Annotated in this window: 53 protein-coding genes and 1 tRNA gene (1 of these 54 cut by a window edge); 13 read left to right on the top strand and 41 right to left on the bottom strand. The window is 67.3% G+C overall.

The genetic code is table 11. The features are described 5' to 3' along the window. The 5 genes from RBB34_RS11365 to rpiA all read right to left on the bottom strand — a co-directional run. On the bottom strand, positions 1-1,088 hold the 5' portion of the coding sequence (locus RBB34_RS11365) for a 3-deoxy-7-phosphoheptulonate synthase class II (protein ID WP_306119341.1). The gene continues 292 nt to the left of window position 1, outside the view; 1,088 of the gene's 1,380 nt are visible here — the first part of the coding sequence; the start codon lies at positions 1,086-1,088; its stop codon lies off the left edge, out of view. A 115-nt stretch (positions 1,089-1,203) separates the two neighbouring features. Next, positions 1,204-1,833: a gamma-glutamylcyclotransferase family protein gene (locus RBB34_RS11360; RefSeq protein ID WP_306119340.1), complete on the bottom strand. Its 630-nt coding sequence runs from the start codon at positions 1,831-1,833 to the stop codon at positions 1,204-1,206. A gap of 3 nt (positions 1,834-1,836) precedes the next feature. Then, entirely contained in the window at positions 1,837-3,231 is a 1,395-nt protein-coding gene (gor, locus tag RBB34_RS11355; RefSeq protein ID WP_306119339.1) for a glutathione-disulfide reductase, read from the bottom strand. Between the two features lie 98 nt (positions 3,232-3,329). Further along, a complete protein-coding gene (locus RBB34_RS11350; protein ID WP_306119338.1) occupies positions 3,330-3,872 on the bottom strand; it encodes a DUF2059 domain-containing protein in 543 nt (180 codons plus the stop codon). A gap of 43 nt (positions 3,873-3,915) precedes the next feature. Further along, positions 3,916-4,638 (bottom strand): ribose-5-phosphate isomerase RpiA, encoded by a 723-nt coding sequence (rpiA, locus tag RBB34_RS11345; RefSeq protein ID WP_306119337.1) that lies wholly within the window; start codon positions 4,636-4,638, stop codon positions 3,916-3,918. A gap of 187 nt (positions 4,639-4,825) precedes the next feature. On the opposite strand from rpiA, the gene RBB34_RS11340 reads away from it, so the two are divergent. Both RBB34_RS11340 and RBB34_RS11335 read left to right on the top strand, forming a co-directional pair. Further along, positions 4,826-4,900: transfer RNA gene (locus RBB34_RS11340), tRNA-Val, on the top strand. 203 nt (positions 4,901-5,103) lie between these two features. Then, complete coding sequence (locus RBB34_RS11335; protein WP_306119336.1) at positions 5,104-5,400, top strand: hypothetical protein; 297 nt, start codon at positions 5,104-5,106, stop codon at positions 5,398-5,400. Positions 5,401-5,425: 25 nt separating this feature from the next. On the opposite strand, the gene RBB34_RS11330 is transcribed toward RBB34_RS11335, so the two are convergent. The 6 genes from RBB34_RS11330 to RBB34_RS11305 all read right to left on the bottom strand — a co-directional run bounded on the left by RBB34_RS11330 (position 5,426) and on the right by RBB34_RS11305 (position 12,873). Then, positions 5,426-6,319, bottom strand: a complete 894-nt coding sequence (locus RBB34_RS11330) for an SMP-30/gluconolactonase/LRE family protein (protein WP_306119335.1) — start codon at positions 6,317-6,319, stop codon at positions 5,426-5,428. Positions 6,320-6,477: 158 nt separating this feature from the next. Continuing rightward, positions 6,478-7,284 (bottom strand): FCD domain-containing protein, encoded by an 807-nt coding sequence (locus RBB34_RS11325; RefSeq protein ID WP_306119334.1) that lies wholly within the window; start codon positions 7,282-7,284, stop codon positions 6,478-6,480. Then, the gene (locus tag RBB34_RS11320) at positions 7,281-8,270 is read right to left on the bottom strand and encodes an oligopeptide/dipeptide ABC transporter ATP-binding protein (protein ID WP_306119333.1); all 990 of its coding nucleotides are present in this window, start codon (positions 8,268-8,270) and stop codon (positions 7,281-7,283) included. The genes RBB34_RS11325 and RBB34_RS11320 overlap by 4 nt, the downstream gene beginning before the upstream one ends. After that, positions 8,263-10,200, bottom strand: a complete 1,938-nt coding sequence (locus tag RBB34_RS11315; RefSeq protein ID WP_306119332.1) for a dipeptide/oligopeptide/nickel ABC transporter permease/ATP-binding protein — start codon at positions 10,198-10,200, stop codon at positions 8,263-8,265. The genes RBB34_RS11320 and RBB34_RS11315 overlap by 8 nt, the downstream gene beginning before the upstream one ends. Further along, complete coding sequence (locus RBB34_RS11310; protein WP_306119331.1) at positions 10,200-11,144, bottom strand: ABC transporter permease; 945 nt, start codon at positions 11,142-11,144, stop codon at positions 10,200-10,202. The genes RBB34_RS11315 and RBB34_RS11310 overlap by 1 nt, the downstream gene beginning before the upstream one ends. A 169-nt stretch (positions 11,145-11,313) precedes the next feature. Beyond that, positions 11,314-12,873: an ABC transporter substrate-binding protein gene (locus RBB34_RS11305; RefSeq protein WP_306119330.1), complete on the bottom strand. Its 1,560-nt coding sequence runs from the start codon at positions 12,871-12,873 to the stop codon at positions 11,314-11,316. 132 nt (positions 12,874-13,005) lie between these two features. Between RBB34_RS11305 and RBB34_RS11300 the strand changes: the two genes are divergently transcribed. Beyond that, entirely contained in the window at positions 13,006-14,247 is a 1,242-nt protein-coding gene (locus RBB34_RS11300) for a Zn-dependent hydrolase (protein ID WP_306119329.1), read from the top strand. Here RBB34_RS11300 and RBB34_RS11295 read toward each other — a convergent pair whose 3' ends face one another. Together RBB34_RS11295 and RBB34_RS11290 are read right to left on the bottom strand one after the other, a co-directional pair. Continuing rightward, the gene (locus tag RBB34_RS11295; RefSeq protein ID WP_306119328.1) at positions 14,248-15,411 is read right to left on the bottom strand and encodes an osmoprotectant NAGGN system M42 family peptidase; all 1,164 of its coding nucleotides are present in this window, start codon (positions 15,409-15,411) and stop codon (positions 14,248-14,250) included. It abuts the gene before it with no gap. A gap of 109 nt (positions 15,412-15,520) precedes the next feature. Next, positions 15,521-17,239, bottom strand: coding sequence for an NAD(P)/FAD-dependent oxidoreductase (locus RBB34_RS11290; RefSeq protein ID WP_306119390.1), 1,719 nt, complete (start codon positions 17,237-17,239; stop codon positions 15,521-15,523). A 316-nt stretch (positions 17,240-17,555) separates the two neighbouring features. Between RBB34_RS11290 and RBB34_RS11285 the strand changes: the two genes are divergently transcribed. The 4 genes from RBB34_RS11285 to RBB34_RS11270 all read left to right on the top strand — a co-directional run bounded on the left by RBB34_RS11285 (position 17,556) and on the right by RBB34_RS11270 (position 21,644). Then, complete coding sequence (locus RBB34_RS11285; protein WP_306119327.1) at positions 17,556-18,368, top strand: ABC transporter ATP-binding protein; 813 nt, start codon at positions 17,556-17,558, stop codon at positions 18,366-18,368. Between the two features lie 23 nt (positions 18,369-18,391). Further along, positions 18,392-19,240 (top strand): ABC transporter permease, encoded by an 849-nt coding sequence (locus RBB34_RS11280; RefSeq protein WP_306119326.1) that lies wholly within the window; start codon positions 18,392-18,394, stop codon positions 19,238-19,240. Positions 19,241-19,305: 65 nt separating this feature from the next. After that, complete coding sequence (locus RBB34_RS11275) at positions 19,306-20,475, top strand: ABC transporter substrate-binding protein (protein ID WP_306119325.1); 1,170 nt, start codon at positions 19,306-19,308, stop codon at positions 20,473-20,475. Between the two features lie 83 nt (positions 20,476-20,558). Beyond that, positions 20,559-21,644, top strand: coding sequence for a Gfo/Idh/MocA family oxidoreductase (locus RBB34_RS11270; RefSeq protein ID WP_306119324.1), 1,086 nt, complete (start codon positions 20,559-20,561; stop codon positions 21,642-21,644). A 43-nt stretch (positions 21,645-21,687) separates the two neighbouring features. Here RBB34_RS11270 and RBB34_RS11265 read toward each other — a convergent pair whose 3' ends face one another. From RBB34_RS11265 to RBB34_RS11230, 8 genes are all read right to left on the bottom strand, one after another. Continuing rightward, the gene (locus RBB34_RS11265; RefSeq protein WP_306119323.1) at positions 21,688-22,836 is read right to left on the bottom strand and encodes an aminotransferase class V-fold PLP-dependent enzyme; all 1,149 of its coding nucleotides are present in this window, start codon (positions 22,834-22,836) and stop codon (positions 21,688-21,690) included. An 18-nt stretch (positions 22,837-22,854) separates the two neighbouring features. Then, on the bottom strand, positions 22,855-24,147 hold the full coding sequence (locus RBB34_RS11260) for a TRAP transporter large permease (RefSeq protein WP_306119322.1): 1,293 nt from the start codon (positions 24,145-24,147) through the stop codon (positions 22,855-22,857). Beyond that, complete coding sequence (locus RBB34_RS11255; protein ID WP_306119321.1) at positions 24,144-24,617, bottom strand: TRAP transporter small permease; 474 nt, start codon at positions 24,615-24,617, stop codon at positions 24,144-24,146. The genes RBB34_RS11260 and RBB34_RS11255 overlap by 4 nt, the downstream gene beginning before the upstream one ends. Positions 24,618-24,621: 4 nt before the next feature. After that, positions 24,622-25,635 carry a TRAP transporter substrate-binding protein gene (locus tag RBB34_RS11250; protein WP_306119320.1) on the bottom strand — a complete coding sequence of 338 codons (1,014 nt, stop codon included), beginning with the start codon at positions 25,633-25,635 and terminating at the stop codon, positions 24,622-24,624. 70 nt (positions 25,636-25,705) lie between these two features. Then, positions 25,706-26,380: an amino acid ABC transporter permease gene (locus RBB34_RS11245; RefSeq protein ID WP_306119319.1), complete on the bottom strand. Its 675-nt coding sequence runs from the start codon at positions 26,378-26,380 to the stop codon at positions 25,706-25,708. Positions 26,381-26,383: 3 nt separating this feature from the next. Continuing rightward, positions 26,384-27,154 (bottom strand): DUF1445 domain-containing protein, encoded by a 771-nt coding sequence (locus RBB34_RS11240; RefSeq protein WP_306119318.1) that lies wholly within the window; start codon positions 27,152-27,154, stop codon positions 26,384-26,386. After that, entirely contained in the window at positions 27,151-27,591 is a 441-nt protein-coding gene (locus RBB34_RS11235) for a hypothetical protein (protein ID WP_306119317.1), read from the bottom strand. Before RBB34_RS11235 ends, RBB34_RS11240 begins: the two co-directional genes overlap by 4 nt. Before the next feature lie 54 nt (positions 27,592-27,645). Beyond that, the gene (locus tag RBB34_RS11230; protein ID WP_306119316.1) at positions 27,646-28,455 is read right to left on the bottom strand and encodes an ABC transporter substrate-binding protein; all 810 of its coding nucleotides are present in this window, start codon (positions 28,453-28,455) and stop codon (positions 27,646-27,648) included. A 221-nt stretch (positions 28,456-28,676) separates the two neighbouring features. Between RBB34_RS11230 and RBB34_RS11225 the strand changes: the two genes are divergently transcribed. Beyond that, entirely contained in the window at positions 28,677-29,333 is a 657-nt protein-coding gene (locus RBB34_RS11225; RefSeq protein WP_306119315.1) for a GntR family transcriptional regulator, read from the top strand. A 4-nt stretch (positions 29,334-29,337) separates the two neighbouring features. Here the strand turns inward: RBB34_RS11225 and RBB34_RS11220 are convergent, their stop codons facing one another. From RBB34_RS11220 to RBB34_RS11195, 6 genes are all read right to left on the bottom strand, one after another. Continuing rightward, positions 29,338-30,174, bottom strand: coding sequence for an ATP-binding cassette domain-containing protein (locus RBB34_RS11220; RefSeq protein WP_306119314.1), 837 nt, complete (start codon positions 30,172-30,174; stop codon positions 29,338-29,340). Beyond that, positions 30,164-31,042: an ABC transporter ATP-binding protein gene (locus RBB34_RS11215; RefSeq protein ID WP_306119313.1), complete on the bottom strand. Its 879-nt coding sequence runs from the start codon at positions 31,040-31,042 to the stop codon at positions 30,164-30,166. The genes RBB34_RS11220 and RBB34_RS11215 overlap by 11 nt, the downstream gene beginning before the upstream one ends. Then, the gene (locus RBB34_RS11210; RefSeq protein WP_306119312.1) at positions 31,039-31,890 is read right to left on the bottom strand and encodes an ABC transporter permease; all 852 of its coding nucleotides are present in this window, start codon (positions 31,888-31,890) and stop codon (positions 31,039-31,041) included. Before RBB34_RS11210 ends, RBB34_RS11215 begins: the two co-directional genes overlap by 4 nt. Then, complete coding sequence (locus RBB34_RS11205) at positions 31,883-32,914, bottom strand: ABC transporter permease (protein ID WP_306119311.1); 1,032 nt, start codon at positions 32,912-32,914, stop codon at positions 31,883-31,885. The genes RBB34_RS11210 and RBB34_RS11205 overlap by 8 nt, the downstream gene beginning before the upstream one ends. 45 nt (positions 32,915-32,959) lie before the next feature. Beyond that, complete coding sequence (locus RBB34_RS11200) at positions 32,960-34,429, bottom strand: ABC transporter substrate-binding protein (RefSeq protein ID WP_306119389.1); 1,470 nt, start codon at positions 34,427-34,429, stop codon at positions 32,960-32,962. Between the two features lie 100 nt (positions 34,430-34,529). After that, on the bottom strand, positions 34,530-36,107 hold the full coding sequence (locus RBB34_RS11195; protein WP_306119310.1) for an NAD(P)/FAD-dependent oxidoreductase: 1,578 nt from the start codon (positions 36,105-36,107) through the stop codon (positions 34,530-34,532). Positions 36,108-36,310: 203 nt separating this feature from the next. Between RBB34_RS11195 and RBB34_RS11190 the strand changes: the two genes are divergently transcribed. The 5 genes from RBB34_RS11190 to RBB34_RS11170 all read left to right on the top strand — a co-directional run bounded on the left by RBB34_RS11190 (position 36,311) and on the right by RBB34_RS11170 (position 42,952). Continuing rightward, on the top strand, positions 36,311-37,096 hold the full coding sequence (locus RBB34_RS11190; RefSeq protein ID WP_306119309.1) for a cyclase family protein: 786 nt from the start codon (positions 36,311-36,313) through the stop codon (positions 37,094-37,096). A 15-nt stretch (positions 37,097-37,111) separates the two neighbouring features. Then, complete coding sequence (locus RBB34_RS11185; RefSeq protein WP_306119308.1) at positions 37,112-38,680, top strand: NAD(P)/FAD-dependent oxidoreductase; 1,569 nt, start codon at positions 37,112-37,114, stop codon at positions 38,678-38,680. After that, the gene (locus tag RBB34_RS11180) at positions 38,677-39,168 is read left to right on the top strand and encodes a MarR family transcriptional regulator (RefSeq protein WP_306119307.1); all 492 of its coding nucleotides are present in this window, start codon (positions 38,677-38,679) and stop codon (positions 39,166-39,168) included. Before RBB34_RS11185 ends, RBB34_RS11180 begins: the two co-directional genes overlap by 4 nt. Positions 39,169-39,230: 62 nt before the next feature. After that, positions 39,231-41,384, top strand: coding sequence for an indolepyruvate ferredoxin oxidoreductase subunit alpha (locus RBB34_RS11175; protein WP_306119306.1), 2,154 nt, complete (start codon positions 39,231-39,233; stop codon positions 41,382-41,384). Continuing rightward, entirely contained in the window at positions 41,381-42,952 is a 1,572-nt protein-coding gene (locus RBB34_RS11170; RefSeq protein ID WP_306119305.1) for an indolepyruvate oxidoreductase subunit beta family protein, read from the top strand. The genes RBB34_RS11175 and RBB34_RS11170 overlap by 4 nt, the downstream gene beginning before the upstream one ends. A 65-nt stretch (positions 42,953-43,017) precedes the next feature. Here the strand turns inward: RBB34_RS11170 and RBB34_RS11165 are convergent, their stop codons facing one another. The 14 genes from RBB34_RS11165 to RBB34_RS11100 all read right to left on the bottom strand — a co-directional run bounded on the left by RBB34_RS11165 (position 43,018) and on the right by RBB34_RS11100 (position 56,521). Beyond that, positions 43,018-44,016: an ABC transporter permease gene (locus RBB34_RS11165; protein ID WP_306119304.1), complete on the bottom strand. Its 999-nt coding sequence runs from the start codon at positions 44,014-44,016 to the stop codon at positions 43,018-43,020. Next, complete coding sequence (locus RBB34_RS11160) at positions 43,994-45,514, bottom strand: sugar ABC transporter ATP-binding protein (protein ID WP_306119303.1); 1,521 nt, start codon at positions 45,512-45,514, stop codon at positions 43,994-43,996. Before RBB34_RS11160 ends, RBB34_RS11165 begins: the two co-directional genes overlap by 23 nt. Before the next feature lie 55 nt (positions 45,515-45,569). After that, a complete protein-coding gene (locus RBB34_RS11155; protein ID WP_306119302.1) occupies positions 45,570-46,496 on the bottom strand; it encodes a substrate-binding domain-containing protein in 927 nt (308 codons plus the stop codon). A 167-nt stretch (positions 46,497-46,663) separates the two neighbouring features. Next, positions 46,664-48,106: an FGGY-family carbohydrate kinase gene (locus RBB34_RS11150; protein WP_306119301.1), complete on the bottom strand. Its 1,443-nt coding sequence runs from the start codon at positions 48,104-48,106 to the stop codon at positions 46,664-46,666. A 106-nt stretch (positions 48,107-48,212) separates the two neighbouring features. Continuing rightward, positions 48,213-49,226, bottom strand: a complete 1,014-nt coding sequence (locus RBB34_RS11145; RefSeq protein WP_306119300.1) for an AraC family transcriptional regulator — start codon at positions 49,224-49,226, stop codon at positions 48,213-48,215. 153 nt (positions 49,227-49,379) lie between these two features. After that, positions 49,380-50,252 (bottom strand): formyltetrahydrofolate deformylase, encoded by an 873-nt coding sequence (purU, locus tag RBB34_RS11140; RefSeq protein ID WP_306119299.1) that lies wholly within the window; start codon positions 50,250-50,252, stop codon positions 49,380-49,382. Between the two features lie 81 nt (positions 50,253-50,333). Then, positions 50,334-51,155, bottom strand: coding sequence for an alpha/beta hydrolase (locus tag RBB34_RS11135; protein WP_306119298.1), 822 nt, complete (start codon positions 51,153-51,155; stop codon positions 50,334-50,336). Between the two features lie 14 nt (positions 51,156-51,169). After that, positions 51,170-52,372: a 3-oxoadipyl-CoA thiolase gene (gene pcaF / locus RBB34_RS11130; protein WP_306119297.1), complete on the bottom strand. Its 1,203-nt coding sequence runs from the start codon at positions 52,370-52,372 to the stop codon at positions 51,170-51,172. Between the two features lie 3 nt (positions 52,373-52,375). Beyond that, positions 52,376-52,777, bottom strand: coding sequence for a RidA family protein (locus RBB34_RS11125; RefSeq protein ID WP_306119296.1), 402 nt, complete (start codon positions 52,775-52,777; stop codon positions 52,376-52,378). Then, the gene (locus tag RBB34_RS11120; RefSeq protein ID WP_306119295.1) at positions 52,778-53,182 is read right to left on the bottom strand and encodes a thioesterase family protein; all 405 of its coding nucleotides are present in this window, start codon (positions 53,180-53,182) and stop codon (positions 52,778-52,780) included. Between the two features lie 2 nt (positions 53,183-53,184). Next, a complete protein-coding gene (locus RBB34_RS11115) occupies positions 53,185-53,874 on the bottom strand; it encodes an ABC transporter ATP-binding protein (RefSeq protein WP_306119294.1) in 690 nt (229 codons plus the stop codon). Further along, positions 53,871-54,626, bottom strand: coding sequence for an ABC transporter ATP-binding protein (locus tag RBB34_RS11110; protein ID WP_306119293.1), 756 nt, complete (start codon positions 54,624-54,626; stop codon positions 53,871-53,873). The genes RBB34_RS11115 and RBB34_RS11110 overlap by 4 nt, the downstream gene beginning before the upstream one ends. Then, the gene (locus RBB34_RS11105) at positions 54,619-55,602 is read right to left on the bottom strand and encodes a branched-chain amino acid ABC transporter permease (protein WP_306119292.1); all 984 of its coding nucleotides are present in this window, start codon (positions 55,600-55,602) and stop codon (positions 54,619-54,621) included. Before RBB34_RS11105 ends, RBB34_RS11110 begins: the two co-directional genes overlap by 8 nt. A gap of 1 nt (position 55,603) precedes the next feature. Next, positions 55,604-56,521, bottom strand: a complete 918-nt coding sequence (locus RBB34_RS11100) for a branched-chain amino acid ABC transporter permease (RefSeq protein WP_306119291.1) — start codon at positions 56,519-56,521, stop codon at positions 55,604-55,606. Positions 56,522-56,539: the final 18 nt, after the last annotated feature.

Here is a 56,539-nt window from a genome sequence, read left to right as displayed (position 1 = left end):
TAACCGTTCGCCGTGATCGTGTTGCCGTGCATCGGATCGCACGACCAGACCACGGTCTTTCCCTCGCGCTCGACCGCGCGGATCAGCGCCGGCAAATGCTCGCCAACCCTTTCGTGCCCGAAGCGGGCGATCAGCGTCAACCGGCCCGGTTCGTTGGCCGGGTTGAGCGTGTCGATCAGGTTGAGCAGATCGTCCGGACGCAGCGAGGGGCCGCATTTGAGCCCGATCGGGTTCTTCACCCCGCGCGCGAACTCGACATGGGCATGATCGTGCTGGCGCGTGCGGTCGCCGATCCAGATCATGTGGCCGGAGGTCGTGTACCAGTCGCCGGAGGTGGAATCGACGCGCGTCATCGCCTCCTCATAGCCCAGCAGCAGCGCCTCGTGGCTGGTGTAGAAATCGGTCTCGCGCAGCCGCGCGTGCCGGTCCGCGGTCAGCCCGATCGCGGCCATGAACTCCATCGCCTCCGACAGCCGATCGGCCAGGCGCCGATAGCGCTCGCTCTGCGGGCTGCCCTCGATGAAGCCGACCATCCACTGATGGGCGTTTTCAAGGCTCGCAAATCCGCCCTGGGCGAAGGCGCGCAACAGGTTCAGCGTCGCCGCCGACTGCCGGTAGGCCATGATCTGCCGCTCGGGATCGGGAATGCGCGACCATTCGTCGAATTCGATGCCGTTGATGATGTCGCCGCGATAGGAAGGCAGCGTCTTGCCGTCGCGCTGCTCGATGTCCGACGAGCGCGGCTTGGCGAACTGACCGGCGATGCGGCCGACCTTGACCACGGGCTTGGAGGCGCCGAAGGTCAGCACCGTCGCCATTTGCAGGAAGACGCGGAAGAAGTCGCGAATGGTGTCCGCGCCATGCTCGGCGAAGCTCTCGGCGCAATCCCCGCCCTGCAGCAGGAAGCCCCTGCCGGCGGCGACATCGGCGAGCGCGTTCTTCAGGGCCCGAGCTTCCCCTGCAAAAACCAGCGGCGGATAGCTGCGCAGCCGGTCCTCGACCGCCTTGAGCTTGTCCTCGTCGGGATAGGCCGGCACCTGCTGGATCGGCCTGTTGCGCCAGCTCTGGGGTGTCCAATTGTCTGCCATGATCGTCCGCCTGGTCTTGCACGCACTGAAAATGCCCCGCGGGCTGGCCCGCGCGACCGCGCCTCTATAGAGCAAAGCCGGTCGCCCTGCCACCCCGCAATGGCGGGCGGCGCGATCACACGAACCCGTCGACGAGCCTCAGATCGGCGGTCAGCGCGTCGATGAAGCCGCGCTCGTCCCCGCTCAGGCGCACCGCGCGCGGATAAAGCGGTTCGTCGCGATCGCGCAGCACGGGCGTATCGAAGCGCGCCGTGTGCCGGACAAAGGCGCGCGCGCCTTCGGGTCCGAACTGGTGCAGATAGCCCTGCAGCACCGCGTCGAGATAGCTTTGCAGGATATGATGAACCGTCTCGGGCCGCGCCGGCGCCCGCGCTCTGTAGACATAGATCGGCATGTCGGGCAGCGCCGCATCGGGCCGGTCCAGGCGCAGCCGGTCGGGCGCCAGCGCCAGCCGGTCATAGCCCGCCTCGCGCTCGTCCACCGCCGGCAGGTTTTCGGCCCGGTCGAAGACGATCAGCCCGCTCAGTTCGATGGCCTCGTCCGGCTCGGGCGCGGCGGTCAGAAGCGCGATCGGATGCTCGGCCTCGTCGGGCCGTTCCTGCCACGCCCGGCGGTAGCCGCGCAGATGGGCGCGCTCGCAATGGACGGTCGCGGTGCGGTGGGTCGCCGGGTTCACCAGCGAGCCATAGCCGAAATAGGCCACAATCTCCCCGCGCGCGGCCATGGTATGAAGGTGCTCCGTCATGCCCTAGATATCGACGCGCTCGCCCGCGCGCACAAGATAGCTCGGTGCATACATGGTCACCAGTTCCTCGGCCGCCGTGGGGTGAACGGCCATGGTCGCGTCGAAATCGTCCTTGGTGCAACGGGCCTTGAGCGGGATCGCCAGCAATTGCGCCATCTCGCCCGCGCCCGGCCCGATGACATGCGCGCCGACCACGACGCGGCTTGCGGCATCGACGATCAGCTTCATCATCATGCGTTCGCGCCGGTCGGGCAGCACATGGTGCATGGGCCGGAACACGGCCTTGTAGACCTCGAGTTCGGCATGAATGTCCGCCGCCCTGTCCTCGGTCAGCCCGACCGTGCCGATCTCGGGCTGGGAAAAGACCGCCGTCGCCACCGCTTCATAGTCGGGCTTCGTCGGGTTGTCCTTGAACGCGGTCTGAAGGAAGCACATCGCCTCGTGGATCGCCACCGGCGTGAGCTGCATGCGGTTGGTCACGTCGCCGACGGCCCAGATATTGGGCACGTTCGAGCGCGAATAGTCGTCGACGACGATGGCCCCGCGCCGGTCGGTCTCGACGCCGACGCCTTCAAGGCCGAGCCCGCGCGTATTCGGCCAGCGGCCGATCGCCATCATCACCTGGTCGACCACCATGTGCTCGCCCTTGGACAGATGCGCATCGAGCCGGCCATCCTCGCGCCGGCCGATCTCGTGCAGGATCTGGTGGCAGATGACGCGGATGCCCTTGGCGACCATGGTGTCCTGCAGATGGTCGCGCAGGTCCTCGTCGAACCCGCCCAGGATCTTGGTGCCGCGATAGATCAGCGTGGTCTCGACGCCAAGGCCGTGGAAGATGTTTGCGAACTCGACGGCGATATAGCCGCCGCCTGCGACGATGACCGACTTGGGCAGTTCGGCCAGATTGAACGCGCCGTTGGAGGTGATGGCCAGTTCGTGGCCGGGCAGATCGAGCGGCAGATTGGGATGGCCGCCCGTCGCGATGAGGATCTGGTCGGCCGTCACCGTCTCGCCGGTCGCCTCGATGAGCACGGTATGGGCGTCGACCAGGCTTGCGCGGCTGTCGAAGATGCGCACGCCGCTCGTGTCGAGCCCCTTGCGATAGAGCCCTTCGAGCCGTGCGATCTCGCGATCCTTGGCCGCGATCAGGGTCGGCCAGTCGAACGCGGTGCGTCCCACCTGCCAGCCATAGCCGGGCGCGTCCTCGAAATGCTCGGAGAACTGCGAGGCATAGACCAGCAGCTTCTTGGGCACGCATCCGCGGATCACGCAGGTACCGCCCATGCGGTATTCCTCGGCCAGCGCCACGGTCCTGCCCATCGCTCCGGCCAGCCGCGCCGCGCGCACCCCGCCCGAACCGCCGCCGATCACGAACAGATCATAGTCATACGCGGCCATGGTCCCGCCTGTTGCCCGTTTCGTTGCCTGTTTGCGGCCGTCTCGCCGGCTCGGGCGCCAGCGATTGCGCCGGCCCTGCCCGGCGCGCCGGCGCCCGCCTATTCGCTTGCCTGGGCCGCGTCGTCCGGCGCCGTCACCCGGCGCAGGCCCGCCTCGTTCATGCGGCGGGTGACGAGCGCCAGAAGATCGCGCTCGATGCCGCGCCGCCAGATCGAGGCGGCCGTGGTCACCTGCCTTGCCAGAAACGGCCCGCCATCGAGCAGCGCCTGGCCGGCCTCGCTTTCGTAGAAGTCGGCGATCTGGCGCAGATGCTCCTCGTTGATCGAGCGGGCATAGATGGCCGCCGCCTCGCGCTCGAGATCGGCGCGGCGGGCCGCCAGTTCCAGCGTCGTCTCATCGACGATCTGGATGATCTCGGCCTCGAGGTCGGGGTTGCTCTGGATCAGCCGCTCCTTCAGCGCCAGGCCGACTTCCGGCAGGATCGTATCGAACCGTTCGGTCGCCTTGATCGCGGCGATGGCGTCGCGCCCGGCCTGAAGGTGGCTCTCCGAGATTTCCTGCTGGGCATGCGCCGCACCCATCGCCATGGTCACGCCCATGGCCGCGGCAAGCAGCCCGTTCCGCACTATCCTCAATGACATCATTTCGCTCGTTCCCATTGTGCTGTGTTGTCGCCGCAATCGATCAGCCGGCCGCCTCGCCGTCGCGCTTCGGTGCCGCAATCTCCTCGACGCCCTGCGGACCGGCCAGGATCGCCAGGTCGGCCATGGACAGGAACAGCCCGTGCTCGACGACGCCCGGAATCCGGTTGAGTGCGCAGGCCAATGCACCTGGGTCGGAAATATGGCCGAATGATGCGTCGATGATGTGATGGCCGCCATCGGTGACCACGGGTTCGCCCTTGCGCCCGATGCGCAGTCGGGGCTCCCCGGTGGCGCCATGGGCCAGGGCGACCCGCGCCACCGCGCGCCGCGTCGCTTCCAGGCCGAACGCGTTGACCTCGATCGGCAGGGGAAAACGGCCCAGATGCGCCACGCGCTTGCTGTCATCGGCGATGACGATCATGCGCGCCGAGGCGGCGGCGACGATCTTCTCGCGCAACAGCGCCCCGCCGCCGCCCTTGATCAGGTTGAGATCGGGGTCGATCTCGTCGGCACCGTCGACGGTCAGGTCGAGTTCGGGCACCTCGCCGAGCGAGGCCAGCGGCACGCCGAGCTGCACGCACAACCCCGCCGTGCGCTCCGATGTGGGCACGCCGGTGATCGAAAGCCCGTCGCCGATCGCTTCGCTCAGCGCCCGCACGAAGCATTCGGCCGTCGAACCGGTGCCGATGCCAAGCCGCATCCCGCTGTCGACATGGGCGAGCGCCGCTCGCGCGGCCCGGGCTTTCATCGCTTCGTCTGACATCTCCCCCCAATCTCGATCGTCGCGGGCGGCCTTGCGTTATCACGGTGTTCGCATGGCGCCAACCGTCAATGCGCCGCCGGCCGCGGCCAGAGAAGTTGAGCGTTGACTTGCGCGCATGCGCCCGCCTATATCGCGGCCCTGACCACTGCGCATCACGCCGGCCGCCCGTCGGCCGCTGCGCCGGATCGGGCGATTAGCTCAGCGGGAGAGCACTGCCTTCACACGGCAGGGGTCGCTGGTTCAATCCCAGCATCGCCCACCAGATTTTTCTCGGTTTTTCAAGCAGTTGCGCGCCGTGCCGGATTCGATCCGCGAACCGGGCCCATCCGCGGCGCCAGCCGCGCCGCCTCGCCCGTGATCGCCATCATCGTTCGACCTGTGACCTCGGACACAACGCGCATGTTCCTTTGCGGGCAGATTTGCCGCCTGGGCCCGCCGCCGGCCCGAGCAAGGACACGAACGACCATGCGCCGCTTCGACCCCGTCAGGAGTTTCGTGCACGCCATCGATCGCAGCGAACCGGGCCAGGCCGACCGGCTGCGTCGGCTGATGCTCAAATGCATGCCGCGCTATGCCGGCGGCGTCGCCATCTGCGCTGCCGCCGACGAGGTTCAGGATCTGCTGGTCTCGCTCAGACAGGCCTATCGGTCCGGTGCCGATCCCTTGCGCATCAAGGTGCTGCGCCGGCAGATGCTGCAGGCGGTCGACGAGCTTGAAGCGCTCTGCGAGAACGTACCGCGCCGGCCGCAGGGGCGTGTGTGATGGTGCGATCGGCGCCGGTCCGGTTTCAGGTTCTGAAGCGGTTCTCGTCCATGCCGGCCACATCGGCCTCGATGGCGAAGACGCTGCCGGCGAGCCGGTCCGTGACCGCCTTTTGCAGCGCCGCGGTCGTCACGTAAAGCGTCTTCAGGCCGGGACCGCCGAAGGTGCAGGTGGTGATGTTCTTGACCGGCATCTCGATCACCCGGTCGACGGTCCCGTCCGGCGCCACCCGCACGATGCAGCCGCCGCCGAAGCGGCAGTTCCACAAGAAGCCCTCGCTGTCGATCGCCGAACCGTCCGGCAGACCGCGGTCGAAGCCGGCAAAGTGCGGCGTGCCCGGGCCGATGTCCCCGCTCGCCGGGTCGTAGGGATAGGCGCGGATTTCGTTCTTCAGGGTATCGCCGAAATAGAAGGTCTTGCCGTCGGGCGCCCAGCACACGGTGTTGGAGATGCCGATCCCGCTCTCCAATTCCTCGAGCCCGCCGCCGGCGCGATAGCGGAACAGCCGCCCGGCGTCTTCGGCCATGTCGATGCTCTCGCCATGCGGGCCGACATTGTTGCCCATCGAACCGACCCAGAACGCGCCGTTCGGGTCGGTGCGGCCGTCGTTGAAACGCGCGGTGGGGAAATCGTCCAGCGTGATCCCGAGATCGTGCCGCGCGTCGCTCTCCACATCGAGATAGACCAGCCGCGAGGAGAGCGCCACCAGCAGCCGGCCCGGCACGTCGGTCATCGAAAGGGCTACGGCAGGTTCGTCGAAGAAGCGGCTGGTCACGGCGCCCGTGCGCACGTTTAGGACGTGCACGAGGAACCGGCCGATATCGACCCAGTAGAGCCGGTCCTCGTCGGCCGACCAGGTCGCCGCCTCGCCCACCACATCGCCCGTCGGTGCAACGCACGTGATCGCCGGTCTTGTCATCTTCCCCTCCGTGTCGAGCGCATCGGCGGTTCCTGCCCACCCTTGCCGGACCGTGCCGGCCACCGTCCGGTCTCATGCCAGCATGCGGCCATGCCCGGCAAGCCCATTGCGCGGCCGATCGGTCCGGCACGGCAAGTCGCCGGCGCGGCGCCGACGGTTCAGCGATCGTCACGCTCGCCGGACGATTCGGGCCTTGTCCGCATCGCGGCGCGTTCGAGCATGTAGGCTTCCGCCTCGACCATGTGATCGTGCATCAGCGTTCGCGCCTTTTCGCTTTCGCCGGCGCGGATCGCCCGCAGCAACTGCACCTGATAATGCAGCCCCGTCCGGCGCAGGCGCGGATTGGGCTGCTGATAGATTTCCCGGCAGACCGTCATGTCGCGCAGCAGGTTCAGAAGGAAGACGGCGATGAAGCCCAACAGCTTGTTGGAGCCCATGCGCGCCAGTTCGGCGTGAAAATCGAGCTCGGCCAGGCGCTGGCGGTATTCCTCGCTGGCCGAACGGGGTTCGGCCTCGTACAGCCGCACGGTCGCCTGCAACGCCTCGAAGGCGGCGTCCGACAGCCCCTCGCGTGCCGCCAAGGCGGCCAGTTCCGGCTCGACGAACTTGCGCAGCGCATAGATGTCGGCGATCGAGGGCGGCTCGAACAGGAACAGATTGTTGAGCATGGACAGCACGTTGGTCGTGTCGACCGCGGTCACGAAGGCGCCGCCGCCTGGCCCGGTGCGCGTGGTGATCAGGCCCTGGAATTCGAGGATCGTCATCGCCTCGCGCAGCGTGCCGCGCGAGGCGCGCAGTGCCTCGTCGGCGAGCCACTCGGTCGGCACGCGGTCGCCGGGCTGAAGGTCCGACTGCATGATCTTGTCGCGGATCGCATCGGCGATCACGTCAGGCCGCTTGCGCCGCCGCGCCAGCGCCGCAGGCTGTGGAATGTGCACGATCCTGTCGCCCTGGGCGCCGGTCATGGCGCGCCATGCTCGTGCGGATGATAGCACGCCGCCCGGTGCCCGGGATCGGCCGCTTCGCCTTCGAGCGGCGGCATGGCCGTCGAACAGATCTCGGTCGCGCGCGGACAGCGCGGCACGAAGGGACACCCCGGCGGCGGATTGTAGGGATCGGGCAGTTCGGTATGGGCATCCTCGGCGCTCAGCGAGCGGCGACCCGGCGCCGGCGCCGAATTGAGCAGCAGGTGGGTATAGGGATGGCGGGGGCGGCCGAACACCGACCGGCTCGTGCCGATCTCGACGACATGGCCGAAATACATCACCGCCACGCGGTCCGAAACGCTCTCGATCACCGACAGGTCGTGGCTGATGAAAACGTAAGTGAGCCCGAACCGATCCTTCAGCCCGTCCAGGATGTTGAGCACCTGCGCCTGCACGGACACGTCGAGCGCCGAGACCGGCTCGTCGAGCACGATCAGCTTGGGATCGGCGGCGAGTGCGCGGGCGACGCCGATCCTTTGCGCCTGCCCGCCGGAGAATTCGTGCGGATAGCGGTCGAGGAAGGACGGCGCCAGATTGACCGCGCCCATCAACTCCTCGAGGCGCTCTCTGCGGCCCGCCGCATCGAGATCGGTCAGGTGTTTCAGCGGCGCTTCGAGGATCGTGCGGATCGTCTTGCGCGGATTGAGCGAGGCGACCGGATCCTGGAACACATACTGCACGTCGCGCGACAGGCGCCTGAGGTCGCGGCCCGCCTCGGCGGCGAGATCGCGCCCGTCGAACGTGATGCGCCCGCCCGTGGGTGCATCCAGCCCGACGATCATGCGCGCCAGGGTCGACTTGCCGCAGCCCGATTCGCCGACCACGCCCAGCGTCTCGCCGGGCTGAACGTCGAGCGAGACGTCCTGAACGGCGTGGACGGCCGGTCTGGGCTGGCCGAACAGCGTGCGGCCGCCGCCGAAGGTCTTGTCGACGCCCTCGATGGTCAGAAGCGCGCCCTCACTCATCGCCATCCTCCGTCAGCGGGTAAAGGCAGCGCACGGTGCGGCCGTCGCCCAGTTCGGTCAGCCCGATCGGCGCGGCGCGGCAGGTGTCCCTGGCGCGCGGGCAGCGCGGCGCGAAGGCGCAGCCCTTGGGCAGATCGTTGACCATGGGCGGACGCCCCTCGATGGCGTCGAGCCGGCGGTCCGGTTCACCGAGAACGGGCACGCAATCGATCAGCTTGGCGGTGTAGGGGTGCGCGGGCGAGGACAGGATCTGCTCGGTCGTGCCGGTCTCGACGAACTGGCCCGCATACATCACCGCCACGCGGTCGCAGATCGCCGAAACGACGCCGAAATCATGGGTGATGAACAGCACGCCCGTGTCGCGCTCGGCGCGCAGCGTGTCGAGCAGCGACAGCACCTGCGCCTGCACCGTCACGTCGAGCGCGGTGGTCGGCTCGTCGGCGATGATCACCTTGGCATCGTGGGCCAGCGCCATGGCGATGCACACGCGCTGGCGCATGCCGCCGGACAGTTCGTGCGGATAGGCCTTCAGGCGCTCGGCCGGATTGGGGATGCGCACGGTCCTGAGCAGTTCTTCGGCCTTGCGGCGCGCCGCCGATTTCGCGACCGGCTCGTGCGCCCTGATCGCCTCGACGAGCTGGTCGCCCACCGTGAACAGCGGGTGCAGCGTCGACAGCGGATCCTGGAAGACGTGGCTGACGGCCGAGCCGCGCAGCTGGCGGATCCGTTCATCGGATGCCGAGAACAGGTCCTCGCCCTCGAGCAGCGCCACGCCGCCGGTTATGCGTCCGGGCGGGGTCGGCACCAGCCCCATGATCGACATGGCCGAGACCGACTTGCCCGAGCCCGATTCGCCGACGATCCCGAGGCACTCGCCCTTGCCGACACGCATGTCGACGCCGCCGACGGCCTTGAACACCTCGCCGCCGATATGGAACTCGGTCCGCAGCTCGCGCACGTCCAGCACGGCCGCCGGATCGGGCGCGGCATCGGGCACCAGCCCCTGGCGCGTCACGGCGGTACGGGCGACCGGCCGCGACAGCGCGCCGGACTTCAGGCGCGGGTCGAGCACGTCGCGCACCCCGTCGCCGAGCAGATTGATGCTCATGACGAGCACGAAGATCATCAGGCCGGGAATGATCGACACATGCGGCGCGGTGAACAGGATCTTGCGGCCATCGCCGAGCATCGAGCCCAGATCGGCCTGCGGCGGCTGCGCGCCAAGGCCGAGGAACGACAGGCCCGCCGTCTCCAGGATCATCCAGCCGACCGTGGTCGACATGGTGATCACGATCACCGGCAGCACGTTCGGCAGCACCTCGATGAACAGGATCTGCGCATTGGACTTGCCCGAAAGACGCGCCGCGTCGACGAATTCGCGCCTGGCAAGGCCCAGCGTGATGCCGCGAATGTTGCGGGCAAAGAACGGGATGTTGACGATGGCGATCGCGTAGAGCGCGTTCAGGAGCCCCGGCCCGAGCACGGCGACGATGGCGAGCGCGAGCAGGATGTAGGGAAAGGCCATGACCATGTCGATGCCGCGCATCAGCACGGTGTCGATGCGCCCGCCCGCATAGCCGGCGACCAGCCCGATCAGCGAGCCGAAGAAGGCGGCGATCAGCGTCGCCGAAATGCCGACGAGCAGGCTGACGCGGGTGCCCCAGATCAGCCGCGAGAGAATGTCGCGGCCGAGCGCGTCGGTGCCGAGCAGATGGCCCTCTGAGAGCGGGCGCAGCAGGCGATTGGCCGGCGCCGTCACGTTCGGGTCGGCCAGCGGCAGGATGGGAGCGGCAAGCGCGATCAGCACGATGGCGGCAAGCACGACCAGCCCGCCGGTGGCGAGCGTGTTGTTGAGCAGAAGGCGCGTGGCGCTCGGCCGGCCGGAGGCCTTTCTGGCGGGCTGGATCGGGGCGCTTTCGACGGCGGTCATCAGCGCAGCCTCGGATCGAGGATGGTCTGGACGACGTCGGCGGCCAGATTGAACAGTACATAGGCGGCGGCGACGACGAGCACGCCGCCCTGCACGAGCAACAGGTCGCGCGTCGAAATGGCGGTGACCAGCATCGAGCCGATGCCGGGCCACTGGAAGACGGTCTCGATATAGACCGCCCCGCCGAGCACGAAGCCGGCCTGGATGCCGATCACCGGGATGACGGTGACGAGCGCGGCCTTGAAGGCGTGCTTGTAGATGACCGAGCGTTCGGTGACGCCCTTGGCGCGCGCGGTGCGGATGAAGTCCTGGCGCAGCACTTCGAGCATCGCCGTGCGCGTCAGCCGGGCGATGACGCCGGTGGCGACCACGGCGAGCGTCAGCGCGGGCAGGAACAGATGGTGCAGAAGATCCGGCAGGTCGCCGCCGCCGAATATCGAATACATGCCCGATGCGGGAAACCAGCGCAGATTGACCGCAAAGACCAGGATCAGCAGCAGGCCGAGCCAGAAGGAAGGGATCGAGATTCCGATCAGGACGACGAAGGTGATCGCCTTGTCGGCCCAGCCATACTGGCGCACGGCCGAGATGACGCCGGCGATCAGGCCGAGCACCGAGCACAAAACGAGCGCGGTGCCGGCGAGGATCAGCGTGGCGTTGAAGCGCTCGAGCACGATGTCGAGCACCGGCCGGTTCTGCATGTAGGAGCGGCCCAGATCGCCCTGGAAGAGGTTGCCCAGCCAGATGAAGTATTGCTGGACCAGCGGCTTGTCGAGGCCGAGGTCGCGGTTGAGCTTTTCGACGTTTTCGGGAGTGGCGAAATTGCCAAGGATCGCCTGGGCCGGATCGCCGGGGATCAGCGCCATGATGGCGAAGACGATCACCGTCAGCCCGAACAGGACGGGGATCGCGGCGAGCAGACGCTTGGCGATATAGGCGATCATGTTGGCTCCGCTACTGTCCGCCCGCAGACGTCATCCCGGGACTTGATCCCGGGATCCATTGTGGCGGCGCCTCGTGTGGATTCCGGGGTCAAGCCCCGGAATGACGTGCGCGTATGCGCAATGACGTCCGCGTTCGGGCGGATATCGCCGCATGAGGCGGCCTTGGCGCCTATTGCGGCTTGGCGACGTCCTGCAGCATCAGGAGGAAGGACGGCTGCAGCTTGAAGTCCTCGACCTCGTCCTTGGTCACCGCGTTCTGCTTCCAGTTGGCCACGAACACCCAGGGCGCGTCCTCCTGCACGATCTCCTGCACCTGCTTGTAGAGCTCGGCACGTTCGGACTGGTCGGTTGCCCGGCGCGCTTCTTCGAGAAGCCGGTCGACCTCCTCGTTGGAGTAGTAGCCCGAGTTGAAGCCGCCCTCCTCGGGCCAGGCCTCGGTGCGCAGCGCCAGGAAGGGCAGCGTGTCGGGATCGTTGGTCATCCAGGCCATCTCGGCCATGTCCGCCTTGCCTTCCAGGCCCGGATTCACGCGTCCCAGGAAGGTGTTCCACTCATAGGTCTCGATCTCGACATCCATGCCGACCGCTTCGAGATCGGCCTGGATCGCGGTGCCCATGGCGACCGGATCGAGCATGCCCGAGCCGCCCTCGGTGACGTAGAACGTGACCGTCTCGCCGTCATAGCCGGCTTCCTCGAGCAATTCGCGCGCCCGCTCGGGATCGTGCGGATAGGGCTCCAGATCCTCGTTATAGGCCCAGGCGAAGGCCGGCGGGATCGGGCCGGCGGCCACTTCGGCGGTGCCTTGCAGGATGTTCTCGACGATCGCCGTCTTGTCGATGGCGTAGTTGGCGGCCTGGCGCACCGCCTGGTCCGTGAACGGGCCTTCCTTCATGTTCAGGATCAGGAACCAGACGTGCGGGCCGGCCTGTTCGTAGACGTTGAAATCGTCGGTGTCGCGGAACTGGGCCAGGCTGTCCGGCGGCACCTCGACCATCACGTCGATGCCGCCCGAGAGCATCTCGGCGATGCGCGTGTTGGCGTCGTTGATCGGCCGGTAGACGATGCCCTCGAGATCGGGCGCGCCGTCCCACCAGTCGGGATTGCGCTGCACGGTGACCTGGGTGTTGGGCTCCCACTCGACGAACGAATAGGCGCCGGTGCCGGACGGATTGCGGCCGAAATCTTCGCCATGCTCCATCACCGCCGCCGGCGAGACGATCAGGCCCGTCGGATAGGCCAGGTTCGACAGGAACGGCGCATAGGGCTCGCCAAGCCGGAACTCGACGGTGAACTCGTCGATGACATTGACCTCCTCGACCGCCGAGAAGAAGAAGGCCAGCGGGAACGGACCGGTGTCGTGATAGGGGTGGTCCTCGTCGAGCATGCGGTCGAAATTGAACTTCACCGCCTCGGCGTTGAAGGGCGTGCCGTCATGGAAGGTCACGTCCTCGCGCAGGGTGAAGGTGTAGACCGTGCCGTCCTCGGAGATTTCCCAGCTCTCGGCGAGCGAGGGCTCGGGCTCCAGCGTGCCGTCCTTGTAGCGGGTCAGCCCGTCATAAAGGTTCACCAGGATGCGGAAGTCGTTGACCGCCGTCACCGCATGCGGGTCCAGCGACTTGGGCTCGGCGATCTGCCCGACCACCAGCACGTTGGGCGGCGTTTGCGCCAATGCTGGCGCGGCAAGACTGAGTGACGCGGCGGCGACCGCCGCTGCCAGAAAACGCTTCATGGCACTCTCCCTGTTTTTCCGGCCCTATTAATCCGGAGAATTTTGCCATATGCAAGAATTTATTATGATCAATTCATCGTCACAGCCCGTCCGCAACGCTTGCAGGTTCTGCCGGCAGGGCACTGCGCCGGCATGAGCGAGAACGCCCCGACCATCGACCCGGCCCGGCTTCGGGCGCTGCTCGACGGCGTCAACCGCTTCGGTTTCAACCCCGAAACGGGCGGCTACAACCGGATCGGCTTTTGCGACGCCGACACGGCCGTGCGCGCGTGGTTCGCCGAACGGATGCGCGCCGACGGGCTCGCCGTGCATCGCGACGCGGTCGGCAACGTGATCGGCCGCTTCGGTCCGGCCGAGGGGCCCTGCGTGATGGCCGGCTCGCATCTGGACACCGTGCCCGAGGGCGGTGCCTTCGACGGTGCGCTCGGCGTATGCGTGGCGCTCGAATGCGTCCGGGCGCTGCGCGATGCCGGCATTGCGCCGCAGCTGGCCGTCGAAGTGGTGGCCACCGCCGAGGAGGAAGGCCGCTTCGGCGGAATGCTCGGCTCGCAGGCCATCGCCGGCATCGTCGATTCGGCCTGGTTCCACGCCGCGACCGACAGTGACGGCGTCAGGCTGACCGACGCGATGGCCGAACAGGGGCTCGAGCCGGAGCGCTATGGCGAGGCGGCCCGAACCCCCGATCAGGTGCGCGCCTTCATCGAACTGCATGTCGAGCAGGGCCCGCTGCTGGAAGGTGCCGGAACGCCCGTGGGCATCGCGACGGCCGTCTCGGGCGTGTGCAATCTCGAGATCACGCTCGACGGCCAGGCCAATCATTCAGGCACCACGCCCATGGCCATGCGCGCCGACGCCTTTGCCGGGCTGGCCGAGGCGGCCGCCGCCATCGAGGAGATCATCGCCGCGCGGGGCACCGCGCAGAGCCGTGTCACCATCGGCAAGGTGGCGCTGTCGCCCAATTTCGCCCACACCATTGCCGGCCGCGCCGTGTTTTCGGTGATCGTCCGCGACACCGACGAATCGGTGATGTGCGCGCTGCGCGACAGCCTGCTCGACCGCATCCACCGGGCCGCCGGCCGGCACCGACTCACCGTCGCCGTCCAGCAAAAAAGCTGGATCGCGCCGATCGCGCTCGATCCTGGGCTTCAGGATCTGCTGGCCGAAGAGGGCGCGCGCCTTGGCATCGAGACGCTGCGCATGCCCTCGGGCGCCGGCCACGACGCCCAGACCATGCAGGCGCTGTGCCCGTCGGCGCTCGTCTTCGTGCCAAGCCGCGGCGGCATCAGCCATGCGCCCGCCGAATGGACCGACTGGGCCGACATAGAAAAGGGCGCACGGATCATGCTGGCGGCGCTGACCCGGCTCACGCGATAGCTATTCCTCCAGTTCCTCGTCCTCGATCTCCGGCGACAGGTTCTGGTCGGCCTCGTCCAGCGGCTGGCGCGTGAAGCCTTTGACGTCGCCGCTTTCCTCGAAGTCGCGCGGGATCTTGACCGGGCTGAGCGCGTAGGCGGTGATCAGTTCGGCCAGCGAGCGCAGGGCGTGGGTGTGGATGCGCTCATAGCCATGGCTGGCATCGACGCCGAAGGTGATCAGCGCGCTGCGCACATCGGCGCCCGCCTCGATGGCGCTCGCCGAATCCGAGCGGTAGTAGCGGAAGATATCCCTTTGATAGCGGATGTCGTTGTCCTCGCACAGCTCGACCAGCTTCTTGGTCAGATGGAAGTCGAACGGGCCGGTCTGGTCGGCCATGCCGATTGTCACGCCGAACTCGTCCGAGTTCTGCCCCGGCGCGGAGGTGCCGTTGTCGACGGTGATCATCGAGGCGACGTTGTGGGTGAGCACGGACGAGGCGCCCACGCCCACCTCCTCGGCGATTGTGAACAGCCAGTGCACGTCGACGGGGGTGTCGACGCCCTCCTCCTGCATTGCCTTGAGCGCGGCGAGCATCACCGCCACGCCCGCCTTGTTGTCCAGATGCCGCGAGATGATGAAGCCGTTGTCGAGAAACTCGGGCAGCGGATCGATGGCCACGATATCGCCGATGCCGATGCCGAGCCGTTCCAGATCGTCCCGGTTTCGCGCCAGCGCATCGATGCGCATTTCCACGAACTCCCAGCCCACCGGCATGGTGTCGACCTCGTCATTGAAGGTGTGCCCGGATGCCTTGAGCGGCAGGATGGTGCCGCGATAGGCGCCCTCCCCTGCAAAGACGGTGGCCCGCGCCCCTTCGGCGAAGCGCGCCGACCAGTGGCCGATCGGCACCAGTTCGGCGCGGCCATTGTCCTTGAGCATCTTGATCTGTGCACCCAGCGTGTCCAGGTGCGAGACGATGGCGCGCGCGCCGCGCTCCTCCCGGCCGTGCCGGATCGCCCGGATCGCCCCGCGCCGGGTCAGTTCCACCGTCAGTCCCAGCCGCGTCAGCTCGCTCGTGACCTTGCGGACGATGGTGTCGGTGTAGCCGGTCGGGCTGGGGATCCTGAGCAGCGTATCGAGCGTCGACAGCAGATATTCGTGGTCGATATGCAGGCGGGCCATGCCGGAATGTCTCCGAAAACCGCGCGCCGGATGCGCGCCTGCGGCAGCTACCGGCAGGCCGGCCGGCAAGTCAACCGGGCGCTTGCAGTACGGGCGCTGCCCGCCGGCGCTATCCCGGCGCGCCGTGGACCGGTGTCGGAATGCCCTCCATGCGCGCCTTGATCTGCAGCGCGACGAACCGCGAGTAAAAGCGCGACAGCGCAAGATTGCCGCCATGGATCCACAGGTCCGGCTGGGCGGTGGGCTTCCACATGTTGCGCAATTCGCCCTTCCACGGCCCGCGATCGCCGGCGACCCCCGAACCGAGCCCCCAGACCGGGCCGATCCTTTCGGCGACATCGCGCGAGACGAGCTCCGCGATGGTCTCCTGCAGCATGTGATAGCCGGTGCAGGCGATCACGACATCGGCGTCCAGTTCGCCGCCATCGCTCAGAACCACCCCGCCCGGGGTCAGTCGCTCCACCGCAACGCCGCTGCGCACGGCGATCTCGCCCCTGATGATCAGATCGGACGTGCCGACATCGATGTAGTAGCCCGAGCCGGTCCGGTACGCCTTCATCATCAGCCCGGTCTCGTCCTCGCCGAAATCGACGGCGAAGCCGGCCGCCGCCAGCCCCTCGTAAAAGGCCGCGTCGCGTTGCCGGATCCGGTCGCAGAGCGCCCTTTGTCCGGGCGGCAGCATGGCATAGGGCATCGAGGCGGCCTGAAGATCGGCCATCTCGTGGGTCAGTCCGCGCTCGAGCGCCTCCTGCGAATAGTCCGCAAAGCCGAGCTCCATCAGCGTTTCGGACCTGACGACCGTGGTCGGCGAGCGCTGGACCATGGTCACCTGGGCGCCCGCTTCCCACAGGTTTCCGGCGACGTCATGGGCCGAACTCGCCGCACCGATCACCACGCATCGCCTGCCGGCGAAATCGGCACCGTCGCGATACTGGCTCGAATGGATGAACGTACCGCCGAACGTGTCGGCGCCGGGCAGATCGATCATCCTGGGCGGACCGTAGACCCCGGTGGCGAAGACGATCTGGCGCGGCCGCAGCGTGACCGGCGCACCCTCGCGCTCGACCTTGACGGTCCACTCGCCCCTCGCCGCGTCGTACTGCGCCGACCGGCACGTCGCACCGGTCCAGTAGTTCAGCTCCATCACCCTGACATACATCTCCAGCCAGTCGGCGAGCTTGTCCTTGGGCGCGAAGACCGGCCAGTGGTCGGGAAACGGGATATAGGGCAGATGGTCGTACCAGACTGGATCGTGCAGGACGAGCGATCGGTAGCGGTGCCGCCAGCTGTCGCCGGCGCGCGCGTTGCGCTCGACGATGATCGTCGGCACGCCGAGCATGCGCAGCCGCGCGCCGAGCGCGATGCCGCCCTGCCCGCCGCCGACGATCACGCAATAGGGCTGCTCGCTGTAGCCCAGCCTGCGCGCTTCGTCCTGGCGCTCCTCCAGCCAGGTGCGCCGGTTCGCGAACGCGCCGTGCTTGACGCCCTTGGGCCGGCGCGCGCCTGTCGGCTCCTCATGGCCGGCAAGCGCATCCATCGCCGTGAACAGGCTGACGCAGAGCCCCCCGCGCAGCCGCATCATGCCCTGGCAGCGGGCCGCGGCGGTGTCGAAATCGAACCAGGCCTCGACGAACCCGTCGCGTTCGCGAGCACCCGAACGCAGCCGCCAGTTGCGCGGCGCGGTGCCCGCCAGCGTCGCCTCGAGCATGTCGGCGATCGCGGCTCGGCCCTCCATGGTCCTTATGTTCCAGGTGAAGCTGAGTAGGTCGCGCCAATAGCAGGTCTGGGCAAACAGCGCGGTCACCGCCGCGATATCGGCCCCGGCCATGGCACCGGAGAACCGCTCCAGCCACCGTGCCGCCGCACCGGCCGGATCGATGCCCTTGCGCAATTGCGGCTCGCTCACTGGGCGCCTCCCCTGCCCATTTGACCGCCAGCCCGACAGGAACGGGCCGATTTCGGCCTTCAGCGACAAATATGTAGGAAAATGACATGCCGATCAAGCCAGAAAAGCAACGGCAGATCATTGGCTTATACAAAGACGATAAATTGATCCCGATGAAATTCAGCAATCGCTTGACACCGACGTAGGATAGTTACACACTTTTCCTCTACGGGACACGCAGCCCCGGATCGAGGCACCGATGAAGTCACCAAGGGCCGAGCCGGCCAAGCTTGGCATCCATGCGGCGACCAAGGTCTACCAGACCGCCTCCGGCGATCTTCTGGCGCTGGACGGGTGTGAACTGGCCATCGGCAAGAACGAGATCGTCTCGATCGTCGGCCCGTCCGGCTGCGGCAAGACCACGCTGTTGTGGTCCATGTCGGGCCTGCATCGTCTGACCAGCGGCCAGATCACGCTCGACGGCGAACCGATCACCGGCCCGCACCCCGATATCAGCCTGGTCTTTCAGGACGCCAACCTGCTGCCCTGGCGCAATCTCGACGCCAACATCAATTTTCCCTTCGAGATCAAGGGCACCCGCCCCGACAGGGCATGGATCGAGCATCTGCTTCACCAGGTCGGCCTGGAGGGGTTCGGCGGCAAGTATCCGCGCGAACTCTCCGGCGGCATGCAGCAGCGCGCCGCCATGGTGCGAGCGCTCTCGCTCAAGCCCTCGGTGCTGCTGATGGACGAGCCGTTCGGCGCGCTCGACAGCTTCACCCGCGAGGAGATGAACCGTCTGGTCGAGGACATCTGGCTGGATTCGCCGACCACGATCGTCTTCATCACCCATTCGGTCGAGGAAGCGGTGTTCCTGTCCGACCGCGTCGTCGTGCTCACGCCGCGTCCGGGCAAGGTGGCGAGCGAGTATCGCGTGCCGTTCGAGCGGCCGCGCACGCTGGAGATCATGGCGACCAGGGAAGTCTTCGACCTGACCAACGCCATCAAGATGGACATTGTCGGCGGCCGCGTGCGCAAGGAGCGCAGCCGCACCGCCGAGGCGGCCGCCTGAAGCGGCCAGAAAGGGGCGAACCCGTGAGCGATGCCGACGCCATTCCCGAGTTCCGCAAGGCCGGCAGCGGCGGCAGCGACAAGGTCAGCCTGACCAATCTTTCGGCCTTTTCCAGCGGCATCGGCGCCACCACGCGGCGCGAGGTCATCGCCATCATCGCCGTGGCGGTCATCGTCATCGGCGGCATCGAAATCGCCCTGCGCGCCTTTGCCGTGCCCGAATACATCATGCCCACGCCGAGCGCGATCATCGCCGCGCTCTTCACCGAATTTCCGCTGATCGCCCCGCATCTGGGCCACACTCTGTTCCAGCTCGTGTGCGGCTTTGCCATCGGCTCGACCGTGGGGCTGATCCTGGCGGCGACGATCACCCAGTTCCCCTTCGTCGAAAAGATCGTCGCGCCCTACATACTCATCCTCGTCACCACGCCGATGCTGGCGCTGGTGCCGCTCCTGATCCTCAATTTCGGCTTCGGCTACACGCCGCGCATCATCGCCGTCGCCCTCGCCTCGGGTCCGATGGTGATGATCAACGCGGCCACCGGCTTCCGCCGCGTCGACAGCGCCAAGATCGCGCTCGCCCGCTCCTACGGCGCCAGCACGCTGCAGATCTTCTGGAAGGTGCGCGCGCCCATGGCCCTGCCGATGATCCTGGTCGGGCTGATGATCGGAGCGATCTTCGGCCTTCTGACCACGGTCGGCGCGGAGATGGTCGGCGGCGGCTTCGGCCTTGGCAACCGGCTGACCAGCTATTCGTCGATGATCCAGATGCCGCAATTCTTCGCCGTGGTGCTGATCCTGTCGATCCTCGGCATCCTGATCTACGTCACCTTCTTCCTAATCGGAAAGAAATGGGCGAGCTGGGAGGCGTGAGCGAGGCCGCCGGCCAGACAGTCGACCAAGTGCACAATGGACCACGAGCAAACAGGGGAAACGCCATGAAAAAGACGATTGCGACGACCGCCGGGCTTCCGATGAACCGGCGTTATTTCCTTCAGGTGACCGGCGCCGGCGTCGTCACCGCCTCGGCGCTGGGCGCCGGCGGGCTGGTCGGCCCGGCCCGCGCCGAGCCCTACGACACCTTCACCTGGATCTCGCCGCGCGGCACGCTCGAGGTGCTCGACGACTATCCCTACTGGACGGCGCTGCGCGAAGGCTATTTCGGCGATCTGGACACCGAGATGCAGCCCGGCCCGTCCGACGGCACGGCGACGGTCAAGTTCGTCGATGTCGGCCAGGCCGATATGGGCTTTCCCTCGCCGGGCGTGTTCTCCTTTGCCATCGAGAACGGCATGAACCTCAAATCGGTCTTCCACATGGGCGCGCTCGACACCTTCTCGATCGCTTTCCGCAAGGGCGAAGGTTCGTCCGACCTCAAATGGCTCGAGGGCAAGACCATGCTGCTCGGCTCGGCCGCCTGGCAGTCCATCGTCGACCCGATGCTTGCCGCGCAAGGGGTCGACGTCTCCAAGGTCAATTATCTCGAAGCGGGCTGGCCGGTCTGGGGCACGGCGCTGTCGCAGGGCCAGGGCGATGCGGCGCTGTCCTGGGAGGGCCTGCGCGCCGAATGGATCGCCACGGGCCTGGAATTCGACTACTGGCTGGGCGTGCAGAACTCGCCGCTGCCCGCCAACACCTTCGTCGTGCGCGCCGAGGATCTGGATGACCCCGACCGCCGCTCCTTCCTCGAGGAATATCTGCGCGGCTGGGCCATGGGCCTTGAATTCGGCCACCACAATCCGCGCGCGGCGGTCGAGGCGGTCTTCGACCAGTTCCCCTCGCTCGCCAGCAATGTCGGCCCGGAGCTGGGCACCACCTCGATCCTGCAGCAGATGAACGTGTTCCGCGGCAATATGGACGAGCGCGAGGGCTGGGGCTGGCACGACATGGCAAGCTGGCAGCAGTTCTTCGACCTGATCCACGAGATCGGCCAGGTTTCCGAGCCCGTCAATGCCGACGACGTGATCACAAACGATCTGATCGGCCCGGCCAACGATTTCGACCACGACAAGGTCAAGGCCGACGCCGAAGCCTATGAACTGTCGGACGAATTCGCCGCACTCGACATCGAGCAGATCCGCGCAAACCTGTTCGCCGACGCAATCTGAGGCGGCGCACCGAACGCCGACCGCCCGGGCCGCCGCCGCGCGGCCCGGCACGACACCGCAATCAAAAGGGGGGGACGACCGACATGCCCGACAAGATCAGGATCCTGGTGATCGGCCTTGGCAATATGGGGACCTCGCACGCCAGCGCCTATCACCGCAATGACGGTTTCGAGATCGTCGGGCTGATGAGCCGGACCATCAAGTCGAAGACGATCCCCGACGAACTGGCCGGCTATCCGCTCTACGAGGATCTCGACCAGGCCCTTGCCGAAACCAGGCCCGATGCGGTGTCGATCAATTCCTGGCCCAACACCCATGCCGAATACGCGCTCAAGGCGATCAACGAGCACAACTGCCATGTGTTCATGGAAAAGCCGATCGCCACCAATATCGAGGACGCCGAAAAGGTGGTCGCCGCCGCGCGCGAAAGGAACCGCAAGCTCGTGCTGGGCTACATTCTGCGCGTCCATCCCTCCTGGATCAAGTTCATCGAGGTCGGCAGGACGCTCGGCAAGCCGCTGGTGATGCGGCTCAACCTCAACCAGCAGTCAAGCGGCGATGCCTGGCACTGGCACAAGAACCTGATCGACTCGCTGATCCCGATCGTCGATTGCGGCGTGCACTATGTCGATGTCATGTGCCAGCTCACCGGCGCCAGGCCGGTGCGCGTGCACGGCATCGGCGCCAAACTGTGGGCCGAGGCCGACAAGCAGAACTACGGCCATCTGCACGTGAGCTTCGATGACGGCTCGGTCGGCTGGTACGAGGCCGGCTGGGGTCCGATGATGTCCGAGGAGGCATTCTTCGTCAAAGACGTCGTCGGCCCGAACGGGGCGGTGACGATCGTGCCCGACCAGAGCGCGCGCCAGGGCACGGACCTGTCGGATTCCGCCGACATCGACAAGCACACCAAGACCGATGCGATCCGCCTGCATCACGCCGGGGTCGACCCGCAGACCAAGAATTTCACCACGCCCGACGAAATCATGAGCATGGAAGACGAGCCCGATCACCAGGAGCTTTGCGACCGCGAGCAGGACTTCTTCCTCAAGGCGATCCGCGACGATCTGGACCTGGGCGAATCCATGGACGCGGCGGTCAACTCGCTGCGCATCGTGCTCGCGGCCGAACGGAGCATCATCGAGGAGCGCGCCATCGCGCTCCAATGATGGCGCCGGCGCCCGGGGCAGCGACGCACGGCGCCCTGCCCCGTCAAGCCGCTTCGACGGCTTCCAGACACGCCAGCATGCGCTCGACGCCGGCCATCGTCGTCACCGCCCCCGGCGACAGGCGCAGGATGCGGTCGCGCCGGTCGGCATGGACGGCCTGCCGCCGGAAGGCCTCGAGGACGGCCTCGGGGTCGACCACCTCGGGCAGGCGCACCATCACGCTGCCGCCGCGCCGTTCCGCCTCGCGCGGGCTGGCCAGTTCGAGGCCCAGCCGGTCCACGCCCGCAATGATCGCCTCGCACAGGGTACGGTTGTGGGCGATCATCTCGGCCCTGTCCTGGGCGGCGTGCCATTCAAGGCTTGGCACGGTGGCCGCACAGGCCAGGATCGATGGCGTGCCATGGTCGAAACGGCGGATGTCGCCGGCATAGGCGAAACTGTCGATGTCCCACGAGAAGATGTCTTCCTGGCTGAACCAGCCGCGCAGGCGCGGCGCGCAGCGCGCGATCCATTCGGGCTTGAGCTGCAGGATTCCCGCTCCGGGCGAGCCGCACAGCCATTTCAGGCTCGTCGAGACCGTGAAATCGGCGTCGAAGCGGCCAAGGTCATACGCCATCAGGCCGATCCCCTGGGTGATGTCGACGCCGATCATCGATCCCATCTTGCGGCCATGGGCGATCAGCCGGTCAAGGTCGCAGCGATGCGAGGCTGTGGAGGTCACCCAGGTCAGAAGCGCAAGGCCGACATCCTCGCCCCAGCGCGCGACGACATCGTCATCGCTGACCCAGTGCGCCCCCTTGCGCAACGGCACGGTGTCGAGCGTGAAGCCGTGCAGCTCCGCCAGGCCGGACAGAAGGAAATGCAGGCTCGGAAAGCAGTCCGCGGCGATCAGGACGCGCTTGCCGCGCAGCGTGTGATCGGGCAGCGCGCCGATGATCGAGGCGAGCGCGGTGGTCACGTTCTCGGCCGTCGTCAGCGTGCCGGCCGGTGCCCCGATCAGCTCACGCCAAAAATCGATGAAGCGCTGGCGCTGGCCCAACGCATAGCCCCACTGGCCGTCGTCGAACCGGCCCCAGCTCATCGAGAACGCGCTCAGCGCCCGGCCCATGGCCTGCGCCTTGCCGTCATACTGGCCGATGGAGTGGTACAGGAAATAGGCGCTGCCATCGCGCCGGTCGGTTGTATCGAGCATCGTTCGTCTCCGTGAAGTTCAAAAGCCCAGCCGGGTCGGCAGCCAAAGGCTGATCTGCGGGAAGGCGACAAGCAGGGCCAGCGCGACCATGTTGACGGCAAGGAACGGCATGTTGGCCCGGATCAACGGACCCAGACCGCTTTTGGCGATCCGCTCGGCGGCGAACAGGCACACGCCCAGCGGCGGCGTCAGAAGGCCGATATTGAGGTTGAGGATGGCGACCGTGGCGAAATGCAGCGGATCGATGCCCGCCTCGACCGCCGCCATCGACAGGATCGGCCCGAACAGGATGATCACCGTGGTCGGATCGATGAACATGCCCAGGATCAGAAGGATCACGTTGAACACGAGCATGGACTGGACATAGCCCAGATCCCAGCCGGCGATGACGCCCGAGACCATGTTGGGCACGTTCTCGACGCCCAGCACCCAGGAGAATGCCCCGCCGCAGCCCACGATGATCAGCAACTGGCCCGAAAACACCGCCGAGCGCGAGAACACCCCGCCCAGCCCGGCCAGCGTCACGCTGCGATAGAAGACGACCGCCAGCACGAGCGCGTAGAGCGCGGCGACCCCGCCCGCCTCGGTCGGCGTCATCAGGCCGCCCAGCATGCCCGCGAGGATGATCACCGGGATCATCAGCGGTGCGATGGCGCCGCCGACGATGCGCAGCATCTGCGGCGGCGAGCGGTCCATTTCCACGATCGGGAAATCGGCCCGGCGCGCCTGGAAACCGACCAGCACCATCTGCACCGCGCCGATCAGCAGACCGGGGATGAGCGTCGCCGCCATCAACGCGCCGATCGACAGCCCGGTCATCGAACCGTAGATGACGGCCACCAGCGAGGGCGGCACCATCGGGCCGATGATCGAGGACGATGCGGTCACGGCTGCCGCATAGGCCGCGCCATAGCCCTGCTTGACCATGGAGGGAATGAAGACGCGGCCGAGCGAGGCGATATCGCCCAGCGCGACGCCGGTAATGCCTGAAAACAGGATCGATGCGCCGATATTGACCTGGGCGAGCCCGCCGCGCATCCAGCCGAACAGGGCATTGGCGAGCCTGATCAGCCGATCGGTGATCTTGCCCTCATTGATCAACTCGCCCGCCAGGATGAACAGCGGCACCGCCATCAGGACGAAGGAGTCCATGCCCTGATAGACCCGCTCGGCCATGATCGGCAGGAAGTGCCAGTCGCCGGTGAAGGCGACCCACACGAAGACCGAGGCCATCATCGCCCATGCGATGGGCAGGCCGAGCATGATCAGCCCCAGAAAGCTGAGGATGAGAACGATGATGGAAGCGCTCACTGGTTCCGTCCAAGCCCGATGAGGCGGATGACGGCCAGAACGGCCGCAAGGACAAAGGCGATCGGAAGCACCGCATAGGGCCAGGCCAGCGAGATCCGCAGGCCGTCGCTGCGCTGGCCGGCGGCGAACCGCATCGCATCCAGGCCATACCAGGCGATCGCGGCGAAGATGACGCAGGAGATCGCCGCCAGCACCATGGCGAGCCATCGGCCGGCCCGTGGCGCATGGCGGCGCAGCAGGTCCGGCACGAAGTCGATGCGGATATGGCTGTTGTCGGTCACGCTCGCGGCGGCGGCGAACAGCGCCATCCAGATCATCGCGTAGCGCGCCAGTTCCTCGGCGAACAGCGGCGCGCCACCCAGGAAGTAGCGCGTCACCACCTGCCAGATCACCAGCACGCTCATGCCCGCCAGCAAAAGGGCCGCGACCGCGCGCAGCGCCTTGCTGGCGATCTCGGCCCAATGATGCATGGCGTTACTCGGCGGCCTCGACCGCAGCCATGGCGTCTTCGATCAGCTCGGGCCGGTCGACATTGTCGCGCAGCCACTCGATGGCGACCGGCTGCATGATCTGCCGGAAGGCATTGCGCTGCTCGTCGGTGAGCTCGACCACGCTCACGCCCTGCTCGCGGGCGAAATCGATGGCCCGCCCTTCAAGGTCGCGCGAGGCCTCCCGGTTGAATGCGATGGCCTTGTCGGCGGCATCGAGGATGACCTGCTGGTCGTCTTCCGAAAGCGAGGCGAAGAAGCGGTCGGAGATGCCCAGCGGGCCGAACGCATAGGTGTGGCCGGTCAGGTTGAGGTGGCTTTGCACCTCGTAAAGCTTGATCAGGTTGAAGATGGCGGCCGAATTGTCCTGGCCGTCGACGACGCCGGTCTGCAGCGAGGTGTACAGTTCGCCGAACGAGATCGGCGCGGCGGACGCGCCCAGCGCCTCGACCGGGATGGTGGCGAGCGGGCCCAGGACGCGCATCTTCAGCCCGTCCATGTCATCGGGTGTCTCGATCGCCCGGTTGGCGCTGAAATGCTTGAAGCCGCCCGATTCCCACCAGCCGAGCACGCGCACGCCGGTCTTGGCGCGCAAATCTTCGGCCATGGCATCGCCGAACGCGCCGTCGAGCACCGCCCAGGCCGTCTGCTCGTCGGGGAACAGGTAAGGCATGTTGAGCACCTGGATGTCGCTGTAGATCGAGGCGTAGTTGCCGTCGGCCGCATCGGTCATCTGGATGACGCCGCGCCGCATCTGGCTGAGCCGCTCATTGGGCGCGCCCAGCGCACCGCCATAGACCAGATCGACCGTCATGTCCGAATTGGCCTCGACCTCGGACTTGAAGGTCTCGTACATGCCGTTGACGAAGTCGAAGCCCTCGATGGTCTCGGGCAGCGACAGGCCGACCTTGATCTCCTGGGCCAGCGCCGGTGTGGCGAGCGCGATCGTTGCGGCCAGCGCGCAGGCACCGGCAAGCGAACGGGGGTTGAATGGCTTCATGGAATTGCCTCCTTGGGTTTGGTTTCGGCGCGGAATCATTTTGTCCGATCCACGCGGCAAGTGCTTGATTTCAATGGGCGACCTTTTGCGGATAGCGGTGTTCGAGCCAGTTGGTGAAGCGCACCGCCGGCCACAGGATGGCCACATAGATCAGCGCCGCCCCGATCAGCGGCGAGGGGTTGGCATAAAGCGCCTGCGCATCGGTGGCCTGCTTGAGCAGATCGCTCATCGCCACCACCGAGGCGAGCGAGGTGTCCTTGATGATCGACACGCAGTTGGACGCATGCGGCGGAATGACGATGCGCACCGCCTGCGGCAGGATCACCTTGCGCATGGTCAGGTGGAACGGCAGGCCAAGGGCCGTTGCCGCCTCGAACTGTCCACGAGGCACCGCCTCGATCCCGGCGCGCACCACCTCGGCGGTATAGGCGGCCAGCACCATGGAAAGCGCGATCGCCGCGGCGACGAAGGGCGTGAACACGATGCCCACGAAGGGCAGCGCGTAATAGGTGATGATCAGCACCACCAGCACCGGCATGGCCCGGAACAGGTCGATATAGGCGATCGCCAGCCAGCGCGTCGGCCAGGGCGTGTAAAGCCGCACGAGGCAGATCAGAACCCCGGCAATGCCGCCCACGACGATCGCCGTCGCGCCCAGTAGCAGCGTGTTCCAGACCCCGCGCAAAAGCGCCGGAAAGGCCCGCTCGAGCACCGACAGGTTGAAGAAGATGTCGATGATTTCCATGGGTCAGTGCTCCCACCGGCGGGCGCGCCGGTCGGTAACCAGCATGTGGCCCGGCGCATGGGTGATCGCCAGGTCCAGCCGCGCCGAGGCGATGGCCCGCTCCAGCGTCACCCCGCAGGCCCAGAACACCGCCGTCTCGCCGGGGCCGATATCGGTCAGCCCGATGCCGTCGATCGGCTTGTCCAGATCGACGCCGATGGCGGCCGGATCGCCGACATGGATCGGGGCGCCGTGCGATTGGGGATGGGCGCGGGTGATCCGGCAGACCAGATCGAGCTGATCGTCGGCGATGGCGCGCATGGAAACGACCAGATTGCCGCCGAACGGGCCGACCGCCGTGTTGGGGATCGCCGTGTCGAAGGCCGAGCAGGTCTTGCCCGGCGCGTGGCACCGCAGCGCCACGCCCGCGGCGACCAGATCGGCCTCGAAGGTCAGCGAACAGCCCACGGCGAAGGCGACCAGGTCGTCCCGCCACAGATCGACGATGTCGGTCGGCATCTGTGCCGGCACGCCGTCGCGAAAGACACGGTAGCGCGGCAGGTCGACGCGCACGTCGATCCCCTCGCCAAGTTCGGCCAGGGCCGGATCGCCGGGCCTGGAGCGCGCCAGAAGCGGACAGGCGGCGCGGTTGGCGGCCATGAACGCTTCCAGATCGTCGGCGACGTTCCCGGGCACGATGGCAAGGTTGGCCTGGGCGAAACCGGGCGCCATGGAGCCCGTCGGCACCGGCTCGGCGCCGGCGCGGAACCGCGCCCGCAATTGTGTCGGCGTCATTGGCGCGCCTCCTTGTAGGCCGTCTCGATCTGCGCCTTGAACAGCAGCACCTCGCATTCATGTGTCGCGCAGGTGCGCGCCCAGCGCTCCTCGTCCATCCAGCCCGCCCGCCAGGTGCTCATCGCCGCAAGACAGCTGTCCGCGTCCAGGCCCCAGTCGGATCCCGGCGACAGCCGGATCGACACGCGCGGCACGCGGGTCCGACGGTCCCCGACATGATAGTCGATCAGCCCCAGCCCCCTGTGCGGCACGATCTCGACGATCGATCGGGCGCCGTCGAACAGCGACACCCCTTCGACGAGATCGCCCTGCCCGATCGGCGCAAGCCCGAAGCTGCCCAGCGTCCAGCGGCCGAGCGCGGCCGGCTCGGTGAGCCGGTCGAAGGCAAAATTCAGCGGCACCTCCAGCGTCACGGAGGCCATGTGCGCAACACCCATCGAAAACTCCGCAGGGTCGGGGGCGGCGCGCACGGCGCCGCCCGGGGGCAGGTGTCAGCCGTCGACCGAGGTCGGCACGTCCATCGGCGTCAGCGTCAGGCTGTCGGGCGCCGCCGGCACGCCGAACCACTTCTCGTGCAGTGCGTTCATCGTGCCGTCGGTCTTCATGTCGGAGATGATCTGGTTGACCTGTTCGAGCTTGTCCGAGCCCTTGGGCATCATCATTGCGAATTGCTCGCCGGTGACGATCTCCTCGGCCACTTCGAGCCCCTCCATCTGGGTGAAGGCGTAGCGCAGGCCGACAATGTCGTTGACCACCGCATCGACGCGCCCGCTGCGCAGGTCGGTCAGCATGTTGGCAACGGTGTCGTAGCTGTTATAGGCCCTGTATGCGAGTTCGTCCTCGCGCTCCTTGACCCAGTTCTCGGGAAACGAGGTGGCGATCGACCCGATCCGCTTGCCCTCGAAGTCGGCGACGCCCGAAATGTCGGAATCGGCGCGCACGCCGACGCCCAGCGCGCCCTGGAAATAGGGCTGGGTGAAGGACTGGCTCTCCAGCCGCTCATTGGTGATGGTCAGCGACGAGATCACCATGTCCACGCGCCTTGACGCCGAGGCGACGAACAGCGCCTTGAAGTCGAAGGCCTGAATGTCCGTCGTCATGCCCATGCGTTCGGCGATCTCGTTGACGATATCGACCTCGAAGCCCTCAAAGGCGCCGCTTTCGTTCTTGAACTGCCAGGGCGGATTGGCCGGATAGGCGCCGACCTTCAAGACGCCCTCGGCCATCGCCGGAACGCCGCCGCCAGCCAGTGCCGCCGCCACGCCCAATGCCAGCATGGCCCTTTTCGTGATGCGCATCATGGTTCCTCCCGAATGCTCCCGTCACAATCTCAGTCGTTTCCGGCGCGGCGCCGAGGCATCGCATCCGGCGCGGCAACGCTCCCACAATCTGTATACTTTTTCAAGCCTATTTTAAGCCTGAAACATCCATTTGCATATAATTGAGCCGACAAACCGGCTTGCAAGCGGCCCATCGCCGGGATTAGTCGTATACTGTTTTGGCCGTCTCCGGATTTACCACCATGGCGCAGCCGCGCAAGAGCCATCGCGATCGCATCTATGAGGACTACCTCGAGCGCATCCGCAACGGGGCGATCGCGCGCCGTGATCGGCTCGTCGACACGACCATCGCCGCCGAGCTGGGCGTCTCCCGCATGCCGGTGCGCGACGCGCTGATGCGGCTCGCCCATGAAGGCTATCTGACCGCGACGACCCGCGGGTTCACCCTGCCCAATCTTTCGCACGAGACGGTTCTGGAGATTTTCGAGGTCCGCCGCCTGCTCGACCCGCGCGCCGCCGCCTGGGCGGCGCAGTCGCTGGATCCCGGCCAGATCACGGCGCTCGAGCGGCACGCCGCCGACGCGCAGGCCGCCATCGACGATGGCGACTACCAGGCGCTGTACCGGGCGAGCGAGGCCTTCCGCAATGGCTGGATCTCGGCCGTGCCCAACCGCGAGATGCAAAGCGCGGTGCGGCGCTATCTCAGCCATGTGCAGACCGTGCGCATGGTGACCATGCACGATCGGCGCGTCCAGCAGATCGTTGCCGACGGGCAGAACGAACTGCTCGACCTGTTCCGCGCCCGCGACGTGCTGGGCGCCGAAAAGCGCATGCTCGTCTTCGTCATACAGGCCGAACAGAGCTACCGGGCGCTGTCGCGCGCCACGGACGGCCGATAGCGCGCTACCAGCCCGGCTGGTCCGGGTCGGGCAGCGGGATCGCGTCGAGCAATTGCCGCGTATAGGCGGCCCTGGGCTCGGCGAAGACCTCGCCCACCGGCGCATGCTCGACGATCTGTCCGCGGTGCAGCACCATCACCTCGCTGCACAGCCGCCGGATCACCGACAGGTCGTGGCTGATGAAGGCGAGCGTCAGGCCCAGTTCGGCGACCAGCCTTTCGAGCAGGTTGAGCACCTGTGCCTGCGAGGACACATCGAGCCCCGAGACGATCTCGTCGGCCAGGATGAATTCCGGCTCCAGCGCGATCGCCCGGGCGATGCCCACGCGCTGGCGCTGGCCGCCGGACAGTTCGTGCGGATAGCGCGCGGCGAATGCCCGGCCGAGCCCGACATGGTCGAGCGCCTCGCCCACCCGCTCGCGCACCCGGTCGAACCCGTGCAGATGCAATGGATCGGCGATGATCGCCCCGACCCGTCGGCGCGGATTGAGCGAGGACATCGGATCCTGGAAGATCATATGGAACCGCTTGCGCAGCGGCCTCAGCCCGGTCTCGTCCAGATGGGTGATGTCCGTGCCGGCAAAGCGGATCGTCCCGCCCGTGGGCTCGATGAGCCGCAGCAGCGCCCGCCCCAGCGTCGACTTGCCCGAGCCCGACCCGCCGACAATGCCGAGCGCCGTTCCCTGTTCGATGTCGAAATCGAGCCCGGTCAGGATGTCGATGCGCGGCGGCGGGCCGAACAGCGGTTTTGCGGCAAGATCGGGCAGCGCCACCTTCAGCCCGCGCACCTGGTAGAGCGGGAGGTGGCCCGGCGCGTTCGTGGCGGACCCGTTACCGGCCATGAATCCACTCCCGGTCGGCGACGGCGACTTCGGCAGTGACCGCCTCGATCACCGACGGATCGACCGGTTGCAGCGAGGCGGCCGGATCGGTGTATTTGGGCGTCGCCGCCAGCAGCGCGCGCGAATAGGCGTGCCGGGGCGCCGCGAAGAAGTCGGCGACGCGCGCGTCCTCGACCACCTTGCCCGCATAGAGCACGCTCAGGCTCTGGCACACCTTGGAAACGACGCCCAGATCATGCGTGACGAACACGAGCGCGGTGCCGTGATGGGCCTGCATCTCGCCGATCAGCTTGAGGATCTGTTTCTGCACGGTGACGTCGAGCGCGGTGGTCGGCTCGTCGGCGATGATCAGGCGCGGTTCGGCGGCAAAGGCCGAGGCGATCAGGATGCGCTGGCGCATGCCGCCCGACAATTCGTGCGGATAGCGGCCGATCACCCGTTCTGGATCTTCGATGTGCACCTCGCCCAGAAGTTCGAGCGCCCGCGCCTGCGCGTCCGCCTTGCCCCAGCCCAGTATGTCGACCAGCCGGTCGGTGATCTGCGGGCCGATGCGCTTGGACGGATTGAGCGCGGTCAGCGGGTCTTGCGGGATCAGCGCGGCGACAGAGCCGATCAGCCGGCGCCGGTCGGCCGGCCGCATCGCCAGAAGATCGTGGCCGTCGAGCCGGATCGCGCCCTCGGCGACGCGCACCGCCTTGGGCAGGATGCCGAGCACGGCCTTGCCGATCATCGACTTGCCCGCTCCGCTCTCGCCGACCAGCCCGCGCACCTCGCCGGTATCGACGGCAAGCGAGACCGAGCGCAGCAGCCGCGCGCCGGTGCCCGCGAGAACGGCGCTCAGCCCCTCGATCTCAAGGAACGCGCTCATCGCAGCACCGGGTCGAAATGGTCCTTGAGCCCCTCGCCGAACTGGCTGAAGGACAGGACCGTCAGAAACAGCGTGACGAGCGGGAAGACCAGCACCCACCAGGCCTGATGGATGGAGATCCGCCCCTCGGCGATCATGCCGCCCCAGGTCGGCGCGTCGGTGGAAATCGACAGGTTCACGAAGGACAGGATCGCCTCGACGATCACGGCGATGCCCATCTCCAGCGTCACCAGCGCGACGATGGTCGGCAGCACGTTGGGCAGGATTTCGCGCACCATGATCGACAGCCGCGTGCGCCCTGCGACCTTGGCGCTCGCCACATAGTCCATGGCGGACTGGTTGAGCGCCTCGGCGCGCACGACCCGGCAAAAGCGCGTCCAGTCGATGACGACGATGGCGATGATGATCGAATGCAGCCCCGTGCCGAGCACGGCGATCAGAAGGATCGCGAACAGCACCGGCGGGAACGCCATCCAGATATCGACGAGCCGCGAGATGATGCGGTCGGCCCAGCCGCGCATGAAGCCGGCGACCAGCCCCAGCGCCGAGCCGATCAGGCAGGTGGCGATTCCGGCGACCAGCGCCACGGCCAGCGCGATGCGCGCGCCATGCATGATGCGCGAGAGGACGTCGCGGCCCAGGCTGTCCGTGCCCAGCCAGAAGCCCGGCTCGGCGCCGGCCATCCAGAACGGCGGCAGCCGCGCGGCGAACAGGTCCTGGGCGAGCGGGTCCTTGGGCGCGAGCCAGGGCGCAAGCAGCGCGACGATCGCCAGCAGCGCCAGCCAGCCGCCCGAAAGCCACAGCCGCGCATTGATGCGCCGGCGCACCGCGGCGCGCCCGTCAAGCATGGCGCAGCCGGGGGTTGAGGACGGCATAGAGCATGTCGACGATCAGATTGACCACGGTGAAGATGAGCGCGAATACGATCACGATGCCCTGGATCAGCGGCAGGTCGCGATTGATCACCGCGTCGATCGCCATGTTGCCGAGCCCCTCATAGGAAAACAGCCGCTCGATGATCACGGTGCCGCCGATCAGGAAGGTGAACTGCACGCCGATCAGCGTCAGCGTCGGCAGCACGGCATTGCGCAGCGCCTCGCCGACGATGACGCGGTTCTCGCCATAGCCCTTGGTGCGCGCCAGCACGACATAATCGAGATGCATGGTCTCCTTCAGCGACTGCTTGAGAAGCTGGCTGATGATCGCCGCCAGCGGGATCGCCAGCGCCAGGGCCGGCATGAACATGTGGGTCAGAAGATCCCACCACAGATCGAAACGCAGCCGCACGATGCTCTCGAAGACGTAGAACTGCGTCACGAAGGGCAGATCGAGCGCCGGCGAGATGCGTCCGGAAATGTGAAAGATCGGCCAGAGCACGCCGAACAGAAGGATGAAGACCAGCCCCCACAGGAAATCGGGCACCGACAGCCCGACCCCGTTGGCCACGTCCACGGCACCCTCGGTGCGCGTTCCGCGAAAGCGCGTGCCGGTCAGCGCCATCACCCCGCCGATGATCACGGCCAGCACCAGCGCGAAGATGGACAGTTCGAGCGTCGCCGGCAGGCGCCCGAGCACCAGGTCGAGCACCGGCTGGCGCGTCGATATCGACGTGCCGAAATCGCCCTGCACCACGCCGCCCAGCCAGATGACGAACTGCTCGGGGATCGACTTGTCGAGCCCATACAGCGCATTGAGGCGGGCGATATCGGCCTCGGTCGCCCCCGGCGGCAGCATCATGGCGACCGGATTGCCCGGCACCACGCGGATGACCACGAACACGATCACCGCCACGCCGAACAGCGTGATCGCCATGGTGGCCAGACGGCCCAGGACTATTCTCAGCAAGAGCACCGAAAGCGACCCCGACAGCACGGAACCGCCGCCAGTCCGGCGGCGGTCCCTTTCATACCCGCGCAATCAGGCGCGCGTCATCAGATGCGGCAGCAGCGCGCCGGAGGCGTGCTGGACGACCTTGACCTGGTCCGAGTGCAGAATCGGCTGGACATACTGCATCAGCGGGATCACCAGCGCGTTCTCGGCGACGAACCGGTCGACGTCCTTCCAGCCCTGGATGCGCTTGTCCTCGTCCGCTTCACCCCACAGCGGGGCGATCTTGTTGACCAGTTCCTCGCCGTCCCACACCGAGTGCGGCGACGGGCCGAACATGGCAAAGCCGGTCGAGGTCGTCGGATCGCCCACCGCATTGCCCCAATTGTAGAAGGCGGCCGGGGCGAGCTGGTCGGCGGCGCGCAGCTCGAAATGCTTGGCGATCTCGTAGACCTCGATTTCCGCCTTGATGCCGACCTGCCGCCACAGCCCGACGATCGCCTGGATGATCTCATAGTCCTTGGGCTTGAAGCCGCGCGTGGTCTGGATGGTGAAGCGCACCGGATTGTCGGGCGAATAGCCGGATGCGGCGAGCAGTTCCCGTGCCTTGTCGGGATTGTGCTCGACGGTGATCGACGGGTCGAAGGCGACATATTCGGGCGTCTGCAGCGTGTCGATCGGCACGCCGTATCCCGACAGCAGGCGCTCGACGATCAGCGGCTTGTCGATGGCATGGGCCATGGCCTTGCGCACATTGGGATCGAGCATGACGTCGACGTCGTTGATGAAGATCATGCCGATATCGGAGATCGGCCGGTCGCTGCCGGCCAGCCCCGCCCGACCCTTGAGGCGGTCATACTCCTCATAGGGCATTTCGAGGGTGACGTGCGAATTGCCCGATTCCACCTCGGCGACGCGCGAGGCCGAATCGGTGACGAACTTGATCGTGACCGTCTTGAACTCGGGCGCGCCGTTCCAGTAGTTCTCGTTGGCCTTCAGCCGCACGAAGGCGTTGCGCTCGAAGCGGTCGACCATATAAGGGCCGGTGCCGATGGGCGCGGCTTCGAAGCCCTCCGCGCCCACTTCCTCAAAGTACTTCTTCGGCATCACATAGCCGGTCAGGAACGCCATCCACTTGAAGATGGTCGGATCGAACTGCTTCACGTCGGCCGTCACGCGATTGCCGTCGACGGAAAAGTTGCCGATCGTGCCCCAGACGAACTGGATCGGATTGCCCGTTTCGGGATTGCCGGCACGCTCGAGCGACCAGGCCACGTCCTCGGCCGTGAACGGGTCGCCATTGTGCCAGGTCACGCCCTCGCGCACATCCATGAAGATCTGGCTGCGATCCTCGTTCCAGCCCCAGTCGGTGATCAGCCCCGGCGCGAAGCTCAGATCCGGGTTCTGATGGATGAACATGTCGAAAACCGACTGATAGAGCCCCTGGATCGTCGGGTTCACCGCCGACGGACCGACCGTTGGATCCCAGGACGGCAGGTTGACGTTGTAGGCGATCACCAGTTCCTCGATCTCCTGCGCCAGCGCCGGAACGCCGACCATGCCGGCCGCCGCCAGCGCGCTTGACGCCTTGAGTACCGTGCGTCGTGTGATGGAATTCATGTCGCTACCTCCCAATGGTTGGACAGTGTCGCAATGGTTGTCAGTTTCCCGCCAGCCTGCGGCCGAGCAGATAGCCCGAGCCCGCGCCGAGCCCCGCGCCGGGCCAGACCGCCGCGCCGGTCAGGTGCAGGTTCGTGATCGGCGTCTCCCCGTTGGCGTGGCCATAGGCGGGCCGGAAGAAGAAGTGCTGGGTCAGATGGTGGCTGCCGCAAACCTGATCGCCGCCGACAAGGTTCGGATTGTCGGCCTCCAGTTCCTCGGGCGAGACGATGCGCCTGGCGATGATCTTGTCGCGCAGGCCCGGCGCGTGGCCCTCGATGATGTCGATCACCCGTTCGGCGAACGGGCCCTTGATGGCCTCCCAGTCCGTGCCCTCGATCGTGCCGGCCGCATCGCCCTTGACGGTGCCCGGTGCCATGCGCACCTGCAACCACATCACATGCTTGCCTTCGGGCGCCCGGGACGGGTCGACCGCGGTCGGCTGGCCGGCGACGATCACCGGCGCCTTCGGCAAAAGGCCGGCCCGGGCCTCCTGATAGGCCCGCGCCATCTGATCGAGCGAAGGCGCGAGGTGCACATAGGCGTACGATCTCAGCGCCTCGCCGGCCGACCAGTCGGGCAGGTCGTCCATCGCAAGATGGATCATCATCGTGCCCGGCGCATGCTGGAAACCGGCCATGCCGGCATCGAACGCCTTGTCGCCCGAGCCGCCCTCGAGCAGATCCCCGACGAGCCGCGACGGCGCGCTGCCCGCGATCACCGCCTTTTGCGCGTCGATCCGCGTGCCGTCCTCCAGTTCGACGCCGACCGCCGCCCCGCCCTTGCGGACGATGCGCGCCACGCGCTGGCCGCAATGGACCGCCCCGCCCCTGTCCTCGATCATGCCGACGAGCGCCTTGACCACCGTGTCGGCCCCGCCCTGGCCGAGCACCATGCCGAAGGACTGGTTGGCCATGCCCTCAAGGTACGGAAACAACGCACCGCCGGCGATATCGGGCGCGAAATCCAGATGCATGCCCCAGGCGGCCAGCGTCGCCCGCACGCGCTCGTCCTCGAAGGTCTCGGTCAGGAAGGCGCGCGGCGAGGCCAGGAGGAACCGCACCAGCGACATCGCCTCGCGATGCCCGGCCCTCATGAATAGTTTAAGCATGAAACGTGCAAAAACATGCAATTTCATCGGGCTGCCAAGAAGCGCGAAGATGTGCTCGGCCCGTGCCGGAAACCCGTCGGTCAGGCGCTTCCAGGCGGCGGCATCCGCCTCGCTGAAGGCGGCGATTCGCTCCATGTTCGCCGCTGCGTCATTGCCCAGCCCGAGCCATGTGCCGTCCTCGAACACGCTGGCAAAGCAGTTCTCCGCCGGCGCGAAGGCCAGCCCATGCCGCGTCAGTTCCTCCGAATAGGCCTTGAAAAACGCCGAACCCGCGAAGAGGCTGACATTCATCGCCGCCCAGTCATGGCGGAAGCCGGGCTCGGTCAGCTCCAGCGTCTTGACCGCCCCGCCGGGCACCGACGCCTGCTCGAACACGCCCACCGACCAGCCCTTGGCGGCAAGATGCGCCGCGCAGGCCAGGCTGTTGTGCCCGGCGCCGATGATGACCGCATCGTAGGATTTTTGCACGATCGGATCGCCTCCCGTTCGAAAGATATTTGCAAACGCATGATTATTTGTCTAGCGTATTGTTGAGCCATCGCGCAATCGCGGTCCGACCCGGGCGTCGGCGCGCGGGCATCGGGGGCCGGATCTCGGGGGACCCGCAGGCACCGGCCCGGAACCAGGACCATTGAACGCCGGACATCGGCCGGCAGCGGAGGAGAAAACGCATGAACGATCAGTCCATCGTCGCCAAGCTCGGAGCGGCCCTTCTGTCGGGCGATGTCCGGGTCGTCGACCTGTCCGGCGCGCTGGGACCGGACACACCGCTTCTCAAGCTGCCGCCGGACCTGGCCGTCGACACGCCCAAGATCGAGGTCCACAAGATTTCCGAATACGACAATGACGGCCCGTTCTGGGCGTGGAACTGGCTGAAGATCGGCGAGCATTCGGGCACCCATTTCGACGCGCCCCATCACTGGATCACCGGCAAGGATTTCGAGGACGGCTATACCGACAAGATCGCGCCGCAGAATTTCGTCGGCCCGGTCAATGTCATCGACTGCTCCAGGGAGGCCGCCGAAGACCCCGACTTCCTGCTCACCGCCGACCATGTGAAGGCCTGGGAGGCCGAGCACGGCGAGATCGGCGAGGGCGAGTGGGTCGTCATGCGCACCGACTGGGACAAGCGCGCCCATTCGGAGGCCGAGTTCCTGAACATGGACGAGAACGGCCCGCATTCGCCCGGACCCACGGTCGAATGCATCGAGTATCTTCTGTCCAAGGGCATCATCGGCTGGGGCTCGCAATGCATCGGCACCGATGCGGGCAGCGCCGGCGGCATGGAACCGCCCTTCCCCGCCCACAACCTTCTGCACAAGGCCAACAAATACGGTCTGGCCAGCCTTGCCAATCTCGACCAGCTTCCGCCCAAGGGCGCCGTGCTGATCGCCGCGCCGCTGAAGATCGTCAACGGTACGGGCAGCCCGATCCGCGCGCTCGCCCTGGTCCAGTAGCCGGCGGTTGCCGCCATGGCGCGCCATGACGTGATCATCGTGGGCGGCGGGATCAACGCGCTCGTCGCCGCGGCCATGCTGTCGGGCGCCGGCAGGCGCGTGCTCCTGCTCGAGCGCGCCGACCGCGTCGGCGGCTGCATGCGCACCGAACAGATCACCGCGCCCGGCTTTCGCCATGACGTCATGGCGGCGACCTTCGTGCTGTTCCTGACCGGACCGGCGCATGAGGCGCTCGGCGCCGATCTGGGGCGCCATGGCCTCGAGTTCTGCCACAGCGCGCAGCCGACCGCCGTGCTGCGGCCGGACGGATCGTCGCTGGTGCTGACCACGGACCGCGCCGCCAATATCGCCGCCTTCAATGCACTGTCGGCCGGCGATGGCGAGGCGCATGCCGCCGATGTCGGCTCGGTGGAGGCCGATGCCGACTTCCTGTTCGCCCTGCTCGGCGGCGATCTGTGGAGCCGGCAGACCGCCACCCTGATCGGCAAGCAGGGCTGGAAGAAGGGTCCACGCGATCTGGCCGCCTTCATGGGACGCGCGCTGATGCCGGCGCGCGCCTGGCTGGAATCGAGTTTTGCCTCGCCCACCGTGCAGGCGCTCTTCGCGCCCTGGGTGCTGCATACCGGGCTGACGCCCGAGGCGGCCTATGGCGGCCAGATGGGCAAGGTGATCGCCTTTGCGCTGGAGGCTGCGGGCGCTCCCGTGGTCAAGGGCGGCGCCGGCGCGGCGGCCGAGGCGTTCCGGGCCCTCATCGAGGAACGCGGAGGCGAGATACGCACCGGCACCGATGTCGCCCAGATCACGGTCAAGGGCGGCGCGGCGACAGGCGTCGTGACCGCCGACGGCGAGCGCATCGAGGCCGGCGAGGTGATCTGTTCGGTCGCGCCCGGCCAGCTCTATGAGCGCCTGCTCGGCGATGCCGCCCCCGAAAGCGCCAGGGACGAGCTCAGGCGCTTCCGCCACGGGCGCGGCAATTTCCAGCTTCACTATGCGCTCGACGGCCCGGTTCGGTGGAACACGCCCGGGCTCGACGACGTCGCGCTGATCCACCTGACCGACGGGATCGACGCGGTTTCCAAATGCTCCAACGAAGCCGAGCGCGGCATGCTGCCCGAAGTGCCGACCATCTGCGTGGGCCAGCCGCACCGGCTCGATGCCACCCGCTGCCCCGATGGCAAGGCGGTTCTCTGGCTGCAGATGCCCGATGCCCCGCGCGTCATCAAGGGCGATGCGGCCGGCGAGATCGAGACGGGACCGCAATGGACCGAGGCGATCCGGGAGGCCTATGCGGACCGCATCGAGGCGATCCTGGCCAGCCACATCAAGGATTTCCGCAAGACCGTGATCGGCCGGCGCGCCTACTCGCCCGCCGATCTTCAGGCGCTGAACGTCAATCTGGTCGGCGGCGACCCCTATGGCGGCAATTGCGCGCTCGACCAGTTCTTCCTGTGGCGGCCATTCGCCGACACGGTCAATCACCGCACGGCGATCGGCAATTTGCATCACATCGGCGCCTCCACCCATCCCGGCCCCGGCCTCGGCGGCGGCTCGGGCTATCTCCTCGCCAGGAGGCTGGGCGCATGAAGCAGGACCCGCAACACGCCTTCGGGGCGGGCGAGCCGGTGCCGCGCCTGGGCGAGATCGGCCTTTACAATTTCGCGCCCTATCTGATGAACCGCATCATGGGCCGCTACAATGCCAGCCTGCGCGAGGAAATGGCCGAGTTCGGGCTGTCGACGCCGAAGATGCGGGCGCTTGCTGTTCTGTCGGTGATCGACGGCATTCAGATCAGCCAGCTTTCGGTCTATGCGGTGGTCGAGCAGTCCACGCTCAGCCGCGCGCTCGACCAGTTGATGGCCGAGGGGCTGATCCGCCGCCAGCCCGACCCCAATGACAGCCGGGTGACGCGCATCGTCATCACCGATGCGGGCCGCGCGGCCTTCGAGCGCATCTGGCCGTCCATGGCGCGCATGTACAGACGCATGTTCGCCGGCATCGCCGACGACGAGCGCGCAGCGTTCGTGGCGACGCTGCAGAAGATGCTCAGGAACATCCGCAAACACGAATTCTGACCAGCCGGCGGTGCGGCGCGCATCAGCGCGACGGCCACCGGGATCCGAAGGGAGGCACGCATATGGCCGAACGATCCTTTGCAAAGGAAGTGAAGAAGCTGAAGATGGGCGAAGGCGAGACCTTCACCTCCGAGGGCATTCTGGCGATCACCAAGGCGCTGCTCGAATGCGGCGTGGGCTATGTCGGCGGCTATCAGGGCGCGCCGATCAGCCATTTGATGGACGTGCTCGCCGACGCCGAGGAAATCCTGTCCGAACTCGGCGTGCGGTTCGAGGCCAATGCCTCCGAGGCGGCGGCCGCGGCCATGCTGGCGGCCTCGGTCCACTATCCCATCCGCGGCGCGGTCACCTTCAAGGGCTCTGTCGGCGTCAACGTCGCCTCCGACGCACTCGCCAATCTCGCTTCCTCCGGCGTCAATGGCGGCGCGCTGATCATCGTCGGCGAGGACTATGGCGAAGGCTCCTCGATCATGCAGGAGCGCAGCCATGCCTTTGCGATGAAGTCGCAGTTCTGGCTGCTCGACCCGCGCCCCAACCTGCCCTCGATCGTCACGGCGGTGGAACAGGGCTTCGATCTGTCCGAGGCCTCCAACACGCCGGTCATGCTGATGGTGCGCATCCGCTCGTGCCACGTCACCGGCAGCTTCACGGCGCGCGACAACAAGCGCCCGCCGCTGACCGTGCGCGAGGCGCTGTCCAACCCGCAGCGCGATTTCGCCCGCGTTGTGCTGCCGCCCATGTCCTACGCCCAGGAAAAGGACAAGGTGGAAAACCGCTGGCCCGCAGCCAAGGCCTATATCCGCGAACAGGGGCTCAACGAGTTCTTCGGCCCCTCGGACGGCAAGGTCGGCATCGTCATGCAGGGCGGGATGTATAACGGCGTCATCCGCGCGCTGCAGCGCCTTGGCCTTGCCGACATCCACGGCGACACGGAGATCCCGCTTTACGTTCTCAACGTCACCTACCCGCTGGTCGACGAGGAGTTTCTCGAATTCTGCGAGGGCAAGGACGCCGTGCTGGTGGTCGAGGAGGGCCAGCCCGAATTCATCGAGCAGCAGCTCGGCTCTATCCTTTATCGCGCCGGCGCCCGCACCGGCCTTTCGGGCAAGGACGTCTTTCCCATGGCCGGCGAATATACCGGCCAGGTCATGCTCGATTCCATCGAGGCCTTCTTCAAGAAGAGCGCCCCCGAATTGCTGCCGGCCCAGCGCCGGGCGCCCAACCGGCCCGACGACACCGATGTGCCCGATCTGTCAAAGACCGTGCCGATCCGGCCGCCGGGCTTTTGCACCGGCTGCCCGGAGCGGCCGATCTTCGCGGCCATGAAGCTGGTCGAAGGCGATCTGGGCAAGCACCAGATCGCCGGCGACATCGGCTGTCACCTGTTCGCCACCCTGCCGCCCTTCGAGATCGGCGGCACGACGATGGGCTACGGGCTCGGCCCGGCCTCCAACGCCGCCTTCGACGGCGGCGGCGAGAAGCGGTCGATCGCCGTGCTCGGCGATGGCGGCTTCTGGCACAACGGTCTGTCGTCCTCGATCGGCAATGCGGTCTTCAACAAGTCCGACAGCGTCACCGTGATCGTCGACAACTACTATTCGGCGGCGACCGGCGGCCAGGACGTGATGTCCTCGCGCGCCGACAATGCCACCAAGTCGACCAAGCATCCCATCGCCGAGGCCGTAAAGGGGGTCGGCGTCGAATGGGTGCGCCAGATCGACCACACCTACGATGTCGGCAAGATGCGCGACACGCTCAAGGAGGCGCTGACGACCGACTATGACGGTCCCAAGGTGATCGTCGCCTCTTCCGAGTGCATGCTCAACAAGCAGCGGCGCGAAAAGCCCAAGGTCGCCAAGGCGATCAGGGAAGGCCGGCGGGTGGAGAAACCGCGTTTCGGCGTCGACGAGGACATCTGCACCGGCGATCACGCCTGCATCCGGCTGTCCGGCTGTCCGTCCCTGTCGCTGAAGACGCTCGACGATCCGCTGCGCGACGATCCGATCGCGGCGATCGACGAAAGCTGCGTTGGCTGCGGCAATTGCGGCGAGGTGGCCGATGCGGCCGTGCTGTGCCCGTCCTTTTACCGTGCCGATGTGGTGCACAACCCGCCCGCCTTCGAAAGGGCGATGTCGAAAGTCGCCGGGCGCATCATCGGCTGGCTGCAGCAGCGCCGCGCGCGCGCCCGCCTTGAATTCTCCGGGGCCGGATCATGAACGTCGTCCATTCCGACTTCACCCCGAAAAGCCGTGACGCGCGCGTCGACAAGATCATCAAGCTGGCGATCATGGCGGTCGGCGGTCAGGGCGGCGGCGTTCTGACCAACTGGATCGAGGAGGTCGCGCGCAACAATGGCTATGCGGCCCAGGCGACCTCGGTCGCCGGCGTCGCCCAGCGCACCGGCGCGACGATCTATTATATCGAGATGGCGCCCGACACCGGCCGGCAGCCGGTGTTCTCGCTCATGCCGGCGGCCGGCGATGTCGACATCCTGCTCGCCGCCGAGATGATGGAGGCCGGCCGCGCCATCCAGCGCGGCTTCGTCACGCCCGACCGCACCACGCTGATCGCCTCCTCGCACCGCGCATTGGCGGTTTCCGAGAAGATGGTGCCCGGCGACGGCATCGCCAATTCCGAAGAGGTCAAGGCCGCCGCCGAGATCGCCGCCCAGCGCTTCATCGTCTTCGACATGAACAAGATGGCCGTCGACGCCGGCTCGGTGATCTCGGCGAGCCTTTTCGGCGCGCTCGCAGGCTCGGCTACCCTGCCCTTCACGCGCGAACAGTTCGAAGCGGCGATCAGGGCCGGCGGCCGCGGCGTCGACGCGAGCCTGCGCGCCTTCGCCGCCGCCTTCGAGGCGACTCAGGCCGGCGCGGAACAGCCGACCCAAGCGCCCGAACCCGCCCACAAACCGCTCGCCATCACCGGGCCGGACGCGCTGATCGACCGCTGGAACGCGCTGACCGCGCGCATCGATGCCTACCCCGCGCCGGTGCGCGACATGGCCCGGCGGGGCCTTCGCGTCGTCGTCGACTTCCAGGATATCGACTATGGCGAGGATTATCTTGGCCGGCTCGACGCCATTCTCGCCGTCGACCGCGCGGACAAGGAGTACGCGCTGACCGAACAGGCCGCCAAATACGTCGCCAAGGCAATGGCCTATGACGATGTCATCCGCGTCGCCGACCTGAAGACGCGCGCCAGCCGGTTCGAACGCATCCATGACGAGATGCACACGCCGGACGAGGCCCGGCTGATGCTGACGGAGTTCATGCATCCGCGCGCCGAGGAGATCGTCGGCATGTTCCCGGCGCGCATCGGTCGCAGGATCGAGGCGGACGCCAGGTGGATGAGGCGCATCGACCGGCTGTTCAACAAGGGGCGCCGCGTACGCACCGACCGGCTGACCGGATTCGTGCCGCTCTATGTCCTGGGCGGTCTGAAGGGCTGGCGCCGGCGCACGCTGCGCCACGCCTATGAGGTCGAGCATCTGGAGCGCTGGCTGGCCACGGCGATGGACTATCTGAAGACCGACTACGACCTTGCCGTCGAGGTGCTGCGCACCCGCCGTCTGATCAAGGGCTATTCGGACACCCATGCGCGCGGGCTGAGCAAGTTCGACCGCGTCATCGGCGCGATCGCGCTCCTGGCCGGCCGCGACGACGCGGCCGAGTGGGCCGCCCGGCTGCGCGAGGCCGCCCTCAAGGACGAGGAAGGCAAGATGCTCGACGGCGCCATCGAGACGGTTCGCAGCTTCGTGCCGGAAAAGGCCGAGATGGCCTGAGGGCGCCGTCCCCCTTCGTCATCCTCGGGCGTGCCGGGGATGACGAACGGGGCAAAAACCCGCCCTTACCGCGTCTGTTTGGAAAGGCTCGAAAAGGCCACGGCGGCGACCACGATCCCGCCGACGAGGATCTCGCGCACATAGGAATCGACGGCCATCTGCGTCAGGCCATTGTCGAGAATGCCCAGGATCAACACGCCCACCAGCGTTGCCAGCACGCGCGGTTCGCCCTCCTCGCTCATCGTCATGCCCACGAACACCGCCGCGATCGCATCGAGCATCAGCCCGGACCCTTGCGTCGGATTGGCCGAGGCGACACGGCTGGCATACATAAGCCCGGCGATCGCCGCGCCCAGCCCGGTCAGCGCGAACGCGCTCATGCGCAGCCGCTTGACCTTGACGCCGGCCAGCTTGGCCGCCTCGCGATTGCCGCCGATCGCATAGAGCCGGCGGCCGTAGATCGTCTGTTCGAGCACGAACCAGACGATGAACAGCACGATCAGCGCGATCACCGTCAGCCAGGGCAGGCTGAGCCCGGCAAGGCCGACCGGCTCCAGTGAAATCCCCGACCGGGCAAAGCCGCTGAAGGCCGAGGGGATGTCCCGGCCGAAAATCGTCCGGCCGTCGCTGACCACGAACGCCACACCCGACAGGATGGTCAGCGTGCCGAGCGTTGCAACGAACGGCAGGATGCCGATGATCGAGACCAGAAACCCGTTGGCGAGCCCGCCCACAAGGCCGACCGCGAGCGCCGCCGCAACGCCCGCCCAGACCGGAAAGCCTTGCGCGAACAGCACCGCCGCCACCACGCCGGCCAGCGAGGCCATCGAGCCGACCGACAGGTCGAAATCGCCCATCACCATGACGATGGTCATGGTGAAGGCGACCACCGCCAGCATGGAAATCTGCTGGGAGACGTTGATCAGGTTGCGCGGCGTCACAAAGGTGTCGGGCAACTGCCAGGCGAAAAAGCCGATGATCGCGAAAAAGCCGATCAGCGTGCCATAGCGCCTGAAGAGCGTGATCACGGCCATCGTGTCCTCACGCTGCCGCATGACCGCCATGGGCCTCGTCATAGAACCGGCCAAGCAGGTCCGCCGAGGTCAGCCCATCGGTCGCGACGATCTCGCTCTGCCGGCCGTCCAGCAGGATCAAGATGCGATCGCACAGCCCGATCAGCTCGGTCAGTTCCGACGAGGTCAGCACCACGGAACAGCCCTGCCCGCTCAACTCGCGGATGAGCGTATAGATGTCGAACTTGGCGCCCACATCGACGCCGCGCGTCGGCTCGTCGAGCAGCAGCAGGCGCGGCGCGGCGCCGACGGCGCGGGCGAACACGACCTTTTGCTGGTTGCCGCCCGAGAGCTGGTAGACCGGCTGGGCGAGCCCGTCCGATTTCAGCCGCACAACGCCGCCCATCTCCGCGGTCAGCGCCCGCTCCCGCCGGCGATGGGCGATGGTGCCGGCGCGGCTCAGCGCGGTCAGATGCGGCAGGACGACATTGTCGGTGATCGGCCGGGCCAGCATCAGCCCCTCGCGACGGCGCTCGCGCGGCACATAGGCCACGCCATGCGTCCAGGGATCGCTCGGATCGGCAAGGCCGGGCGCCGAGGCGATCTCGACGCGGCCCGACCGGCGTGTGCCGAGCCCGAGCAGCATCTGCAGAAGTTCGCTCTGACCGGCATTGGCGAGCCCGCCAATGCCCAGGATCTCGCCCTCGCGAAGCGCGAAATCGATGCCGCAGAGCACCTCGGTCGAAACATCGTCGACCCGGCAGACGACGCGCTCGCCGACCGGCGTCGTGCGCGGCGGAAAGGCGTCGGCGACGTCGCGGCCGGTCATGAAGCGGATGATCTGGTCCTTGCCGGTTTCCGAAACCGGCTTCGTCGCCACGTGCCTGCCGTCGCGATAGACGGTGACCGTGTCGCAGATCGCCATCACCTCGTTCATGCGGTGCGAAACGTAGAGCACCGAGGCGCCTTCGCTTTTAAGCGTCTCGATGACGGCGAAAAGCTTGTCGCACTCATCACCGGTCAGCGACGCGGTCGGTTCGTCCATCACGAACAGCCGCGCGCCCTCGCCGGTCGCCGACAGCGCCCCGGCGATCGACACCAGCATCTGGTCGCCGGCGCTCAGCCGGCCGATCTTCGTGCGCGGATCGATATGGCCGACGCCCAGCCGGTCGAGCGCGGCGTGCGCCTGCGCGTTGAGCGCGGGCCAGTCGACCGCGACGCCAAACCGGCGCGGACAGGGCTTGCCCATGGCCATGTTCTCGGCGACCGAAAGATGAGCGACGACATTGAGCTCCTGGTGGATGAAGCGGAAGCCGAGGTCGAAGGCGTCCTGCGCGCCGCGCAGCGCAACCGGCCGGCCATCGACCGTCATCTCCATCGTGTCGGGCGCGACGACGCCGGCCAGGATCTTGATCAGCGTCGACTTGCCCGCCCCGTTCTCGCCCATCAGGGCATGCACCTCGCCGCGCGCCACCGTCAGCGACGCGCCCTTGAGCGCGCGGGTGCGGCCATAGGTCTTGGAGACGTTGTCGATCGCAAGAAGGCTCATCGCGTCGCTCGGGCGCAGGCATGCGGGCCGGCGGCGGACCGGCCCGCACCGTCAGTCACTGCTCGTCGACATTGGCGGCGGTGATCAGCTTGGTGGGCACATAGATCACCGACTGGCGCAGTTCCTCGCCATTGACGAGCCGCTCGACCGCGTCGGCCGCGCGCGCGCCGATGCCCACGAAGTCCTGCGCCATGGAGGCTTCGAAATTGCCGCCCGCGGCGATGGCGTCGCGCGCCTGCGGATTGGCGTCCATGCCCACGATGACGATGCCCTCATCGGCGCGGCCGGCATCCTCGATGGCCTGCAGCGCGCCCAGCGCCGGCTGGTCCCAGGCGGCCCAGACCGCATCGATCGAGCCCGCTTCGGGATTGGCGGCGAGCAGCGCCTCCATCCGGGCGCGGCTGTCGGCGATGCCGCCATCCTGCACGTCGGGCGTGATGCGGTCGATCACCTCGATGTCCGGATGATTGGCAAAGACAGCATCGGCGATCACCCCGCGTATCTGCACCGGCGGAAACGCGTCGAAGACGAACATGACGACACGCCCCTCGCCGCCGATGCGGTTGGCGACATAGACCGCCGTCTCGGCGGCCATGGCATAGCCGTTCGAGGTGACGTTGGTGGCGAGCAGCGGATGGCTGCCCGCATCCATGCCGACCACCGGAATGCCGGCATCGGCCGCGCTCTGCAGCCCCGCCTCTACCTGGGCGGGGTCGACATTGATGACGATGGCATCGACACTTTGCGTCACCGCATCCTCGATGCGGCTGATCACGGCCGCGACATCGCCGGCGGTATCGACCACATTGACGTCCCAGCCCTTTGCCTCGGCCTCGGCGGTGAAGCCGTCGACATAGAACTGCGTGCCCGGCTGGGCCAGATAGGGCGTGATCACGGCGACGCTCTGCGCCAGCGCCGGTCCGGCCATGGCGAACGCCAGCGCCAATGCGCCGGCGGCCATCGTTGCGATTGGTCTGAACATTTTCGTCCTCCCTCGACATGCGTTTCAGATGCGTGTGATAGGCGCCGACGGGGCAAAATCCTACCGCAATGTGCGCCCATGCGGCACCGCCCGGCCCGAACCGTGGCCGAAAGCGGTGCTTTCGTGCAGGATACGGACAGAGCGGGCGTGATCGGCCAGCACCGGGGTCACCGCCGGTTGTTGTTGAAATAGGCGCGCTTATAGCGGGCGAAGCGCTCGTCGTAATACGGCGCCATCGCCGGATCGGGTTCGTAGACACGGTCGATGGAGACCAGCGCGTCGAACGCCTCCGCCAGCGAGGTGTGAAGGCCCGCCGCAACGCTGGCGATTCCGGCCGCGCCCAGAACGCCCGGATCGGTCACCGCCACGCGCTCCAGCCGCACGCCGAGCACGTCGGCGCGGATCTGGTTCCACACATCGGAGCGGAACCCGCCGCCCCCGCTGCGCACCGATTGCGGGGCCTGCACGGCCGATTGCCGCAGCGTGTCGAGCAGCCAGCGCGCCGAATGGGCGACACCCTCATAGACCGCCCGCGCCAGCTCCGGCGCGCCGGCGCTGGCATCGAGTTCAAGGAACATGCCGCGCGCATCGGCATCCCAGATCGGGGCGCGCTCGCCCTGAAGGTGCGGCACGAACAGCGGCACATGCGCTCTGGCCCCGGCCCTTGCGGCCAGATCGGCCATGGCGTCGGGCGCAATGCCCATCAGCCGGCAGAACCAGTCCTTGGAGGCGCCGCCCGACTGCGTGGGCCCGACATGGAGCCTGATTCCCTCGCATCGTGGAAAGGCGATCACGCCCGGCGTCGGCGCGACATCGTCCGAAACGATGCCGACGATCTCGCTGGTGCCCGACAGGTAATAGGCCTGGCCGGGCGCGGTGACCCCGACGCCCAGCATGCCGCTCCACGCATCCATCGTGCCGATGGCCACCTTGAGCCCCGCGCCGGGAAGGCCCTGCCGGACTTCTCCGGCAATCGCCGTCATCGGCGCGATCGGCACGAGCCGCTCGGCCGCCCCATCGACGAGCGACAAGAGCGGGGCGACATGGCAAAGGCCAGGATCGATCAGCCCGACATTGGAGATCGGATCGGTGAGCCGTGCGCCGGTCAACCGGCCGATGCAGAAGTCCTTGGGCAGCAAAACCTTGTCCGTGCGCGCCCAGATGTCGGGGGCATGCCTTGCCATATGCGCCATGCGGCTCAGGCAGTGGCTGGCATCGACCGGCAGCGGTGCGCCCCACCAGGCGAGCTTGTCGGCCTCGGCGATCCGCCCATCCAGTTCGGCCGCCTCCGCCGCCGCGCGCCCGTCCTGCCAGACGATCGCCGGCGCCAGCGCCCGCCCTTCGGCATCGACGAAGACATGGGTGTTGACCTGCGAGGAAAGACCCAGCGCGTGCACGCGCGCCAGATCGACATTGGCCTGGAATTGCGACAGCGCCGCCAGCACATGGCGCATCCAGTCCTCGGGGTCCTGCTCGACGCGCCCGCCCTGCTGCCGTGTAATCGGATATTGGCCGACATAGCGGTCGACGATGGCGCCATCGGCATCGAAGACGGCCGCCTTCACCGCCGTGGTGCCGACATCCATGCCGATCAGATAGCCGTCGTCCATCGCGCTCCCCCTTGTGGCGCCGGAGGGTTATCGGCGCGCCGCATCCGCTTCAAGGCAGGTCGGCATCTTTGCCGCACAATCCGGACAATGCGGACGGCCGACCCGCTCAGCCCTGCCGGCGCAGCGTCGTCGAGGGCGCCTCGCCATAGCGCTCGCGATAATAGCGCGAGAACCGGCCCATATGCCCGAAGCCGCAGGCCCGCGCGACCGTGGCGACGGGCGCCTGGCCCGCCTTGAGCAGGTGCCGCGCCCTTTGCAGCCGCGCATCGAGCACATAGTGCATCGGCGTCTTGCCAAGGAAGCGCCTGAAGCCTTCATAGACCGCCCGCTCGCTGACCCCGGCAATGGCAGCCAGCCGGCCGACCGTGATCTCCCCGTCCAGATGGGCGCCGATATGCGCCCGGCAGCGCTTGATATGCGCAGGCAGGATGCACGCCTCCTCGCGCGCGATCCGGCCCGTGCCGCAGGTCAGGAAGTCGCCGATCAGCGCGTCGATCACCGCGCCCGAAAGCGTCGTCGCATCGCCCTGGGACCGCTGGCCGTCGACCGAGCGCTCGAACTCGGCCAGCAACAGGCCCATCAACTGCCGCACGCGCCAGCCCGAAGCGCTCGCAAGGTCGAGTTCGGGATGGAAAAGCGGCCAGCTTTCGTCGTCTTCGCCGCCACCCGTCGCCATCCGCCAACGCGCCATCAGCGCCGCCTTGTCGATCTTGAGCATGATCTGCGTGGTGCCGGGCAACCAGTGCGACCGGATCCGCCGGCCCGGCGAGATGACGATGCCCCGCCCCGCCCCCGAGCCGTACCGGCCCGAGCCTATGGCGATCTCGGTGCGCCCGGTCAGCGGCATCTCGACCATGTAGAAATTCTCGAAATCGCCCGGATCGATCCGCACGCCGGCGCCGTAGCGCAGCACGTTGAAGCTGCCTTCGGGCACCGCCATCGCCGCGTGGAAGAAGTCGAACCGGCCGGCGCCCGAAACCGGGCGCAGATCGTGCCGCTTGTAGCGCGCGGTCATCGCCCGGCGCGCATGGGCCTCGTCGCGCGTGGCGATGGCGGCAATGCCCGCGCGCGCCGCTTCCAGTCGGCGCACGATATCGATGCCGTCGCTGTCCAAGGCCACGACCAGGGCTGCCTCCCGAAGGCCGGTTGCGATCGGCCCAATATGAAGCCGCGCGCGGCCAAGTCAAACGGGCCAAGTCGAACAGGCCAGGCCGAGCAAGCCAGTCCGAACCGGCCAGTTCACAAGCGCAAGGGCATTCCCGGGCCGGCCCGATCAGGGATAGAAGACAACCGTCCGGCTGCCATTGATGAACACCCGGTCCTCGGCATGCAGGCGAATGGCGCGCGAGAGCACCCGCGCCTCTACGTCGCGCCCGCGTGCGACCAGGTCGGACGGATCGGACGTATGGCTGACGCGCACCGTGTCCTGTTCGATGATCGGTCCCTCGTCCAGATCGGGCGTGACATAATGGGCCGTCGCGCCGATATGCTTGACGCCGCGGTCCCAGGCCCGGTGATAGGGCTTGGCGCCCTTGAAGGCCGGCAGGAAGGAATGGTGTATGTTGATGATCCGCCCGAAATGCCGGCCACTGAAGCCGTCCGACAGGATCTGCATGTAGCGCGCCAGCACGATCAGTTCGGCGCCGGTGTCGTCCATGATCGCCTGCAGCCGGTCTTCCTGCTCGAGCTTGTTGTCGCGGGTGACCGGCAGCAGGTGGAACGGTATGCCGCGCCGCTCGCTGTCGGCCTGCGAATCGGGATGGTTCGAGACCACCGCCTTGATGTCGATGGGCAACTCGCCCATGCGTGCGCGGTAGAAGATGTCCTGCAGGCAGTGGTCGAATTTCGACACCATCACGATCGTCGGCACGGGCCGGTCCTTGTCGGCGACGTTCACCTCGGCGGCGAACTCGGCGGCGAAGGTTTCAAGGAAGGCATCGAGCCTGGATCGGTCATCGGTCCGCGTCGCCACGCACTCGATGCGCATGAAGAACCGCCCCTCGCCCGACTCGCGGTCCGTGCCCGGCTCGGGCTCGTAGAACTGCGAACTCTCCAGGATGTTGTAGCCGAGCGAACTCAGCCCGGTGGAGATGCCGGCGACGATGCCCAGGCGGTCCCGGCAGATGATCTTGATGATGAGCGACATGGATGGCGAATTTCGATCTGAAGGCGTCGGTGCGCGTGCCGCTTAGCGCAGTTCGGCTGAAGTTGGAACACGCCAGCGCGCTCAGATCGCGCCGGTGATCGCGACCGTCAGCGCGCCCTGCGGATCGGCCATGGAATCGAGTATGTTGAAATGGTGCCGGTCCGGCTCCTCGATCTCGGCGACGCGCATGCCGAGCCCCGTCCAGATATTGGCCATCAGCCGGCTCTGCCGGATGAACTCGTTGCGCTCGCCGGCGCCGACCCAGGTGACGAGCTCGGCCGAACCGGCCGGCCGCTTGAGCGCCGGGCTCAGGGCGGCGGCGGTCTCGGCGGTCAGGCGCAGATCGTCATTGAGCTTCGTGTTCAGCAGCGGGCGCAGATCGTGCAGGCCCGAGATCGAGACGACCCGCACGATGCGATCCACAACGGCGGGCGACAGCGGCGTGTCCTCGCAGATCATCGAGGTGGCCAGATGTCCACCGGCAGAATGACCCGCAAGGCGGATCGGCCCGGCGACCATGCCCGCCGCCGTCTCGATGGCCGCGCCGATGGCGCGAACGATCTCGCCGATCCCCGCATCGGGGCATAGCGGATAGGACGGCACCGCCACCGCCCAGCCCTGCGCGCGTGCGCCGCCGGCCAGATGCGACCAGTAGGACTTGTCAAGCTTCACCCAGAACCCGCCATGGACGAAAACGACAAGGCCTTTGGGCTCGCCCTGGGGGCGAAAGAGGTCGAGCACATGGCGTTCGCCGGCGCCATAGGCGATGTCGCGTTCGCCGCCATGGACCGCGCGGAATGCCTCAGCCGGGCCGACCCAGCGTGCCGGCCATTGATCGCCGGCCGGGATGTTCGGCCCGTTGGCATAGGCATCGTCCCAGTCCGAAATGGCATGAAAGATCATGGCCCTGCCTCGCGTCACGCTTTGCGCAGGGCGAGCGCCACGCCCTGCCCCACGCCCACGCACATGGTGCACAGCGCGTTGGCGTGATCCCGAAGGCGCATTTCGAGCGCCGCCGTGCCGACCAGCCGTGCCCCGCTCATGCCCAGCGGATGGCCGAGCGCGATCGCCCCGCCATTGGGATTGACGTGCCCGGCATTGGGATCGATGCCGAGCCCGCGCAGCACCGCGATCGCCTGACTGGCAAAGGCTTCGTTCAACTCGACGAGCTCGAAATCGGCCGGCGTCACGCCGAGCCGCGCGCACAGTCTCTCGGTCGCCGGCACCGGCCCGACCCCCATCACCGCCGGCTCGACGCCGGCGCTTGCACTGCCGGCGATCTCGGCCAGCGGCTCCAGCCCGTGGCGCTCGACCGCCGCTTCGGAGGCGATCAGCAGCGCCGCCGCCCCGTCATTGACCCCCGAGGCGTTGCCGGCGGTCACCGTGCCGTCGTCGCGAAACGGCGTGGGCAGCTTGGCGAGCTTTTCGAGCGAGGTCTGGCGCGGATGCTCATCGGTGTCGACCGTGACCGGCGGGCCCTTGCGCTGGGCGATCTCGACCGGGGCGATCTCCCGGGCCAGGCGGCCCGAGGCGATGGCAGCGGCCGCGCGCTCCTGGCTTGCCAGCGCGAACCGGTCCTGGTCCTGACGGGTCACACCATGGGCTTCGGCGACGTTCTCGCCGGTCTCGGGCATGGAATCGATGCCGTATTGCGCCTTGATGACCGGGTTGACGAAGCGCCAGCCGATGGTGGTGTCGAAGATTTCGGCCTGCCGCGAAAAGGCGGTCTCGGCCTTGCCCATCACGAATGGCGCGCGCGACATGCTCTCGACGCCGCCGGCGATGACCAGATCCGCCTCGCCGCAGCGGATCGCCCGCGCCGCCGCCGCCACCGCGTCCATGCCCGAACCGCACAGGCGGTTGACGGTCAGGGCCGGCACGGTGACCGGCAGTTCCGACAGCAGCACCGCCATGCGCGCGACGTTGCGGTTGTCCTCGCCGGCCTGGTTGGCGCAGCCCAGGATCACCTCGTCGGTCGCGGCCCAGTCGAGCGACGGCCGGCGCGCCATCAGCGCCCGGATCGGATGGGCGGCCAGATCGTCGGCGCGCACCGCGGACAGCGCCCCGCCATAGCGGCCGATCGGCGTGCGGATATAGTCGCAGACATAGGCGCGGGGCATGCCTTACTCCTTCGACAGGACGGCCGTGGCCTCGATCTCGACCAGCGCCTCGTCCTCGACGAGCGCGCTGACGACGACCATGGTCATCGCCGGAAAATGCTTGCCCAGCACGCGGCGATAGGCCTGGCCGACCTCCTTTTGCCGGGCGACATACTCGCGCTTGTCGGTGACATACCAGGTCAGCCGCACGATATCCTCCACGCGCCCGCCGGCCGCCTCGACCACCGCGCGGATGTTGCGCAGCGCCTGTTCCATCTGGCCGACGAAGTCATGGGCCTCGAAACGCTGTTCGGCGGTCCAGCCGATCTGTCCGCCGATGAACAGCCGGCCATCCTCGGTCAGCATGCCGTTGGCATAGCCCTTTGCCGGTGCCCATCCCTGTGGCTGGATGATCCGATGACCCATCTAGTTCTCTCCGATTTCCCTGTTGATTGCCGCGCGCAACCGGTCCGGCCACCGTTCGGGCCGGCCATTGGCGTTGACATTGACCAGTGTCGAACTGGCGGTGAAGCGGGTTTGCTCCCCGCATGTCGCGGTGAACGCCAGATCCGCGCTCGCCCCGCCGATGCGAGTGCATTCAAGCGTGATGACCAGATGGTCGCCATGCCGGCTGGGCGCGGTAAAGGTCGCCTGGATCTGCGCGGTCGGTACGCCGCCATCGGGATGCATGCCCTCGAACGGGGCGTCGAGCCGGTCGCAGAACCAGGCCTCGACGACATCGTTGATCATCTCGAAATAGCGCGGATAGAAGACGATCCCGGCGGGATCGCAGTGCTTGAACAGCACCTTCTGCGCAAAGCGGTAACTCATTTTCATACACCCAAATAGCGGTCGGTCAGATCGTCGGTGAGCGCGTCCATCGCCCCGCTCCACACCTGCTCGCCGCGCTGCACGATCACGGCGCGGTCGGCGACCGCGCGCAGTTCCTTGAGCGACTTGTCGACGACGAGGATCGCCAGCGCCGTCTCGGCCTTCAGCCGCGACACCGCGGCCCAGATCTCCTGACGCACGATCGGCGCCAACCCCTCGGTCGCCTCGTCAAGGATCAGCAGGCGCGGATTGGTCATCAGCGCGCGACCGATGGCGAGCATCTGCTGCTCGCCGCCCGACAGCGAAGCGGCCGACTGGTGCCGGCGTTCGGCAAGGCGCGGAAACAGCCCGGACACGGTGTCGAAGGTCCAGTGGCCCGACCGGGCGGCGGCAAGAAGGTTCTCGGCGACCGTCAGATTGGCAAAGCAGCGCCGCCCCTCGGGCACCAGTCCGATGCCCAGTTGCGCCGCCCGGTGCGAGGGCATGCGGTTGAGCACCTGCCCGTCGAATGCGATCGTGCCCGACTGCACCGGCAGCATGCGGCAGATGCAGCGGATCGTCGTCGTCTTGCCCATGCCGTTGCGGCCCATCAGCGCGACCACCTCGCCGGGCGCAACGGTCAGGCTGACGCCGAACAGCGCCTGGCTCGCGCCATAGGACGCGGTGATCTCCTCGACGTTCAGAAGGCTCACGCGGCGTCCTCCTCGCCAAGATAGGCGCGGCGCACTTCCGGATGGGCGCGGATCTCATCGACCGTGCCCGAGGCGATGATCTGGCCATAGTCGAGAACCGAGATCCTGTCGGCGAGCGCGAAGACCGCGTCCATGTCGTGCTCGACCAGCAGGATCGGCGCCTCGTGGCGCAGCCCGTCGAGCAGGCCGGTCATCTCGGCGACGCCGTCCGCGCCCATCCCGGCCATGGGCTCGTCGAGCAGGAACGCCTTGGGGCGCAGCGCCAGCGCCATGGCCAGCTCCAGCCGGCGGCGCTCGCCATGGGCGAGATCGGAGGCGCGCACCGCCTCGCGGCCGCCAAGATGGGCGCGCTCGATCTGCAATCGGGCGGCCTCGGTCACCGCCCGGTCGGACAGCGCGCCGCGCAGGAAGTGAAAGCTGGTGCCGCGCGCGCCCTGCACGGCGAGGACGACGTTCTGCAGCACCGTGAACTCGGCGATGACGGCCGAGATCTGGAAGCTGCGGCCAAGACCCATGCGCGCCCGCTCGACGGTATCGAGCGCAGCAACATCGCGGCCCAGGAACTCGATCCGCCCCGAATCGGGCCTCAGATTCCCGGCGATCTGCTTGATCAGCGTGGACTTTCCGGCCCCGTTCGGGCCGATCAGCGCGTGGATTTCGCCAAGCCGCAGATCGAGCGAGACCCGGTCGCAGGCGCGCAGCGCGCCGAACGCCTTGGAGACGTTGTCGACCTTCAGGATCGTCTCAGTCATGGGCGACCTCCCGGCCGGCCAGCGTGCCGATGATGCCGCCGCGCGCGAACAGCACGACCAGCAGGAGCAGGGCACCGACGAAGACCAGCCAGTAGTCGGACACACCGCCCAGGAAATGCTCGAGCGCGATGAACAGCGCCGCGCCGGCCACCGGGCCGTAGAGCCGGCCGACGCCGCCCAGGATGATGAAGATCATGATCTCGCCGCTGGTCTGCCAGGACAGCATGGAAGGGCTGACGAAGCGGTTCAGGTCTGCGAACAGCGCGCCGGCGAGCCCGGTGATCATGCCCGAGATGACGAAGGCGGTCAGGCGCAGCCTGAACGGCCTGATCCCCACGGTCTGCACGCGCTCGGCGTTCTGGCGCGCCGCGTTCAGCGCCAGGCCGAAGGGCGAGCGGCCGAAACGGTGCGAGAACCACAGCGCCAGACCCAGGATCACATAGCAAAGCGCGAAGAACTGGATCGGATCGAGCGTGTTCAGGCCCGGAAACTCGTTGCGCACATAGATGACCAGCCCGTCCTCGCCGCCATAGGCCGGCCAGGAAATGGCGAAGAAGAACAGCATCTGGCCGAAGGCCAGCGTGATCATGATGAAATAGACGCCCGACGTGCGCAGGCTCAGCGCGCCGATCACCAGCGCCGCCAGCCCGGCGACGATGACCGCCACCAGCCAGATCACCGGCATGAACTTGGTGCCCTCGATGATGAAGGGCGCGCTCATCAGCGGCGTGAAGGTCTGCGCGTGATGGGCAAGGATCCCTGCCGCATAGCCGCCAAGGCCGAAATAGGCCGCATGGCCGAAGCTGATCAGCCCGCCATGGCCGAGCGCGATATTGAGCCCCACGCCCGCCAGCGCGAGGATCACGGCCTTGGTGGTCAGCGTGATGATGAAGGGCTCGCCGGCCAGATGCGCCCAGACCGGCACGGCGACAAGGCCCAGCGCGATCGCCGCGTTCAGAAGCGTTTCGCGGCCCATGTCAGCGCACCCCGTAAAGGCCGGAGGGGCGCACCACCAGCACGGCGGCCATCAGGATGTAGATCAGCATGGAGGCAAGCGCCGAGCCGACCGCATTGGCATCCGAGGCGGTCATGACCAGGCCGAAGGCCTGCGGCAGCAGAAAGCCGCCCAGCGTGTCGGTGAGCCCGACCAGGATCGCGCCGATCAGCGCCCCCTTGATCGAGCCGATGCCGCCGATGACGATGACCACGAAGGCCAGGATCAGCACGGGCTCGCCCATGCCCACCTCGACCGACTGGATGGCGCCGACCAGCGCCCCGGCGAAGCCGGCCAGCGCCGCGCCCAGCGCGAAGACGATCGTGTAAAGCCGGGTGATGTCGACGCCGAGCGCGGCGATCATCTCGCGGTCGCTCTCGCCGGCACGGATCTGGATGCCGAGCCGGGTGCGCGCGATCAGCACGAACAGGAAGGCCGCCACCGCCAGCCCGATGCCGATGAGCACGAGCCGGTAGAACGGATATTCGATCCCGCCGGGCAGCGTGACCGGCCCGGACAGCCAGTCCGGCAGGTCGAGATAGAGCGGGAACGAGCCGAAGACGTAGCGTGTGCCTTCCGAAAAGATCAGGATCAGCGCGAAGGTCGCGAGCACCTGGTCGAGATGGTCGCGGTCATAAAGGCGGCGAATGACAGCCATTTCGACGAGGGCGCCCGCCGCCGCGGCCGCCGCAAGGCTCGCCGCCAGCGCCAGCAGGAACGAGCCGGTCTGCGCCGCCACCCAGGCGGCGGCGAACGCGCCGATCATGTACAGCGAGCCATGGGCGAGATTGATCAGTCCCATCACGCCGAAGACCAGCGTCAGCCCGGCGGCCATCAGGAACAGCATGACGCCGAACTGAAGGCCGTTGAGCACCTGTTCGATCAGGAGAATCGACGACATGGGGCGGCTCGGTTGCGG

This window comes from Roseitalea sp. MMSF_3546 (assembly GCF_030732865.1).
Lineage (GTDB): Bacteria > Pseudomonadota > Alphaproteobacteria > Rhizobiales > Rhizobiaceae > Roseitalea.
The sequence above is the reverse complement of the archived record's forward strand: the minus strand, read 5'-3'. Positions and strand labels throughout refer to the sequence as shown.

Bases quoted from the DNA above. Each gene is read 5' to 3' on its own strand.
- RBB34_RS11360 (WP_306119340.1), bottom strand. From the start codon at position 1,833: ATGACGGAGCACCTTCATACCATGGCCGCGCGCGGGGAGATTGTGGCC.
- gor (WP_306119339.1), bottom strand. From the start codon at position 3,231: ATGGCCGCGTATGACTATGATCTGTTCGTGATCGGCGGCGGTTCGGGC.
- RBB34_RS11350 (WP_306119338.1), bottom strand. From the start codon at position 3,872: ATGTCATTGAGGATAGTGCGGAACGGGCTGCTTGCCGCGGCCATGGGC.
- rpiA (WP_306119337.1), bottom strand. From the start codon at position 4,638: ATGTCAGACGAAGCGATGAAAGCCCGGGCCGCGCGAGCGGCGCTCGCC.
- RBB34_RS11335 (WP_306119336.1), top strand. From the start codon at position 5,104: ATGCGCCGCTTCGACCCCGTCAGGAGTTTCGTGCACGCCATCGATCGC.
- RBB34_RS11330 (WP_306119335.1), bottom strand. From the start codon at position 6,319: ATGACAAGACCGGCGATCACGTGCGTTGCACCGACGGGCGATGTGGTG.
- RBB34_RS11325 (WP_306119334.1), bottom strand. From the start codon at position 7,284: ATGACCGGCGCCCAGGGCGACAGGATCGTGCACATTCCACAGCCTGCG.
- RBB34_RS11320 (WP_306119333.1), bottom strand. From the start codon at position 8,270: ATGAGTGAGGGCGCGCTTCTGACCATCGAGGGCGTCGACAAGACCTTC.
- RBB34_RS11315 (WP_306119332.1), bottom strand. From the start codon at position 10,200: ATGACCGCCGTCGAAAGCGCCCCGATCCAGCCCGCCAGAAAGGCCTCC.
- RBB34_RS11310 (WP_306119331.1), bottom strand. From the start codon at position 11,144: ATGATCGCCTATATCGCCAAGCGTCTGCTCGCCGCGATCCCCGTCCTG.
- RBB34_RS11305 (WP_306119330.1), bottom strand. From the start codon at position 12,873: ATGAAGCGTTTTCTGGCAGCGGCGGTCGCCGCCGCGTCACTCAGTCTT.
- RBB34_RS11300 (WP_306119329.1), top strand. From the start codon at position 13,006: ATGAGCGAGAACGCCCCGACCATCGACCCGGCCCGGCTTCGGGCGCTG.
- RBB34_RS11295 (WP_306119328.1), bottom strand. From the start codon at position 15,411: ATGGCCCGCCTGCATATCGACCACGAATATCTGCTGTCGACGCTCGAT.
- RBB34_RS11290 (WP_306119390.1), bottom strand. From the start codon at position 17,239: ATGGCCGGGGCCGATATCGCGGCGGTGACCGCGCTGTTTGCCCAGACC.
- RBB34_RS11285 (WP_306119327.1), top strand. From the start codon at position 17,556: ATGAAGTCACCAAGGGCCGAGCCGGCCAAGCTTGGCATCCATGCGGCG.
- RBB34_RS11275 (WP_306119325.1), top strand. From the start codon at position 19,306: ATGAAAAAGACGATTGCGACGACCGCCGGGCTTCCGATGAACCGGCGT.
- RBB34_RS11270 (WP_306119324.1), top strand. From the start codon at position 20,559: ATGCCCGACAAGATCAGGATCCTGGTGATCGGCCTTGGCAATATGGGG.
- RBB34_RS11265 (WP_306119323.1), bottom strand. From the start codon at position 22,836: ATGCTCGATACAACCGACCGGCGCGATGGCAGCGCCTATTTCCTGTAC.
- RBB34_RS11255 (WP_306119321.1), bottom strand. From the start codon at position 24,617: ATGCATCATTGGGCCGAGATCGCCAGCAAGGCGCTGCGCGCGGTCGCG.
- RBB34_RS11250 (WP_306119320.1), bottom strand. From the start codon at position 25,635: ATGAAGCCATTCAACCCCCGTTCGCTTGCCGGTGCCTGCGCGCTGGCC.
- RBB34_RS11245 (WP_306119319.1), bottom strand. From the start codon at position 26,380: ATGGAAATCATCGACATCTTCTTCAACCTGTCGGTGCTCGAGCGGGCC.
- RBB34_RS11240 (WP_306119318.1), bottom strand. From the start codon at position 27,154: ATGACGCCGACACAATTGCGGGCGCGGTTCCGCGCCGGCGCCGAGCCG.
- RBB34_RS11235 (WP_306119317.1), bottom strand. From the start codon at position 27,591: ATGGGTGTTGCGCACATGGCCTCCGTGACGCTGGAGGTGCCGCTGAAT.
- RBB34_RS11230 (WP_306119316.1), bottom strand. From the start codon at position 28,455: ATGATGCGCATCACGAAAAGGGCCATGCTGGCATTGGGCGTGGCGGCG.
- RBB34_RS11225 (WP_306119315.1), top strand. From the start codon at position 28,677: ATGGCGCAGCCGCGCAAGAGCCATCGCGATCGCATCTATGAGGACTAC.
- RBB34_RS11220 (WP_306119314.1), bottom strand. From the start codon at position 30,174: ATGGCCGGTAACGGGTCCGCCACGAACGCGCCGGGCCACCTCCCGCTC.
- RBB34_RS11215 (WP_306119313.1), bottom strand. From the start codon at position 31,042: ATGAGCGCGTTCCTTGAGATCGAGGGGCTGAGCGCCGTTCTCGCGGGC.
- RBB34_RS11210 (WP_306119312.1), bottom strand. From the start codon at position 31,890: ATGCTTGACGGGCGCGCCGCGGTGCGCCGGCGCATCAATGCGCGGCTG.
- RBB34_RS11200 (WP_306119389.1), bottom strand. From the start codon at position 34,429: ATGGTCGGCGTTCCGGCGCTGGCGCAGGAGATCGAGGAACTGGTGATC.
- RBB34_RS11190 (WP_306119309.1), top strand. From the start codon at position 36,311: ATGAACGATCAGTCCATCGTCGCCAAGCTCGGAGCGGCCCTTCTGTCG.
- RBB34_RS11185 (WP_306119308.1), top strand. From the start codon at position 37,112: ATGGCGCGCCATGACGTGATCATCGTGGGCGGCGGGATCAACGCGCTC.
- RBB34_RS11180 (WP_306119307.1), top strand. From the start codon at position 38,677: ATGAAGCAGGACCCGCAACACGCCTTCGGGGCGGGCGAGCCGGTGCCG.
- RBB34_RS11175 (WP_306119306.1), top strand. From the start codon at position 39,231: ATGGCCGAACGATCCTTTGCAAAGGAAGTGAAGAAGCTGAAGATGGGC.
- RBB34_RS11170 (WP_306119305.1), top strand. From the start codon at position 41,381: ATGAACGTCGTCCATTCCGACTTCACCCCGAAAAGCCGTGACGCGCGC.
- RBB34_RS11165 (WP_306119304.1), bottom strand. From the start codon at position 44,016: ATGGCGGTCATGCGGCAGCGTGAGGACACGATGGCCGTGATCACGCTC.
- RBB34_RS11160 (WP_306119303.1), bottom strand. From the start codon at position 45,514: ATGAGCCTTCTTGCGATCGACAACGTCTCCAAGACCTATGGCCGCACC.
- RBB34_RS11155 (WP_306119302.1), bottom strand. From the start codon at position 46,496: ATGTTCAGACCAATCGCAACGATGGCCGCCGGCGCATTGGCGCTGGCG.
- RBB34_RS11150 (WP_306119301.1), bottom strand. From the start codon at position 48,106: ATGGACGACGGCTATCTGATCGGCATGGATGTCGGCACCACGGCGGTG.
- purU (WP_306119299.1), bottom strand. From the start codon at position 50,252: ATGTCGCTCATCATCAAGATCATCTGCCGGGACCGCCTGGGCATCGTC.
- RBB34_RS11135 (WP_306119298.1), bottom strand. From the start codon at position 51,155: ATGATCTTTCATGCCATTTCGGACTGGGACGATGCCTATGCCAACGGG.
- pcaF (WP_306119297.1), bottom strand. From the start codon at position 52,372: ATGCCCCGCGCCTATGTCTGCGACTATATCCGCACGCCGATCGGCCGC.
- RBB34_RS11125 (WP_306119296.1), bottom strand. From the start codon at position 52,777: ATGGGTCATCGGATCATCCAGCCACAGGGATGGGCACCGGCAAAGGGC.
- RBB34_RS11120 (WP_306119295.1), bottom strand. From the start codon at position 53,182: ATGAGTTACCGCTTTGCGCAGAAGGTGCTGTTCAAGCACTGCGATCCC.
- RBB34_RS11110 (WP_306119293.1), bottom strand. From the start codon at position 54,626: ATGACTGAGACGATCCTGAAGGTCGACAACGTCTCCAAGGCGTTCGGC.
- RBB34_RS11105 (WP_306119292.1), bottom strand. From the start codon at position 55,602: ATGGGCCGCGAAACGCTTCTGAACGCGGCGATCGCGCTGGGCCTTGTC.
- RBB34_RS11100 (WP_306119291.1), bottom strand. From the start codon at position 56,521: ATGTCGTCGATTCTCCTGATCGAACAGGTGCTCAACGGCCTTCAGTTC.